Annotated in this window: 48 protein-coding genes; 26 read left to right on the forward strand and 22 right to left on the reverse strand. The window is 66.2% G+C overall.

What is annotated here, in order from left to right; genetic code table 11:
* The 3 genes from GSQ76_RS12025 to pdhA form a co-directional block, all read right to left on the reverse strand.
* Positions 1-562 (reverse strand): biotin/lipoyl-containing protein (locus tag GSQ76_RS12025; protein ID WP_158744155.1); only part of this gene is annotated, 562 nt, incomplete at its 3' end.
* Positions 562-1,905 carry a pyruvate dehydrogenase complex E1 component subunit beta gene (locus tag GSQ76_RS12030; protein ID WP_174247336.1) on the reverse strand — a complete coding sequence of 448 codons (1,344 nt, stop codon included), beginning with the start codon at positions 1,903-1,905 and terminating at the stop codon, positions 562-564. The genes GSQ76_RS12025 and GSQ76_RS12030, both read right to left, overlap by 1 nt.
* A 5-nt stretch (positions 1,906-1,910) precedes the next feature.
* On the reverse strand, positions 1,911-2,924 hold the full coding sequence (gene pdhA, locus GSQ76_RS12035) for a pyruvate dehydrogenase (acetyl-transferring) E1 component subunit alpha (RefSeq protein ID WP_158744156.1): 1,014 nt from the start codon (positions 2,922-2,924) through the stop codon (positions 1,911-1,913).
* Between the two features lie 186 nt (positions 2,925-3,110).
* On the opposite strand from pdhA, the gene GSQ76_RS12040 reads away from it, so the two are divergent.
* The 12 genes from GSQ76_RS12040 (at position 3,111) to GSQ76_RS12095 (ending at position 15,638) form a co-directional block, all read left to right on the forward strand.
* Positions 3,111-3,305, forward strand: coding sequence for a hypothetical protein (locus GSQ76_RS12040; RefSeq protein ID WP_216851019.1), 195 nt, complete (start codon positions 3,111-3,113; stop codon positions 3,303-3,305).
* A 76-nt stretch (positions 3,306-3,381) separates the two neighbouring features.
* A complete protein-coding gene (gene dctP, locus GSQ76_RS12045) occupies positions 3,382-4,401 on the forward strand; it encodes a TRAP transporter substrate-binding protein DctP (RefSeq protein ID WP_216851020.1) in 1,020 nt (339 codons plus the stop codon).
* Positions 4,398-4,949 carry a TRAP transporter small permease gene (locus GSQ76_RS12050; protein WP_158744159.1) on the forward strand — a complete coding sequence of 184 codons (552 nt, stop codon included), beginning with the start codon at positions 4,398-4,400 and terminating at the stop codon, positions 4,947-4,949. Before dctP ends, GSQ76_RS12050 begins: the two co-directional genes overlap by 4 nt.
* Before the next feature lie 6 nt (positions 4,950-4,955).
* Positions 4,956-6,302 carry a TRAP transporter large permease gene (locus tag GSQ76_RS12055; protein WP_158744160.1) on the forward strand — a complete coding sequence of 449 codons (1,347 nt, stop codon included), beginning with the start codon at positions 4,956-4,958 and terminating at the stop codon, positions 6,300-6,302.
* A gap of 196 nt (positions 6,303-6,498) precedes the next feature.
* Positions 6,499-7,329, forward strand: coding sequence for an ABC transporter permease subunit (locus GSQ76_RS12060; protein WP_216851024.1), 831 nt, complete (start codon positions 6,499-6,501; stop codon positions 7,327-7,329).
* A 5-nt stretch (positions 7,330-7,334) separates the two neighbouring features.
* Positions 7,335-8,069, forward strand: a complete 735-nt coding sequence (locus GSQ76_RS12065) for an ABC transporter ATP-binding protein (RefSeq protein WP_158744162.1) — start codon at positions 7,335-7,337, stop codon at positions 8,067-8,069.
* Positions 8,066-9,028 carry an ABC transporter substrate-binding protein gene (locus GSQ76_RS12070; protein WP_254070372.1) on the forward strand — a complete coding sequence of 321 codons (963 nt, stop codon included), beginning with the start codon at positions 8,066-8,068 and terminating at the stop codon, positions 9,026-9,028. The genes GSQ76_RS12065 and GSQ76_RS12070 overlap by 4 nt, the downstream gene beginning before the upstream one ends.
* Complete coding sequence (locus tag GSQ76_RS12075; RefSeq protein ID WP_158744163.1) at positions 9,028-10,164, forward strand: acyl-CoA dehydrogenase family protein; 1,137 nt, start codon at positions 9,028-9,030, stop codon at positions 10,162-10,164. The genes GSQ76_RS12070 and GSQ76_RS12075 overlap by 1 nt, the downstream gene beginning before the upstream one ends.
* Before the next feature lie 95 nt (positions 10,165-10,259).
* Positions 10,260-11,912, forward strand: coding sequence for an ABC transporter substrate-binding protein (locus tag GSQ76_RS12080; RefSeq protein WP_158744164.1), 1,653 nt, complete (start codon positions 10,260-10,262; stop codon positions 11,910-11,912).
* 2 nt (positions 11,913-11,914) lie between these two features.
* The gene (locus GSQ76_RS12085) at positions 11,915-12,868 is read left to right on the forward strand and encodes an ABC transporter permease (protein WP_158744165.1); all 954 of its coding nucleotides are present in this window, start codon (positions 11,915-11,917) and stop codon (positions 12,866-12,868) included.
* Positions 12,865-13,689: an ABC transporter permease gene (locus GSQ76_RS12090; RefSeq protein ID WP_158744166.1), complete on the forward strand. Its 825-nt coding sequence runs from the start codon at positions 12,865-12,867 to the stop codon at positions 13,687-13,689. The genes GSQ76_RS12085 and GSQ76_RS12090 overlap by 4 nt, the downstream gene beginning before the upstream one ends.
* Positions 13,686-15,638 carry an ABC transporter ATP-binding protein gene (locus GSQ76_RS12095; RefSeq protein WP_158744167.1) on the forward strand — a complete coding sequence of 651 codons (1,953 nt, stop codon included), beginning with the start codon at positions 13,686-13,688 and terminating at the stop codon, positions 15,636-15,638. The genes GSQ76_RS12090 and GSQ76_RS12095 overlap by 4 nt, the downstream gene beginning before the upstream one ends.
* Positions 15,639-15,687: 49 nt before the next feature.
* Here GSQ76_RS12095 and GSQ76_RS12100 read toward each other — a convergent pair whose 3' ends face one another.
* The 3 genes from GSQ76_RS12100 to GSQ76_RS12110 form a co-directional block, all read right to left on the reverse strand.
* Positions 15,688-16,917, reverse strand: coding sequence for an aminotransferase class III-fold pyridoxal phosphate-dependent enzyme (locus GSQ76_RS12100; RefSeq protein ID WP_158744168.1), 1,230 nt, complete (start codon positions 16,915-16,917; stop codon positions 15,688-15,690).
* A 69-nt stretch (positions 16,918-16,986) separates the two neighbouring features.
* Positions 16,987-17,958 carry a D-2-hydroxyacid dehydrogenase gene (locus GSQ76_RS12105; protein WP_158744169.1) on the reverse strand — a complete coding sequence of 324 codons (972 nt, stop codon included), beginning with the start codon at positions 17,956-17,958 and terminating at the stop codon, positions 16,987-16,989.
* 53 nt (positions 17,959-18,011) lie between these two features.
* Positions 18,012-19,304, reverse strand: coding sequence for an aspartate aminotransferase family protein (locus GSQ76_RS12110; RefSeq protein ID WP_216851021.1), 1,293 nt, complete (start codon positions 19,302-19,304; stop codon positions 18,012-18,014).
* A gap of 238 nt (positions 19,305-19,542) precedes the next feature.
* On the opposite strand from GSQ76_RS12110, the gene GSQ76_RS12115 reads away from it, so the two are divergent.
* On the forward strand, positions 19,543-20,034 hold the full coding sequence (locus GSQ76_RS12115; protein ID WP_158744170.1) for a hypothetical protein: 492 nt from the start codon (positions 19,543-19,545) through the stop codon (positions 20,032-20,034).
* On the opposite strand, the gene GSQ76_RS12120 is transcribed toward GSQ76_RS12115, so the two are convergent.
* Genes GSQ76_RS12120 through GSQ76_RS12130 form a run of 3 tightly spaced genes read right to left on the reverse strand, consistent with a single transcriptional unit; the run spans position 20,031 to position 24,226 of the window.
* Positions 20,031-22,622: an MMPL family transporter gene (locus tag GSQ76_RS12120; RefSeq protein WP_158744171.1), complete on the reverse strand. Its 2,592-nt coding sequence runs from the start codon at positions 22,620-22,622 to the stop codon at positions 20,031-20,033. The two genes, GSQ76_RS12115 and GSQ76_RS12120, sit on opposite strands and share 4 nt — an antisense overlap.
* A 6-nt stretch (positions 22,623-22,628) precedes the next feature.
* Positions 22,629-23,237 (reverse strand): CDP-alcohol phosphatidyltransferase family protein, encoded by a 609-nt coding sequence (locus GSQ76_RS12125; protein ID WP_158744172.1) that lies wholly within the window; start codon positions 23,235-23,237, stop codon positions 22,629-22,631.
* Positions 23,234-24,226, reverse strand: coding sequence for a flippase-like domain-containing protein (locus GSQ76_RS12130; protein ID WP_158744173.1), 993 nt, complete (start codon positions 24,224-24,226; stop codon positions 23,234-23,236). The genes GSQ76_RS12125 and GSQ76_RS12130 overlap by 4 nt, the downstream gene beginning before the upstream one ends.
* A gap of 62 nt (positions 24,227-24,288) precedes the next feature.
* Between GSQ76_RS12130 and GSQ76_RS12135 the strand changes: the two genes are divergently transcribed.
* Positions 24,289-25,413 carry a 2-aminoethylphosphonate--pyruvate transaminase gene (locus tag GSQ76_RS12135; RefSeq protein ID WP_158744174.1) on the forward strand — a complete coding sequence of 375 codons (1,125 nt, stop codon included), beginning with the start codon at positions 24,289-24,291 and terminating at the stop codon, positions 25,411-25,413.
* Here GSQ76_RS12135 and aepY read toward each other — a convergent pair.
* Together aepY and aepX are read right to left on the reverse strand one after the other, a co-directional pair.
* A complete protein-coding gene (gene aepY / locus GSQ76_RS12140) occupies positions 25,386-26,543 on the reverse strand; it encodes a phosphonopyruvate decarboxylase (protein WP_158744175.1) in 1,158 nt (385 codons plus the stop codon). The genes GSQ76_RS12135 and aepY overlap by 28 nt on opposite strands.
* The gene (aepX, locus tag GSQ76_RS12145) at positions 26,543-28,177 is read right to left on the reverse strand and encodes a phosphoenolpyruvate mutase (protein WP_254070373.1); all 1,635 of its coding nucleotides are present in this window, start codon (positions 28,175-28,177) and stop codon (positions 26,543-26,545) included. Before aepX ends, aepY begins: the two co-directional genes overlap by 1 nt.
* 102 nt (positions 28,178-28,279) lie before the next feature.
* Between aepX and GSQ76_RS12150 the strand changes: the two genes are divergently transcribed.
* Together GSQ76_RS12150 and GSQ76_RS12155 are read left to right on the forward strand one after the other, a co-directional pair.
* Positions 28,280-29,041, forward strand: coding sequence for an NTP transferase domain-containing protein (locus tag GSQ76_RS12150; RefSeq protein WP_158744176.1), 762 nt, complete (start codon positions 28,280-28,282; stop codon positions 29,039-29,041).
* Positions 29,038-29,817, forward strand: a complete 780-nt coding sequence (locus GSQ76_RS12155; protein ID WP_254070374.1) for a phytanoyl-CoA dioxygenase family protein — start codon at positions 29,038-29,040, stop codon at positions 29,815-29,817. The genes GSQ76_RS12150 and GSQ76_RS12155 overlap by 4 nt, the downstream gene beginning before the upstream one ends.
* Position 29,818: 1 nt before the next feature.
* Here the strand turns inward: GSQ76_RS12155 and GSQ76_RS12160 are convergent, their stop codons facing one another.
* From GSQ76_RS12160 to GSQ76_RS12170, 3 genes are all read right to left on the reverse strand, one after another.
* Positions 29,819-30,655, reverse strand: coding sequence for a VacJ family lipoprotein (locus tag GSQ76_RS12160; RefSeq protein WP_158744177.1), 837 nt, complete (start codon positions 30,653-30,655; stop codon positions 29,819-29,821).
* A 149-nt stretch (positions 30,656-30,804) separates the two neighbouring features.
* Entirely contained in the window at positions 30,805-31,488 is a 684-nt protein-coding gene (locus tag GSQ76_RS12165) for an HAD family hydrolase (RefSeq protein WP_158744178.1), read from the reverse strand.
* An 80-nt stretch (positions 31,489-31,568) separates the two neighbouring features.
* Positions 31,569-32,084, reverse strand: coding sequence for a DUF1993 family protein (locus GSQ76_RS12170; RefSeq protein WP_158744179.1), 516 nt, complete (start codon positions 32,082-32,084; stop codon positions 31,569-31,571).
* Between the two features lie 107 nt (positions 32,085-32,191).
* On the opposite strand from GSQ76_RS12170, the gene GSQ76_RS12175 reads away from it, so the two are divergent.
* From GSQ76_RS12175 to GSQ76_RS12185, 3 genes are read left to right on the forward strand one after another with little or no spacing between them, the layout of a single operon-like run.
* Positions 32,192-32,758: a TetR/AcrR family transcriptional regulator gene (locus tag GSQ76_RS12175; protein WP_158744180.1), complete on the forward strand. Its 567-nt coding sequence runs from the start codon at positions 32,192-32,194 to the stop codon at positions 32,756-32,758.
* A 39-nt stretch (positions 32,759-32,797) separates the two neighbouring features.
* Positions 32,798-34,030, forward strand: a complete 1,233-nt coding sequence (locus GSQ76_RS12180; protein WP_158744181.1) for an efflux RND transporter periplasmic adaptor subunit — start codon at positions 32,798-32,800, stop codon at positions 34,028-34,030.
* A gap of 42 nt (positions 34,031-34,072) precedes the next feature.
* Positions 34,073-37,249, forward strand: coding sequence for an efflux RND transporter permease subunit (locus tag GSQ76_RS12185; protein ID WP_158744182.1), 3,177 nt, complete (start codon positions 34,073-34,075; stop codon positions 37,247-37,249).
* A 20-nt stretch (positions 37,250-37,269) separates the two neighbouring features.
* Here GSQ76_RS12185 and GSQ76_RS12190 read toward each other — a convergent pair whose 3' ends face one another.
* A complete protein-coding gene (locus tag GSQ76_RS12190; RefSeq protein ID WP_158744183.1) occupies positions 37,270-38,610 on the reverse strand; it encodes an MFS transporter in 1,341 nt (446 codons plus the stop codon).
* 185 nt (positions 38,611-38,795) lie between these two features.
* Positions 38,796-40,265: a M81 family metallopeptidase gene (locus GSQ76_RS12195; protein ID WP_254070375.1), complete on the reverse strand. Its 1,470-nt coding sequence runs from the start codon at positions 40,263-40,265 to the stop codon at positions 38,796-38,798.
* An 89-nt stretch (positions 40,266-40,354) separates the two neighbouring features.
* On the opposite strand from GSQ76_RS12195, the gene ggt reads away from it, so the two are divergent.
* The 4 genes from ggt to GSQ76_RS12215 are packed head-to-tail and all read left to right on the forward strand — an operon-like array spanning position 40,355 to position 44,178.
* The gene (gene ggt, locus GSQ76_RS12200; RefSeq protein ID WP_158744184.1) at positions 40,355-41,965 is read left to right on the forward strand and encodes a gamma-glutamyltransferase; all 1,611 of its coding nucleotides are present in this window, start codon (positions 40,355-40,357) and stop codon (positions 41,963-41,965) included.
* Entirely contained in the window at positions 41,965-42,417 is a 453-nt protein-coding gene (locus tag GSQ76_RS12205; RefSeq protein ID WP_158744185.1) for a PaaI family thioesterase, read from the forward strand. Before ggt ends, GSQ76_RS12205 begins: the two co-directional genes overlap by 1 nt.
* Position 42,418: 1 nt before the next feature.
* On the forward strand, positions 42,419-43,441 hold the full coding sequence (locus tag GSQ76_RS12210; protein ID WP_158744186.1) for an aldo/keto reductase: 1,023 nt from the start codon (positions 42,419-42,421) through the stop codon (positions 43,439-43,441).
* 26 nt (positions 43,442-43,467) lie between these two features.
* Entirely contained in the window at positions 43,468-44,178 is a 711-nt protein-coding gene (locus tag GSQ76_RS12215) for a DUF1194 domain-containing protein (RefSeq protein WP_158744187.1), read from the forward strand.
* A gap of 10 nt (positions 44,179-44,188) precedes the next feature.
* On the opposite strand, the gene GSQ76_RS12220 is transcribed toward GSQ76_RS12215, so the two are convergent.
* The 3 genes from GSQ76_RS12220 to GSQ76_RS12230 form a co-directional block, all read right to left on the reverse strand.
* Positions 44,189-45,550: a hypothetical protein gene (locus GSQ76_RS12220; protein ID WP_158744188.1), complete on the reverse strand. Its 1,362-nt coding sequence runs from the start codon at positions 45,548-45,550 to the stop codon at positions 44,189-44,191.
* 182 nt (positions 45,551-45,732) lie between these two features.
* A complete protein-coding gene (locus GSQ76_RS12225; RefSeq protein ID WP_158744189.1) occupies positions 45,733-47,235 on the reverse strand; it encodes an ABC transporter substrate-binding protein in 1,503 nt (500 codons plus the stop codon).
* Positions 47,232-47,936 (reverse strand): DUF1028 domain-containing protein, encoded by a 705-nt coding sequence (locus GSQ76_RS12230; protein WP_158744190.1) that lies wholly within the window; start codon positions 47,934-47,936, stop codon positions 47,232-47,234. Before GSQ76_RS12230 ends, GSQ76_RS12225 begins: the two co-directional genes overlap by 4 nt.
* 124 nt (positions 47,937-48,060) lie before the next feature.
* Here GSQ76_RS12230 and GSQ76_RS12235 point away from each other — a divergent pair, with 124 nt between their 5' ends.
* Complete coding sequence (locus GSQ76_RS12235; RefSeq protein WP_158744191.1) at positions 48,061-49,392, forward strand: LLM class flavin-dependent oxidoreductase; 1,332 nt, start codon at positions 48,061-48,063, stop codon at positions 49,390-49,392.
* Positions 49,389-51,038 carry an FAD-dependent oxidoreductase gene (locus GSQ76_RS12240; protein ID WP_158744192.1) on the forward strand — a complete coding sequence of 550 codons (1,650 nt, stop codon included), beginning with the start codon at positions 49,389-49,391 and terminating at the stop codon, positions 51,036-51,038. Before GSQ76_RS12235 ends, GSQ76_RS12240 begins: the two co-directional genes overlap by 4 nt.
* Positions 51,039-51,087: 49 nt before the next feature.
* Here GSQ76_RS12240 and GSQ76_RS12245 read toward each other — a convergent pair whose 3' ends face one another.
* The 3 genes from GSQ76_RS12245 to GSQ76_RS12255 all read right to left on the reverse strand — a co-directional run bounded on the left by GSQ76_RS12245 (position 51,088) and on the right by GSQ76_RS12255 (position 54,851).
* Complete coding sequence (locus GSQ76_RS12245; RefSeq protein ID WP_158744193.1) at positions 51,088-51,744, reverse strand: hypothetical protein; 657 nt, start codon at positions 51,742-51,744, stop codon at positions 51,088-51,090.
* Between the two features lie 108 nt (positions 51,745-51,852).
* Positions 51,853-53,457 (reverse strand): ABC transporter substrate-binding protein, encoded by a 1,605-nt coding sequence (locus GSQ76_RS12250; RefSeq protein ID WP_158744194.1) that lies wholly within the window; start codon positions 53,455-53,457, stop codon positions 51,853-51,855.
* Positions 53,454-54,851, reverse strand: a complete 1,398-nt coding sequence (locus GSQ76_RS12255) for a dipeptidase (protein ID WP_216851022.1) — start codon at positions 54,849-54,851, stop codon at positions 53,454-53,456. The genes GSQ76_RS12250 and GSQ76_RS12255 overlap by 4 nt, the downstream gene beginning before the upstream one ends.
* A gap of 111 nt (positions 54,852-54,962) precedes the next feature.
* Here GSQ76_RS12255 and GSQ76_RS12260 point away from each other — a divergent pair, with 111 nt between their 5' ends.
* A complete protein-coding gene (locus GSQ76_RS12260; RefSeq protein WP_158744195.1) occupies positions 54,963-57,254 on the forward strand; it encodes a molybdopterin-dependent oxidoreductase in 2,292 nt (763 codons plus the stop codon).
* Positions 57,255-57,262: the final 8 nt, after the last annotated feature.

Consider the following 57,262-nt stretch of genomic DNA (forward strand, 5'->3'; position numbering starts at 1 on the left):
CTGCTGCTGCGGGGGCGGCGGCCGGCGTGGCCGCGGGCTTCGGCGCGCCGCCGCTGGCCTGTGCGGCCTCGATATCGGACTTGATGATGCGGCCGTTCGGGCCGCTGCCCTTGATACCATCCAACGCAATGCCGGCCTGCTGCGCCATGCGCCGGGCGAGGGGGGAGGCAAACACGCGCTCGCCCTTATCATGCCCGTTGGCGGAAGGCGCCGGGGCTGGGGAGGCGGCCGGCGGCTTCGGCGTGGTGGCGCTGGTTTCGGGCGCGGGCGCTGCCTTCGCGGCAGGGGCCGCCGGGGCATCGCCGGTGGGCACGGCTTCGCCGGCCTCGACCAGGATGGCGATCGGGGCGTTCACCTGCACGCCGGCGGTGCCGTCGGCGACGAGGATCTTGCCCAGCACGCCCTCATCCACCGCCTCGACCTCCATCGTGGCCTTGTCGGTCTCGATCTCGGCGATCACGTCGCCGGCGGTGACGGTGTCGCCTTCCTTCTTCAGCCAGCGGGCGAGCGTCCCCTCCGTCATGGTCGGGGACAGCGCGGGCATCAGGATGTTGGTGGCCATCAGACGATCTTCTTCACGGCATCAACCACCCATTGCGGCTGCGGCAGTGCCAGTTTCTCGAGGTTGGCGGCATACGGCAGCGGCACGTCCAGGCCGTTCACCCGCATCGGTGGTGCGTCCAGCCAGTCGAAGCAATGCTCGATCACCTGCATCGAAATCTCGGCGCCGATGCCGGCAAACGGCCAGCCTTCTTCCACGCTCACCACGCGATTGGTCTTCTTCACGCTCTCGATGATCGTCTCGGTGTCCAGCGGGCGCAGCGAGCGGAGGTTGATCACCTCGGCATCGATCCCCTGCTCGGCCAGCATCTCCGCCGCCTTTAGCGCCACGCCCACCATGATGGAGAAGGCGACGATGGTGACGTCCTTGCCGACCCGCTCGATCTTCGCCTTGCCGATCGGCAGGGTGAAATCCTCGTCGGTCGGGCACTCGAAGCTTTGCCCGTAGAGGATCTCATTCTCGAGGAAGATGATCGGGTTGGGGTCGCGGATGGCGGTGCGCAACAGCCCCTTGGCGTCGGCGGCGCTGTACGGCGCAACCACCTTCAGGCCGGGCACATGGGCGTACCAACTGGCATAGCACTGGCTGTGCTGCGCGGCGACGCGGCTGGCCGCGCCGTTCGGGCCGCGGAACACGATCGGGCAGCCCATCTGGCCGCCGGACATATACAGCGTCTTGGCGGCCGAGTTGATGATCTGATCGATCGCCTGCATGGCGAAGTTGAATGTCATGAACTCGACGATCGGGCGCAGGCCGCTCATCGCCGCACCGACGGCCATGCCGGTGAAGCCGTGCTCGGTAATCGGCGTGTCGATGACCCGGCGCGGACCGAACTCGTCCAGCAGACCCTGGCTGATCTTGTAGGCGCCCTGATACTGCGCGACTTCCTCGCCCATCAGGAACACGTCTTTGTCGCGGCGCATCTCCAACGCCATCGCGTCACGCAACGCCTCGCGCACCGTGATGCTGGCGGTCGGGCCCCAATCCTTCTCGGGCGCCGGCGCGGCAAGCGGCACGGCGGTGGCGGCAGCGGTTTCGGCCGGGCGCTTCGGCTCCAGCTTCTGTGGCGCCTCAGCGGTGGGTGGTGCGGCGCTTTCGACGGCACCCTCGCCCAGCACCGCGATCGGGGTGTTGACGGGGACGCCCTCGGTGCCTTCCTCGACCAGGATCTGGGACAGCGTGCCCTCGTCCACGGCTTCCACTTCCATGGTCGCCTTATCGGTCTCGATCTCGGCGATCACGTCGCCGGCGCGCACGTCCTCGCCGACCTTCTTCAGCCAGCGGGCGAGCTTACCCTCCGTCATGGTGGGGGACAGGGCGGGCATCAATACTTGGGTCGACACGAGCCTCAGCCCTCCACCAGGATATCGGTCCACAATTCGCGCGCATCCGGCTCGGGGCTGGTCTGGGCGAATTCGGCCGCGTCGTTGACCCGGGCTTTCACCTGGGTGTCGATGTCCTTCAGCGAGTCCTCGCCAATGCCCATCTCGGTCAGGATGTGCCGCGCCTGCTCGATGCAATCGCGTTCGCCGCGCATCTTCTGGATTTCTTCGCGGGTGCGATACTTGCCGGGGTCGGACATGGAGTGGCCGCGGTAGCGATAGGTCTTCATTTCCAGCAGATACGGGCCGTTGCCGGCGCGGCAATGCGCCACGGCGGCCTCGGCGGCCTGGCGTACGGCGGCGACGTCCATGCCGTCCACCTGCGCGCTGGCCATGCCCCACGGCGAGCCATTCTTAGACAGGTCGCGGGACGCGGTAGCGCGGTCCACGCTCGTGCCCATGCCGTATTTGTTGTTCTCGATGACGAAGATGCAGGGCAGCTTCAGCAGGGCGGCGAGGTTGAAGCTCTCGAACACCTGGCCCTGGTTGGCCGCACCATCACCGAAATACGTGACCGCAACGTGATCGTTGTTGCGGTACCAGTCGGCAAACGCCAGCCCGGCGCCGAGGCTGACCTGGGCGCCGACGATGCCGTGGCCGCCGTAGAACTGCTTCTCTTTGCTGAACATGTGCATCGAGCCGCCCTTCCCCTTGGAATAGCCGCCCGACCGACCCGTCAGTTCCGCCATGACGCCGCGCGGCTCCATCCCCGTGGCCAGCATGTGGCCATGGTCGCGGTAGGAGGTGATGACCTGGTCGCCCGGCTTCAGCGCGCCCTGGATGCCGACGACGACGGCCTCTTGCCCGATATACAGGTGACAGAACCCGCCGATGAGGCCCATGCCGTACAACTGGCCGGCCTTTTCCTCGAACCGGCGGATCAGCAGCATGTCGCCGTAGGCCTTAAGTAGATCGTCCTTGGACAATTCCGGACTGTTGACCAGCTTGCCGCCGCGTTTCGTCTTTTCGGCCTGCGCCATGTCCACCCCCGCTGAATTGACGCCATCCACGTAGCCCCGGCCGGTGCATCCGACAAGGGAGGGCCTACAACATCATTGTTGTGCAATGCAAAATCGCGATTAACCACCTGGTGGTTAATAGTGTTTGGAAGCAATCGTCGCGCTCAAGGATTGAACGCTGGGTCACGCTAGGGCTCCGAATTTTGTTTGCTGCCAGCCGAGAATTTGGCGTGCTACCGGGTGATCATGTCCGAACCTCCCGACCAATCGCGCCTGCTCCCGGTCCTGCTGCTGGCAGGGCTACTGGCGCTCGGCTTGCTCGCCTGGTGGCTGTTTCCGCTGTTCCAATCCTGGGTGGCGCATCAGGACTGTGTGGCCCTTGGTCGGACCAATTGCGGCTGAGCCCGCGGCTTGTTGCCCCTGCGTGGCTCAGATAGCCTGCGCACCAATAACATCACTACCAAAGGAAATGTCCGCCATGCCGATCACCCGCCGTGCCGCCCTCGGCCTGCTCGCCGCCCCAGCGTTGCTGCGCGTAACTGGAGCACGGGCCGCGGATGCGCGGGTGTTGAAGATCAGCCACCAATTCCCCGGCGGCACCATCGAACAGGGCGATTTCCGCGATCGCCTGGTCCGTCGCTTCGCCGCCGCCGTGCAGGAGAAGACCGGCGGCTCGCTGTCGTTCGAGATCTATCCCGGGTCCTCCCTGATGAAGACCGTGGCCCAATTCTCCGCGCTGCGGCGCGGCGCGTTGGACATGAGCCTGTATCCGCTCGCCTATGCCGGCGGTGAGATCCCGGAGGTCAATGTCGGGCTTATGCCGTGCCTGGTCACCAGCTACGCCCAGGGCCTGGCGTGGAAGACGGCGCCGATCGGGCAGGAACTGCAGTCGCTGCTGGACAAGCGCGGGGTCAAGATCCTCACCTGGATCTGGCAGGGCGGCGGCGTCGCCTCTCGCGCCACCGGCGTGGTGAAGCCCGCGGATACGAAGGGGCTGAAGATCCGCGGTGGCTCACGCGAGATGGACCTGATGCTGAAGGCGGCGGGCGGGATCATCAGCTCCGTCACGTCGGACGAGACGTATGCGGCGATGCAGACCGGGTCGCTGGATGCGGCGGTGACGTCGTCGACCAGCCTCATCAGCTTTCGCCTGCAGGAGATCGCCAAGAACGTCACCTCCGCCCGCGGCGGCTCGTTCTGGTTCATGTTCGAGCCGTTGCTGATGTCCAAGCAGGTGTTCGACAGCCTGACGCCTGATCAGCAGAAGGCGATCACCGACGTGGGCGCGGCGCAGGAGCAATTCGCACTGGATATGTCCAAGGCGGACGACCAGGCGCTGGCCGACATCTACGGCAAGGCCGGGGTGAAGGTGGCGGATATGACCGACGCCGACATCGGCCAGTGGAAGTCGATTGCGCAGGACTCCGCCTGGAAAGATTTCGCAGCGCGCAATGCCGCCTGCGCCAATCTGCTGAAGCTGGCCGAGGCGGTCGCTTGACCGCAGTCGCCACGACGACGGCGGACGTGCCGCGCGCCGGGCTGCTGGGCCTGGTGCAATCGCTGGTCACGGGATTGAACGGCGTGCTGGCGGTCCTGTCCGCGCTGGCCATCGCCACGGCCGGCGGCGTGCTGACCTGGGAAGTGATCGGCCGCTACTTCCTGAGCATCCCCAGCGACTGGCAGGACGAGCTATCGACCTTCCTGCTTATCGGCGCGACATTCGGCTCGGCGGCGTGGACGCAGGCGCGGCGGGGCCACGTGGGCATCGATGCGCTGGCCCACATCCTGCCGCCGCGCGTGGACCAGGTGCGGCGTCTGCTGGCGGATGCCTGCTCCCTGCTGTTCGTCGCGTATTTCACCTGGAAAAGCTGGCAGTTGCTGGGTGAGGCGTGGGAGGAGGGGCAGACCACGCCGTCCGCCTGGGGGCCGCCGCTATGGATCCCGTATGGCTGCATGACGGCTGGGATGGCGCTCCTGGCGTTGCAGTTGCTCCTGCAATTGCTGGGCAGCCGCCATGCCGATCCAAAACCCGCACATCTGGCGTAACCGAACATGGGTGTAGGGACGATCGGGCTGCTATATGGCGGCGCCACGCTGGTTGCGTTGTTTTCGGGTATCCCGATCGCCTTTGCGCTGGGCGGCGTGGCGACCGTGTTCATGATGATATTCATGCCGGCCGCCTCGCTGGATACCATCGCGCAGAATGTCTACGAGGAGCTTGCCTCCATCACCCTGCTGACGATTCCGCTGTTCATCCTGAAGGGTGCGGCGATCGGCAAGTCGCGGGCTGGCAAGGACCTCTACGACGCGCTGCATACCTGGCTGCACCGGGTGCCCGGCGGTCTGGGTGTGGCAGTGGTGCTGGCCTGCGGGCTGTTCGCGGCCATGGCTGGCTCCAGCCCGGCGACGTGTTCGGCGATCGGCTCGTCCGGCATTCCGGAGATGCGTCGTCGCGGCTACTCCCCTGGTTTCGCCGCCGGGCTGGTGGCGGCGGGCGGCACGCTGGGCATCCTGCTACCCCCGTCGATTGTGTTGATCCTATACGCCGTTGCGTCCGAGCAGTCGCTGGGCCGCCTGTTCCTCGCCGGGCTGGGGCCGGGCGTGCTGCTGGTGGTGCTGTTCGCCGGATGGGCGGTGGTGAATTGGCGGCGCGAGTTCGGCATGGCCCAGCGTGTGGCCGATGCCGGCGGCCCGCGCAGCGAGATCCTGCGCTCCGACACCTACACGATGCGGCAGCGGTTCGATGCCCTGCCCCGGGTGCTGCCGTTCCTGCTGCTGCTGACGGGCGTGATGGTGGCGCTGTATGGTGGCATCGCTACGCCGTCCGAAACCGCCGGCCTCGGCGCGGTGATGGCGCTGCTGCTGATCGCGGCAATCTACAGCGCCTGGCGCCTGCGCGACCTCAAGCCGATCTTCGAGGGCACGCTGGGCGAAAGTGGCATGCTGCTAATGATCATCGGCATGAGCCTGCTGTACAGCTACGTGATGAGCTACCTGCACATCAGCCAGGCTACGGCTGGCTGGATCGTCGGGCTGCAATTGTCGCGCTGGCTGCTGCTGACGGCGATTCTGGTGATGGTGGTGGTGCTCGGCTTCTTCCTGCCGCCAGTCTCAATCATCCTGATGACCGCGCCGATCATCCTGCCGCCGCTGCGCGCCGCCGGGTTCGACCTAGTCTGGTTCGGGATCGTCATGGCGGTGGTGATGGAGATGGGGCTGATCCACCCGCCGGTGGGGCTGAACATCTTCGTCATCAACCGCATCGCGCCCGATATCGGGCTAGGGCCGATCATCCGTGGGACCATCCCGTTCGTGATCCTGATGGCGGTCGGCGTCGTCATTCTGTCCATCGTGCCGGGAATCGCCATGTGGCTGCCGAACGCGGTGTATGGGCACTAATGGCGGAGAACCAATTTCTCCTTTCGCGCAGTGCGGCGATGGTTGCCGACTACCGCGGCAAGGCTTTTAAGAACACATAACTCTTTGACTTTACTCACTTTCGCCACGACTATCTATTGCATGTGCGAAGGCTGTTGCCCGTCTCGCGCAGGATAGTTTTCTACGTTCTGGCGAGAGAGAGACGTCAATGTCGGTTATGTCGGCTGCCCCAATTCGCTTAGCCTTACCGGCTGTCACGCAGGTTCGGGCGCCAGCCCGGCGTCGGTTCTCGCTCGCCGGGTATCGCCGGTTTCTTTCTCCGCTGGTGCTCGTGCTCCTATGGCAGGCAGCCTCCATGGCGGGGCTGGTCTCACCGCGCGTCCTGGCGGCACCCACGACGATCCTGGCCTCCGCCTGGGACCTGCTGATCTCTGGTGAGCTGCTGTACAACATGGCCGTCTCGCTCCAGCGCGTGGCAATCGGGTTAGCGATCGGGGTGAGCGCGGGCGCCGTCCTGGCTGTGGCGTCCGGCCTGACCCGCCTGGGGGAGGACGTGGTCGACGCGCCGATGCAGATGTTGCGGACCCTGCCGTTCCTGGCGCTGGTGCCGCTGTTCATCCTGTGGTTCGGCATCGGCGAGGTGCCGAAGATCGGCCTGGTCGCACTGGGCACCACCTTCCCGATCTACATCAACCTGTTCGCTGGCATTCGCGGGATCGAGCCGAAGCTGCTGGAGGCCGGGCGCGTGTTCGGGCTGAGCCGCTGGGGCCTCATCCGCCACGTCATTCTCCCGGGCGCGCTGCCGTCTGGCCTGGTCGGGCTGCGGTATGCGCTCGGCACGGCCTGGCTGTCCCTGGTAGTGGCGGAGCAGATCAACGCCACCGCCGGCATCGGCTACCTGATCAACGACGCCCGCGACTTCCTGCGCACCGACGTGATCGTGGTCGGCCTGATGGTCTACGCGATTCTGGGCCTGAGCGCGGATGCGCTGGTCCGCCTGGGTGAGCGTCGGCTGCTGGCGTGGCGCCCAACGCTGGTCGGGCGGTGAGCATTATGAGCAACAATGCAGGCGTAAGCGTTCGCAATCTGACGCGCCAGTTTGGCGAGAACCGCGTGCTGGACGCGCTGGATGTCGAGTTGGAGCCCGGCGCGTTCGTGGCCCTGCTAGGCCGCAGCGGATCCGGCAAGACGACGCTGCTGCGCACTCTGGCCGGCCTGGACGCCGCCCCGGCGGATGCGCAGATCGACGTGCCGACCCCGACCGCCGTCGTGTTCCAGGAGCCTCGGCTGCTGCCGTGGAAGCCGGTGTGGCAGAACGTCGCACTGGGCCTGGCCGACCCAAACCCACGCCGCCGGGCCGAAGCCGCGCTGGGCGAGGTGGGGTTGAGCCACCGGTTGGACGCCTGGCCTGGCACCCTGTCGGGCGGCGAGGCGCAGCGTGCTGCCCTGGCGCGCGCCCTGGTGCGCCAGCCCAAGCTGCTACTGCTGGACGAGCCGTTCGCGGCACTGGATGCGCTGACCCGGATGAAGATGCACGGCCTTGTGCTGGACCTATGGCGCACCCATGCCCCCACCACGCTGATCGTGACCCACGACGTGGACGAGGCGCTGCTGCTGGCCGATCGCGTGCTGGTGCTAGAGCATGGCCGCATCGCCACCGATCTGCGGGTTGGCATGGACCGGCCGCGCGACCCCACAAACCCGGGCTTCGGTCCATTGCGGGCGAAGCTGCTGCGCGCCTTGGGTGTGGAATTGCCGGCTGCCCGGGTGCTGGAACCCAGCGCGTGAGCCTATACCGCCGGGCGTTGCTGGGGGCGATGCTGGCCGCGCCCGCGATCGTGCGCGCCGCCTCGCCCGTCACGCTGCGGATGACGCAGTTCAAGGCCGGAGACGCCATGGTGCTGCGCCTGGCCGGGCAGGCGGACACGCCGTATCGCGTCGAGTGGTCGGAATTCGCGTCTGGCAACCAGATGCTGGAGGCGATCAACGCCGGTGCCATCGACCTCGCCTATAGCAGCGAAATCCCGCCGATCTTCGCCGCGTTGACCGATGCGCAGGTGAAGGTGATCGGCGTCATCCGTGGCGACGTGAACGAGCAGACGGTGCTGGTACCCGCCGGTTCCACCATCAAGGGTTTCGCCGACCTGAAGGGCAAGCGTGTCGGCTACGTGCGCGCGACCACCACGCATTACTATCTGCTGCGCATGCTCGCCTCGGTCGGGCTGAGCTGGAGCGACATAACGCCAGTGAACCTTTCGCCGTCGGACGGCGCGGCGGCATTCCGCTCCGGTGCGCTCGATGCCTGGGCGATCTACGGCTATTCCGTCCCGCTGGCGGTGCATGGCGGCGCGCGCGTGCTGGCGACGGCGAAGGGCTTCCTGTCCGGCAATTACCTCAACCTCGGTCGCCCTGGCGCATTGGCAGAACCGGATCGCCGGGCGGCGATGATCGACCTGCTGGGCCGCATCGCCCGCGCCTATGCCTGGATCGACGACCACCACGCCGAATACGCCAAGGCGCAGGCCACCGCGCTGAATGTGCCGGAGGATGCGATCCGCTCGCTGGTCGACAACGTCAGCCAGCCGCGCCGGCTGACGGCGCCACTGGATGCGGACGTCGCGTCCCAGCAACTCGTCGCCGACACGTTCAGCAAGGCTGGCGTGCTGCCGCGCCCGGTGGATGTGACGCCGCTGTGGGACCGGACATTCGGCGCCGAATTGGGCGCGCATTTGCAAAAGGCTGCGTGATGGACGGGATCGTTGGGCATCGGTGGCCGGATAGCGCGCTGGCTGCGGAGTTCGCGCTGGGCGCAGGCGCGCACGACCGGGACGCCAGCTTCCCGCACGAGAATTTTCGCCGCCTGGCGCAGGAGGGACTGCTGAACCTGACGGCGCCCGTCGAAGAAGGCGGCGGTGGCGCCGGGTTGGCGCGGGTGACGGCGTTGGTGGAGACGATCGGCCAGGGCTGCTCGGCAACCGGCCTGGTGCTGGCGATGCAGCTGATCCATCTACGCGCGTCCACGCATAATCCGCGCTGGCCGGCGCATCTGCGCAGCCTGGTGGCACGCAGCGCCGCGGATGGGGCGCTGATCAACGCGTTGCGCGTGGAACCAGCGCTCGGTTCGCCCTCGCGTGGCGGCTTGCCGGAGACGACGGCCCGCTGCACCGCGGATGGCTGGTCGATCAGCGGGCGCAAGATCTACTCCACCGGCTCACCCGGCCTGCGCTGGATGCTGGTATTCGCCCGCACCGACGAGGCATCGCCGCGAGTTGGGTTCTTCCTGGTGCCTGCCGAAACCGCGGGCATCGTGATCGAGGATACGTGGGACCAATTGGGCCTGCGGGCCTCCGGCAGCAACGACGTGGTGTTCACCGACGTGGCGATACCGGCAGACCACGCCGTCGACATTCGCCCGCCGGGTGAATGGCGGCCCGACCCAAGCCAGGCACCCTGGAGCAACCTGAGCATCTCCGCCCTGTACACCGGGGTGGCGATGGCCGCACGCGACTGGGTGATCGGCTTCTTGCGGGATCGTGTGCCCGCCAACCTCGGCGCGCCGCTGGCAACCCTGCCCCGGATGCAGGAGGCTGTGGGCGGGATCGAGGCGCTGCTGCTGACCAATCGCCGCCTGATCGCCGACGCCGCGGCCGAATATGACCGCACCGGCGGCCCCGGCAATACCGCCTGCAACCTAACCAAGACGGTCGCCGCCGAGAACGCGATTCGCGCTGTGGAGGAGGCGGTGAAGCTGACCGGCAATCACGGCCTGTCCCGCTCCAACCCACTCGAGCGGCATTTGCGCGACGTGCTGTGTGCCCGCATCCACACCCCGCAGGCCGACTCGGCCCTGATCGCGGCCGGCAAGGCGGCGCTCGGCCAGTAGCATCTGCGGCGTAGCGTCCGCGACAACCCTGGCGCCGCGGCGGCTTTCTTGCTCCACTCAAGATCGCCGCCGTTCTAGCCCGGGACATTTTGCCGATGCGCCGCACGCCCCGATTCCTCGACACGCTACGTCTCGAAGCGAGCGCGTTGGAGAACCACGTGGTCGACGAGTTTCTCGCCGGGCGGTTGGACCGGCGCGCCCTGCTGCGGGAGGGCAGCCGGCTCGGGCTGGCGCTGCCGTTGTTGGGCGGGTTGCTAGGGCTGCCCGGCAGCGCCGCCCGCGCGCAAACCGGCAAGCCGGGCGCCACCATCCGCATCGCCTCCCCCACACCCGCCGGCGCGATCGACCCGGTGTCGACCGCAGGGACGGGTGGGCTGATGATGTTGGGGCAGACAGGGGAGTACCTGGTGCTGGACCAGCCCGACCTGGTGTTGCGCCCGATGCTGGCGCTGTCGTGGAAGCCGAATGACGACGCGACGATCTGGAATTTCAGCCTGCGTCCGAACGTGAAATTCCATAACGGTCATGTGTTGAATGCGGACGACGTGGTCGCGACGATGAACCGGCTATGCGATCCGAAAATCGGTTCCAGCGCATTGTCCGCCTTTCGGGGCGTGCTGGCACCGGGCGGTGCGCGCAAGGTGGATGACCTGACCGTGGCGTTTCACCTGGAGGCGGCGAACGGCAATTTTCCGTATCTGGTGTCGTCGGATAATTATAACGCGATCATCCTGCCGGCCGATTACGGCGGCGATTTCGAGAAGAATTTCAACGGCACCGGGCCGTTCAAGCTGGACAAATACACCGCCAAACTCGGCGCCAGTTTTGTCCGCAATACCGATTACTGGGGGCCGAAGGCGCTGCCGGCGCGGACCGAGTTCACCTTCTTCGCCGACCAGCAGCCGCAATTGCTGGCTCTGCAGGGCGACCAGGTGGATGTGATCGCGCAACTGGCGGTGCAGGGCGCGCAAGGCCTGCTGAGCGATCCGGATGTGCGGATCATCAAGACGCGCTCCGCCCTGCATCGGCAGGTGCACATGCGCACCGATGTTCCCAAATTCGCGGATAAGCGAGTGCGCCAGGCGATCGCGATGACGCTGGATCGGCCCGCCATCATCACTGGCCTGTTCCGCGGCCTGGCGGAGCCGGGCAATGACTCGCCCTTCGCCCCGGTTTATCCCTCCACCGACCACGGCGTGCCGCAGCGCAAGAAGGACATTCCCGCGGCGCGCGCACTGATGGCGGCAGCGGGCGTGCCGAACGGGTTCCAGGCGACGCTGACGACGGAGCGAATGCAGGAAATCCCGGATTATGCAGTGCTGATCCAGAACGCCTGCGCCGAAATCGGCGTGAAGCTGACGCTGAAGGTCGAAGACGTCGGCAGCTATTACGGCAATGCGAAACCGGGCGAGTCGGATTGGCTCGACTCGGAAATGGGCATCACCGATTACGGCCATCGCGGCATTCCCAACGTGCTGCTGGGCGCGCCCTTGCTCGGCAACGGGGCGTGGAACGCGGCGCATTTCAAGAACCCGGCCTATGACGCACTGGTGGCGCAGTACGGCGCCGCGACCGATCTGGGCGTGCAACGCGGCCTGGCCGGTAAGATCCAGACGCTGCTGCTGGACGAAACGCCGGTGATCTTCGGCTATTTCTACAATGGCCTGGCCGCCACGTCCGCCGCCGTGTCCGGAGTGAAGATGACGGGCATTCCGCAAATCTTCCTCTCGGAAGCGACCATCACCTGACGATGCCGCATTTGGCACGGCAGATCGGGCAAAGGCTGGGCCTCAGCCTGCTAACGCTGCTTCTTCTGAGCATCGTGGTGTTCGCCGGCGCGCAAGTGCTGCCCGGCAATGTGGGCCGCGCGATTCTGGGCCCGTTGGCCGACCCGGCCGCTGTTGCCGCCATCAATCACGAATTGGGTGCGGACCAGCCGCTGGTGTTGCGCTATCTCGGCTGGATTGGGAAATTCCTGCTGGGGGACATGGGGCAATCCTACGTCTTCCGCTCGCCAGTGGCACCGTTCGTGGGCGCGGCGCTGCTGAACTCGCTGAAGCTGGCGGCGGTGGCGTTCGTCATCGTCGTCCCGCTATCGATCGGTGCCGGGGTGTATGCCGCGACGCGCGTCGGGCGCTGGCAGGACCGGACGATCAGCATCGCCGGGCTGTCGCTGACGGTGGTGCCGGAATTCGTGTCCGCCATCGCGTTGATCCTGCTGTTCGGCGTGTGGCTGCGCTGGCTGCCGATCTCCGCCGCCATACGGCCGGGCACGGATTGGCTGGAGCAATTGCGCCGCCTGATCATGCCCGCCCTACCGCTCGTCATCGTGCTGTTCGGCTACATCGCGCGTATGGCGCGGGCCGGCACGGTGGCGGCGCTGGAGGCGGATTACACCCGCACCGCCGTGCTGAAGGGCCTGCCGCAGCGCACCGTGATCTTCCGCCATGTTTTGCGCAACGCGCTGCTGCCGACGATCACGGTCGTCGCGTCGCAGATCGGCTACATGATCGGCGGCTTGGTGGTGGTGGAAACGCTGTTCCGCTACCAGGGCATCGGCAGCCTGATCCTGATGGCGGCGCGCGGTAAGGATCTGCCTATGCTGGAGGCCGGCATCCTGGTGGTCGGCGCCCTGTTCGTGTTGGCGACGCTGGCGGCCGACATGCTGCAGGCGGGGCTCGACCCACGGCAGCGCGCCCGGTGAGCGAACGCAGCGGCCTCGGCCGTGTCGTCCGCTCCAGCGTGTTCCTGGCCGGGCTGGTGATCGTGCTGTTCTGGGTGGGATGCGCGCTGTTCGGCCGATGGCTGGTGCCGATCGACCCCTATCGCGACGACCTGCTGAACACCCTGGCCGCGCCCTCCGCCGCACATTGGTTCGGCACCGACCAACTCGGCCGCGACGTCTTCGCGCGCGTAGTGGTGGGCGCCGGCCCCATCCTGTCCGTCGCCCCCGCGGCCACGCTGCTGGCGACGGTCGCGGGCACGGCATTGGGGCTGCTGACGGGCTATGTCGGCGGCTGGCTGGACACGGTGCTGGGCCGCCTGATCGAGGTGTTGCTGGCTCTGCCGCTGATCGTGGTGTCGCTGCTGGTGCTGGTGGCGCTGGGGCCGTCCACTATCACGGTCATCGCCGTCATCGCCATTATCTTCACCCCGCTCATCGCGCGCACCGTGCGGGCCGCCGTGTTGGCGGAGCGCGGCCTGGACTACGTCGCCGCGGCGGAGTTGCGGGGCGAAAGCGCGGCCAACATCATGTTCGTTGAAATATTGCCGAACGTGCTGCCGCCCATCCTGGTGGAGACGACGGTGCGGCTCGGCTATGCGATCTTCACCGTGGCCTCGCTGAGCTTCCTCGGCTTCGGCATTCAGCCGCCCTCGGCCGATTGGGGGCTCGCGATATCCGAGAATTACGGGATGATCGTGGGTGGCTATTGGTGGACCGTATCGTTCGCCGCGGCGGCCACGGCCTCCCTGGTGGTGGGCGTGAACTTGGTCGCCGACGGCATTCAGGCGGCGCTGGAATGACGGCGCCCGCCTTGGAACTCCGCGACCTCAGTGTTGGATACCGCGCCCGCGGTGCGGAGGCGCTTGTGCTGCACGGCCTGTCGCTCAGCATCGCGCCGGGCGAGGTGTACGGCCTGGTGGGGGAAAGCGGCTGCGGCAAATCCACCGCCGCCTTTGCCGCATTGCGGGCATTGCCACGTAACGGCTTCATCCGCGGCGGCCAGGTGCTGGTGGATGGGCAGGACATCACCGCGCTGGACCCGGCGGGACTGCGGCAGTTGCGGCAGACGAAGGTGTCGATGGTCTACCAGGACCCCGGCCGCGCGCTGAACCCGTCGCTGACGGTCGCCCGCCAGATCGGCGAGGTGTACGAGGTGGCGGGCGTAGGGCGGTCCGAAGCCTTCTCGCGCGCGCAGGCGATGCTGCTGAAGATGCGGATCGCTGGCCCAGCCCGCGTGATGCGCGCCTATCCGCACCAGCTATCGGGCGGGATGCAGCAGCGCGTGGTGATTGCCATGGCGCTGGCGAAGAACCCGGCGCTGCTGGTGCTGGATGAGCCAACCACCGGGCTGGACGCCACGGTGGAGGCGGAAGTGCTGGATCTGGTGCAGGTATTGCGGCATGAATTCGCCACCTCCATCCTGTTCATCAGCCATAATCTGGCGGTGATCGGCCGGATGTGCGACCGCGTTGGCGTGCTGTACGCCGGGCGGCTGGTGGAGGAGGGCGCGGCCGCGGATTTGCTGTCCCGCCCGCTGCATCCCTACACCGCGCGGTTGATCCAGTGTCTGCCCAGCGGCAAGCGCAAGGCGGATGGCCGGCTTGAGACCATTCCCGGTTTTCTACCCGCACCCGATGATATGACGCCGGGCTGCGTGTTCGCGCCGCGCTGCGAGTTTGCCGATGATCGGTGCCGTACCATCGTCCCGCCATTGGAGACGCAGCCCGGGCACCAGGTCGCGTGCCACCATGCCGATCGTGCCCAATGCACCATTGCGCCGGCCCCGCCCCGCCTTGTTTCCGCCCCGATCGCCGGTGCGCCCGTACTGCGCGCCGTAGGCCTGTCCAAAACCTACGGTGACGTGCGGGCGGTGCGCGACGTGTCGCTGGCGTTGCTGCCAGGTGAGACATTGGGGCTGGTCGGCGAATCCGGCAGCGGCAAAACCACGCTCGCCCGGATGCTGCTGGGGTTGGAGGCGCCGGATCCGGGCGGCGTGATCGAACTGGACGGCCGGTTCGTCGCCGGCCGGGCGAAATCGCGCACGCGGGCCGACCACAAGGCGTTGCAGATCGTGTTCCAGAACCCGGACTCCGCGCTCAACCGCTCGCACACCGTGCGCCGGCTGATCGGCCGGCCGCTGGCGCGCATGGCCGGTCTGCCCCGGCGGCAACGCGCAGCCCGGCTGTTGGAACTAGTCGGCGCCGTCCGCCTGGCGGAGCGGTATTTGCCCATGCGGCCACGCCAGCTCTCGGGCGGGCTGAAGCAACGCGTCGCCATCGCCCGTGCCTTCGCCGGCGATCCGAAGGTGGTGATCTGTGACGAGCCGACCTCCGCCCTCGACGTGTCGGTGCAGGCGGCGATCCTGAATTTGCTGACCGATCTGCAGGCGAGCGCCCGGGTCAGCTACGTGTTCATCAGCCACGATTTAGGCGTGGTGCGCTATCTTTCGGACCGGATTGCCGTGATCTATCTGGGCCGGATCATGGAAATCGGCCCGGTGCAGGCGGTGTTCGACGGCCCGCACCATCCGTATACCGAGGCGCTATTGTCCGCGATGCCCGGCGCCGGCGCGCGCATCCAACTGCATGGGGAGATGCCGAGCCCGGCGGCGCTCCCCTCCGGCTGCGTGTTCCAAACCCGCTGCCCCCGCAAGATCGGCGCCATCTGCGAAACCACGGAGCCGGAGTTGGCCGACGAGGCGCACGCCATACGCTGCCACTTGCCGCGCGCCGAGATGGGCCGCGCATGATCGCCGTCGCGACCGTGTGGCGGCCGGCTTTAGCCCCAGTCCAGCGCGGTCAGCGCGCGACGTGGCGGAAGCCTGCCTCCGCGGCGGTGAGCGCGGCGTCGATATCCGCCTCAGTATGCGCGCAGGACATGAACATGTTGTGCTTCGGGTGGAAATACGCGCCGTGGCGCAATGCCTCGGCACAGAACTCGAAGCCGCGCTTCCACTCGGGATCGTCCACGAACATCACGGTCGGCATCTGCACCGGGCCGCTCTGGTCGATGCGCAGGCCGTGATGGCTGGCACGCTCCTCCAGCCCCTGGCGCAGCCGCTCACCCATCGCCTTCATATGCGCCGGGCCATTGATGCGGCGTAGCTCCGTCAGCGTGGCGACGGCGGCCGCCATCGGCACTGCCCCACACCAGAACGACCCGGTGGTGAACACCTTGGTCGCCGCCTCGCGAAACCGGTCGCGACCGGTGACGGCTGCAAGCGCATGGCCGTTGGCGATGGCCTTGCTCCAGGCTGCCAGATCGGGCTGCACGCCCAGCGAATCCCACGAACCGGCGAGGCTCAGCCGGAACCCGGCGCGCACATCATCCAGCACTAGGGCAGCGCCGGTTTCGTCGCACAAGTCGCGCACCCGGCGGGCGAATGCCTGCGTCGGCATTTCCTGCGGCAGGCCCATGTCGTGCTTGAACGCGGACACCAGCACCGCGGCCAAATCGGTCCCGGCCTGCTCCACCGCGGCTTCCAGGCTGGGGATGTCGTTGAAGTCGAAATACACCAGATGCGCCCGGTCTTCCGCCGTGACGCCGGCGACGCTGGGGGAGCACCAGGGCACCGCCCCATGATACGCGCCGCGGGCCACCAGAACCTTGCGCCGGCCGGTCGCGGCGCGGGCGATGGTGACGCTGGTGGTGGTCGCGTCGCTGCCGTTCTTGCCGAATATGCACCAATCGGCATGCGGGATGATCTCGACCATCAACTCGGCCAGTTCGACCAACGCCGGCGCCGGGCCGTTCATGCAATCGCCCAAGCCGCGCTGCTGCGCCACGGCAGCGTCAACCACCGGATGCTGATGCCCCAGGATGATCGGTCCCCACGAACACATGAGGTCGACGAACCGCCGCCCGTCCACGTCCACCAGGTGGCACCCTTGGGCGCTGGTGAAATACTGCGGATAGCCGTCCGGCAGTTTGCTGACGTCCATATGGCCCCACAGCCCGCCGGGGATCACGCGTTGAGCCCGGGCGCGCAGGGCGGTGTCGACGGAGTTGGGGAGTTGGTTCGTTGCCATAGACCGGATATATCATATCGCTCAATGGCTGGGAACGACTGTCTGAGCCGTTCCCAGTCGTCCCCCCGGCTAGTAGCCGCGTTCGGGCAGGAAGTGGTTCGGCAGCGGCAATCCCGCCTCGAACGCCGCGACGTTTTCGAGGAAGATGTCGAAGCTGCGGGAATTGTAGGTGATCGGGTCGTCGCAGGACACGTGCGGCGTGATCACCAGGTTGGGCGTGGTCCATAGGCGGTGGCCATCCGGAATCGGCTCCGGCACGAAGACGTCCAACACCGCACCGCTCAACGTGCCTGCCTCCAGCATGTCGCACAGCGCATCCTGGTCCAGCAGCGGGCCGCGGCCGATATTGACCACGCCGGCATAATTCGGCAGCAGCGCCAGACGACGGCGGTCGATGATGTTCTGCGTGTTCTTGGTCAGCGGCAGGGTGATCACCAGGAATTCCGTCTCCGGCAGCACGCTGTCCAGGTCGGCGGTGGCAACCACTCGCTCGCAGAACGGATGCGGCTCCGCCTTGGTGCGGACGCCGATCACCCGCAGGCCGAATTGGCTTGCCCGTTCCGCCACGCCGCCGCCCAGGCTGCCCAGGCCCAGCACCGTTACGGTCCGGCCCGCCAGCACGCTGCCCGTCACGCGGCGCCATTTGCCCGCCTGCTGGGCGGTTGCCAGCTTGGGCATGCCGTTGGCGAGCATCAGGATCGCCATGATGCCATATTCGCCGGCCTTCGGGCCGTGCGTGCCGCTGTTGTTCATCACCTGCACGCCGGGCTGGATTTTGTCGAAGGGCACGATGTCCAGCCCGGCGGAGGTGCAGAACACCATCTTCAGCTTCGGCGCGTCGACCGGGAACAGCGCACGCGTGCCGCGCGTGCCGGTGACCAGCGCCTCGGCATGCTGCATCGCTGCGGTATAGTCCTCCATCGTGTGGCCGACCGTCACCTCATGCGGTCTGGCACCGGCGCGAGCCACCGCCTCCTCCCAATGGGTCATGGTGAGGGGTTCGCCGATATTGTCGGCATGGTTCTGGATATGGATGCGCATCGTCGTCTCCGCGTTTGGGCATGGGCCGGCCGCTTGGTAGCGGCCGGAGCGTATTACGGCAGGCTGGCTCGCAAGGCCTGTGCCGCGCCGGTGAACGCCTCGATCGCCTGGGCGATATCCACCTCGTCATGCGCGAGCGAGATGTAGATCTTCCCGGCGCTTTTGAAGACGCCGCGTTCGCGGACCAGCGCGTTGAACCGCTTGCTGAGCACGGCGTCCGCCGCCAGGGTGCTGCGATAATCCTGCACCGGGTTGGCGGTGAACAGCGCGTCGAACATCGGCGGCTCACCAGGCACCTGCACGGCGAAGCCCGCATCGCGCAGCGCCTTCTCCAGCCCGGTGCGAATGGCGTTGCCGTTGGCGAAGATGCGTTCGTAGGCGCCGGGCTGCCGCAGCACGGCCAACGTCGCCAGCCCGGCCGCTGCGGCCACCGGATTGCCGCTGAGTGTGCCGATCTGCGGGGTGAAGCCGGCCTCGCCCACGATGGCGCGGTCGAAATGCGCCATGATGTCCGCCCGGCCGGCCACGGCGGCCAGCGGGAAGCCGCCGCCGATGACCTTGCCCATGGTGCAGAGGTCGGGCGTCACGCCGTAATAGGTCTGCCCGCCGCCATAGGCGAGCCGGAACCCGGTGACGACCTCATCGAAGATCAGGGGGATGCCGTATTGGGCCGTAATCTCCCGCAAGCCCTGCAGGAACCCGGCGACGGGGGACACCAGGCGCTGCATCGGCTCCACGATGACGCCGGCGAGTTCGTCGTGGTTGGCGCGGATCAGGTCCTGCACCGCCTGTAGGTCGTTATAGGGTGCAACCAGCACGTTATCCCGGGTGTTGGCGGGAATGCCGGCCGAATCGATGCTGGCGAGCGGGAAATTGCCCGGCTTGGCCGGCCACAGGCTCATCATCGCGTAGTCGCTCATGCCGTGGTAACCGCCCTCGAACTTCAGGATCTTGTCCCGCCGGCGGAAGGCGCGGGCCAGGCGCATGGCGTAGGAATCGGCCTCGGTCCCGGAACTGGTGTATCGGACCTGTTCGGCGCATGGCACGGCGTCGACGATCGCCTCCGCCAGGCGGATGCTGTGTTCGTTATTGGCGAAAAAGGTCGTGCCGAGCGCGATCTGTTCGTGCGCGGCGGCCGTGACCTCTGGGTGGGCGTGGCCGACCAGCATTGGGCCGGAGCCGAGTAGCAAGTCGACATATTCGCGGCCTTCCATATCCCAGACTCGGCCTGCCTTGCCGCGCTGGATGATGGCATCGCCGTCCATATTGCCCAGCGAGCCGCCGGGCAGCACCTGCCGCGCCGTCTGCACCAAGGCCTGCCCTCGCCCATCGACCATGCCGTCCATCACCAACCCCCTCGAACACTCGGCGCGGAGCCTCCGTGAGAAAGCCGGGCGCGTCCAGTCTTGGTGTGAGCCCGTAACTGGGTTCACGTCCATTTATACAATTAACGAAGTTATCACGTGAGAAATGAGTTTAAAATAAGACATTAATAACAACTACAGGTTGCAATGTCTCTTTGATTTGGTATGTACACTGTCAGGCCAGGGCGTTCAGGTGTGGGCGTCTGCCGGGGGATCGGTGATGAAGTATGTCGCTCCGTTGGATATGCTGAAGGACCGTCTGGACATTTCGACCGTCGATGGGCAGGTGCGGGTGAGTCTATCCTACGATGGTTTCCTCAACCTGATCCAACTCATCATTTCCGACGATCGTTTGCCGGAAAGCCCCTATATACAACGTCCTACCAACGAGGTGGCGCCGGTAGCGGCGGGTCAGGGCACGGGGCGGGGCGGCTACTTCGCCGGCCGGTCATCGACCCAGAACGAAGACGAGAATTGGTACATTCAACGCGTCGCCGGCGGCGGCGAGGGCGGCATTCCAGGGGGACGCCGCGATGCTGGCATCCGAGAACGCGTGGCGAATATTCAGCAGGTCGCAGAAACGTGGCAACAACAACTATCGGTTGTAAAGACTTTGATGGAGGTGTTGCGGACCGCAACTCCACCCGAGGAACCAGCCGCTGCAAATGGTGAGCAGCCTTACGACCCGTATGAGGTCCAGTCGCTCAGTTAAGCTGGCCGACCCGCCGGGGTGGCGTGCGTCGCGACCGCGAGCAGGGCTGGCAGAAACACCATCGTCGTGATGACCGTTGACCCTAGGCTCAGCAGCAACAGCAATCCCATGCTGGCGGTGCCCGGGTGATACGAGAGCGCCAGTGAGCCGAAAGCTGTTGCGGTGGTGAGCGCGGAGAATATCACCGCCCGCGCCGTTGCGGAGCCGAGCGGGTTGGTCTGGCCCGCGCGCCAGTTCATCACGAAGTAGATGTTGAACGACACGCCGACGCCCAGCAGCAGCGGCAGCGCGATGATGTTGGCGAAGTTCAGCGCCAGCGGAACGGCGACGGATGCCACCACCGTTAGCAACGATGACAGCAGCAACGGTGTGAGTACTAGCAGTACATCCTTCACTCGACGCAGCACGATCGTCAGCAGCACGGTGATGGCAACGACCGCGCTGATCGCGGCGATGCGAAAGGCAGACACCACTGTGTCGGCACTGCTGATGATCGTTACCGCCGACCCGGCGCTGTTCGGTGCCACCGTTTGCACCTCTGCCACGAAGCGATGCAGCGCGGCGTTCCCCCGGATCCTGGCCTTCGGCGTAACCTGCAGCCGCGGCCGCCCATCCGGGGCGATCCAATCGGCCCGGATGGACGCCGGTACGTCTGCCTCCGTCACCGGTTTGGCCGCCAGCGCATTGCGCAACCGGTCGAGCTGCAGCGGCAGGAAGCGGGTGATGGCGGTGTTGGCAGCCAACAGCGCCGGGTCGGGCACGGCGGCGAGCTTCACCAGGTCGGCGGTGATGGCGATCAGCGGATCGCCCGGGGACAGGCGCGGCAGCACGGATGTCAGCCGGTTAGCAGTGTTGCGGATCGCGTCGCGAATGGCGCTGGCCGTAACTGGCTGCGTTGGCGCGGACGGCGCCAGGGTGATGGCGAGCACGCTCGCCGCATCCTCGATCAGCGGGAGTTTCTCGGCCTGATCCTCCGGCACGAAACTGCGCAACCAGGTGACGCTGTCCACCGTGTCCAGGGCGTTCAGCCGCTTGGCGAGCGCGGCGGCGGCGTCCATGCTCGGGGCCAGCATTTCCATCGTGTAGGGGCTGGTTACCGGGTCGTCCATCAGGTCGCCCAGCGTCCGCATCGCCTCGGTATTCGGGTTCTTGGTGTGCAACGGATCGCTGTCGAAGGCCAAATGGGGCAGCAGGGCCAGGCCCAGCACACCCAGCGCGGCGAACATCGCCACGATCGGCCAGCGCAGCCGCCGGGCTACCGAATCCAAAGGGCGCAGCACGCGCAGCCCTGTTTCCGCGGCGCCGCTGGCCGGGCGGAATATCGAAAGCAGGGCGGGCAGCGCGGTCATGGTGCAGGCGAACGCGATCAGCATTCCGCCACCCGCGATCAGCCCCAACTGCGCGACGCCGGTGAAGGAGGTGGGGGTGAAAGCCAGGAACCCGGCAGCCGTCGCCAGCGACGCCACCAGGATCTGCCCGCCTGCACGGCGCCCAGTCGCGCCCAGCGCTCCAACCAGGGAACCGGCATGCAACTGCGCCTCCCGCAAGCGGACGCTGAATTGGATGGCGAAATCGACGGCGATGCCGATGAACAGGATGGCAAAGGCGACCGACACCAGGTTCAGCGTGCCGACGGCCAGCGCCGCGAACGCGCCCGTCAGCAACAGCCCCAGGAACAGCGTCAAGAGGATCGGCACCACCACGCGCCAGGTGCGGACGGCCGCGAACAGCCACACCGCGACCAGCACGGCGCTGCCGATCAGGCCGGACACAGCGCCCTGGGCGACGGTCGAAAACTCTTCGTCATCCAGCGCGACGGAGCCGGTTAGCCGCACCCGGGCGGTGCCGTCGCGGACGAATTCCAGCTTCGCCGCGGCCTCGCGCAGCGCTTGGCTGGCGGACTCCCCCGGTTCCAGCGCGCCGAAATCCAGCAATGGCTTGGCCAGCACGAAATGGAAGCGCCCGGCCAGGTCCGCCACCGGGCCTGCCAGCAGCCGCTCCCACGAAACGGGGGTCGGCTTGCCGCTGGCGGCGGCATCCAGCGCGGTGTGGAACCCGCGCAGCGCCGGCTGGAACGGCGTCAGGTTCGCCTGCCCGACCTCCACCCCTTGCGCGATCAGCGACAATGCGCTGGCCAGGCCGCGCAGGCTGGGGTCGGCGGCGAGTTGGCCGAGGAAGGGTTGTGCGTCGATCGTCTGGTCCAGCACCGCGCCAAGCTGCTTGGTGTCCAGGAACAGGAACGCGTTGCGCTCCAGATACGGGGACGCATCCGGCTGCGACACGGCCGAGAAATGGGTTTTATCGGCGGCCAGGGCGGCGGCCAGGTCGCGCGCCGTTGCCTCCGCTTCCTCCGGGATCGCGCTGTCGACGACGGCGACCAGCAGGTCCTCGTTCTGCGGAAAGGCGTGCTGCAATTCGGCGCCGCGCTGCTTCCACGGCAGGTTGGCGTCGAACAGCAGGCCGGTATCGGTGGTGACGCCCAGCCGCGATTGGATCGCCCAGGCGCCGCCCAACGCAACCAGGATCGCCAACCCCACGACCAGCAGCGCACGCCGCGCGCACGCGGCGACCAGCGCCGACAGGAACACGCGGGGTTAGACCTGTGCCGGGGTGCGGATCAGCCGCATCAGGCGCAGCCCGGTCAGCAGCATGATGGCGGTAGCGCCCGCGGCCGCCCCAATCACAATCGGCCCCAGCCAGCCCAGCCACGCCAGCGGTCCCATCAGATACAATGCGTCGTCCGGGTCGAAGCCCCACTTGCCGCTGTAGGCGCGTGTATCCGGTGGGCTGCGCAATTCCAGCCATTCCGAGAACAGGCCGCACAGGAACAGCGACGCCCCCGCCAGCAGCCCCAACGGCATGGCCCAATGGCCCAACCAGCCACCGCGCAGGCCGATTCCGGCGGCGATGAAGAACAGAGCGTTGATGATGTTATCGACCCAATAATCGAAGATGTGCCCAGCCTTGCTTCCCAGATTGCCCATCCGCGCCAACTCGCCATCCGCACGGTCCAGAAAGGCGGAGACCAGCCACATCCCGCCGCCCCACCAATCTGCCTGGCGGCTGCCGATGGCGAAGCACGCGCAGGCCGCCAGGCCGGACAGCAGGCGCAGCGCCGTCAGATGGTTCGGCCGGATCCAGGTGCCGATCATCGGCCGCACCAGCGGGCGGGCGGCCAGATGGGTCCACGAACCGCCGCTCATGGCAAGGCGCCCTCCATCGTGGGTTCGGTGGGCCGGCGGGACTCCATCCACTGCCAGGCGACCAGCCCCGGCACGCCCAGCACGACTTCCCGCAGCCGCTTCATCAGCGAGAGGGCGATCGCTACCTCGGGTGACAGGCCGAATAGCTGACAGACCACGATATACCCACCTTCCTGAACCCCGAGCGCGCCGGGCACGGCGAAACCGACCGCCTTCAATGCCTGGCCAAGGCTTTCGATCACCAGTCCAGGGCCGATGCCCACATCGTGCCCCAGGAAGTGCAGCGCAAGGCATACTTCCACCCCGCCCAGCAGCCACGAGATGCTGTGCCACAAACAGGCCAGTGCGACGCGGGTCGGCGCGCGGTAACAGGCGATCAGCGCCGCGTGCAGCCCCTTCACGTTCGTGGTGCCGGACCAGCCGATCTTTTCGCCCAGCCACATCAGCCCCTTCTCGAACGCCATGGCCAACCCCAGCCATTGCGCGCCCAGGAACCCGGCCGCCACCAGCACCGCTACGATGATGCCGCCGGTAACATACGTGGCGATGCCGCTATCGCCGACCGTGTGCAGCAACAGGTAGAGGCCCAACAGGGTGAAGACGATCTGCGTCACCATCTCCATCGTCAGATCCGCGATGGAGCCGGCGATGGCGTTGGCCAGCGGCAGCCCACGCCGGCCCAACAGGCGGGAAGCGACAAACTCGCCACCGATCTGCGCCACGGGCAGCAGATTATTCACGCCCTCCCGAATCCAGCGCAGCATCAGATAGGTGCGCAGGCGGGGGCGCGGTGCGGCCGGCCCGGCGATCACGAACCAGGCGCCGGCGGAAAACAGCATCTGGATCAGGTGGAACGCAATGACCGCGGAAATGCCGAACCAGCCGGCGTTGCGCAGCAGGTCCAGGATGCGGCCGACGCCGTAGCTTTCCAGCAGCCAGGCGGCGAGGGCCAGGCCGGCCAGCCCGCCGATGATCGCACCGAGTTTCATCCGCAATCCCCAATCAAGCCGCCTGAATAGCGTCCGCGTTTGCACTGCGCTAGGACAATGCCATGCAACCGATCCTGCCGACGCCCCTGCTGCTTCTTACGCCGGGTCCCCTGACCACCTCCGATGCCACCCGTGCCGCGCTGGCGCGGGATTGGGGCTCGCGCGAGACCGACTTCATCGCGATGAGCGAGGGCGTGCGCGCTCGGCTGGTCGCCCTGGCCGGTGTGGCCGACACGCATGTCGCGGTGCCATTGCCCGGCAGCGGCACCCATGCGGTGGAAGCGGTGGTGCAAACCCTGGTGCCGCGCGACGGCAAGCTGCTGGTGCTGGTGAACGGCGCCTACGGGCATCGTATGGTCGCCATGGCCCGCCGCCTCGGCCGGCAAGTCGCGCTGCTGGAGGCGCCGGAGGACCAGCCGATCGCCCCCGCCGCCGTCGCCGCCGCCCTGTCCGCCGACCCGGCAGTCACCGACGTCGCCCTGGTGCACTGCGAGACCACCAGCGGCCTGCTGAACCCGCTGGAGGCAGTTGCCGCCGTGGTGCAAGCCGCCAACCGCCGCTTCATAATCGATGCCATGAGTTCGTTCGGCGCGATCCCGATCGACGGCGCCGCGCTGCAATTCAGCGCGTTGGTCGGGTCCGCCAATAAGGGATTGGAGGGCGTGCCCGGCCTGTCCTACGCCATCGCGGAGAAGACGCATTTGGCGGCATCCGCCGGCAATGCCAGCAGCGTCAGCCTGGATCTGCACGACCAATGGCGCGGCTTCGAGTCGAACCGCCAATGGCGCTTCACCCCGCCGGTTCAGGTGGTGGCCGCATTGGCCGCGGCATTGGACCAGTTGGCGGCCGAGGGCGGGATCGCCGCCCGCCACGCACGCTACAGCCGCAATTGCGACGTGTTGCTGGACGGGATGCAAGCGCTCGGCTTCGTCTTGTTCCTGCCGCGTGCACTGCAAGCGCCCGTGATCACCACCTGGCACATCCCGCCGGGTGGCTGGTTCCAGTTCGACCAATTCTACGAATTCCTGCATCAGCGCGGCGTCATCATCTACCCTGGCAAGCTGACGGCGCAGCCCAGCTTCCGCATCGGCTGCATCGGCGCGATCGGGCCGGATGATCTGGCACGCGCGATGGCCGAGATCGGCGCCTTTGTGCGCGCCTACGACCCGGCGCGCTCCGCCGCCTGACGCAGGAAGCTGCGGAAGCGTTGCGCTACCTCGTGCGGGGCGATGGTGGGGCGGCCAAGCTTCTCCAGCGAGCCTGGGCGGATGCGGACATGCACCAGGCACGGCCCTGTTGTGGACAGCGCGTGGCTGAACGCGGCGGCAAAACCCTCGACGCTGTCGCAGACGAAGGCATGGGCGTAGCCGCACGCCAGCGCCACCCCGGCGAAATCCACGACTGGTGACACGGTGGCCTGGCCGCCCGTGGAATCGTGCACGCCGTTATCCAGGATCACATGCAGCAGCCCAGCCGGCTGGTAGGCGCCGATCGTGGCCAGGCTGCCCAGCTTCATCAGCGCCGCGCCGTCTCCGTCCAGCACGATGGTGCGTCGCCCGGTGGTGAGTGCGACACCCAGCCCCATCGGGCTTGCGCATCCCATGGAGCCCACCTGGTACAGATGCTGCTCTCGGTCGGCGAGGGTGAACAACTCTCGTCCGGCCTTCCCCGTGGTGACGATGATCGGCGCATCGCCGGGCACATTGGCTAGCACGCGCTCCAGGATCGCCAGCCGGGTGGGGCGGTCGCCATGGGATTGCACGTCGGTGCGTTGTCCCGGTGCAGGTGGCGGGCGAACGGCCTGGTCGAGGCTCTCCTCCGCCAGGCTGTCCTTCTCCATTACCAATGCATAGGGCAGGCCGGTTGCGTTCATGCTGGCGCGCGCCTGCTCCAGCGCGGGCGCCAGCGCATCCGCTGTTGTCGGGAACGGAGCGTTCGGCACCTCGATCACGTCCAACAGGCGTTGCGTGATCTGCCCCATCAGCACGTGCTGCGGCTCGTCCTTCAGCCCGGGCTGGCCTCGCCACGTGACGATCAGCAGCGTCGGGATGCGGAATGGATAGTTCAGCGATGTCAGTGGGTTGACCGCATTCCCCAGGCCCGAGTTCTGGCACATCATGGCCGTCCCTCGGCCGGCAAGCCAGGCCCCGGCGGCGATCGCCACCGCCTCCCCCTCGCTGGCCGCGCCGACATAGTTCAGCGAACGGTCGCTGAGCGTGCGGTTGATCAACGGGGTGAGAAAGCTGCAGGGCACGCCGGTAAAGAAGCCGATACCAGCCTGACCGGCCGCCGCGATGAACGATGCCGCCGGGATCATCAGGAGAAGTTCCGCGCCTCGGCCAGGTCGGCGTGGGTGTCCACGTCCAGCCAATGGCCCTTGATGTAATGCACCGCCACGGTGGTGTGCTTCATCAGCCGCTCCAGCAGAGAGGGAAGATCGGCGGTGGCGAGCGTCTTATCCGCCTCCATCGCCGCCAACTCGTCCCGCACCAAGTCGGCGCCACGCTCGCTGAGGTGCATCAGGCCGATCCACTCGCCACTTGCCTGCTCCGGCGCGGCACCCACGGCGGTCAGCTTCGCCGGGGCGTCATCATAATACCCGGCGGTGTCGGCGCGATCGGCGGCCATCAGATCGCGACCGTTGGCGGCGTTGCGCCGGGTCGAATCGACGGCCACGGTGATGTCGGCCTTGGAGTCCAGCAGCCCGTCCAGGATGTAGCGGCGGAACAGCACGTCGCCATACACGACGACCGTCTCGCCCTTCAGCCGTGGCAGGGCGCAGGCCAGCGAGGCAGCCTCGCCCGTGGTATCGAACGCCTTGTTGTCCAGCACCTTGATGCCGTCGGCAGGGATGGCGTCGGCGCGGTAGCCGCGAACCACGGCCACGTCATTCACGCCGCTCTCACCCATTGTGGCCAGCAGTCGGTGCAGCAGCGGCTTGCCCCGCACGTCCAGCATCGCCTTCGGCAGATCGGCCGTTACCGAGGCGAGCCCGGCGCCACGGCTCGCCGCCAGCACGACGCCGCGCACGTTGCGCGTGGTGGGCAAGTAGCGCTGCCCAGCCTCCTCCAACTCGTCATTGCCAGTCAGCTTGAAGATTTCGCGCACGGAGGTAACGCGGTCCTCCACCTCCATCAGCGACTCCGTGGTGGCGATCTTGCGCGCCGTCTCCCGCATGGCGGAGATGGAGGAGCGGACGAGGTGATTGGCCCAAATCACCATCGAAATGCCGGCCTCGCGGAAGGCCTCGGTCGGGGTGGCGTAGTACATGGTGGGCACGATCACGATGGGGCAGCGATTGTCCCACAGCTTCATGAAGCCGGTGATCTCGTTGGCGTCGGCCTTCTTCGAATGCACCAGGATCGCGTCGGCCCCGGCGGCATGGTACGCCTCCGCCCGGCGCAGCGCTTCGTCCATCGGATAGCCGGAGATCAGCGCCTCGGTTCGGGCGACGATGCAGAAATCCGGGTCGGTCTGCGCGTCCTTGCCGGCGCGGATGCGGCCACAAAACTCGGCGACATCGGCCAGCGGCTGGCGCTCGCCGAGGAAAGAGTTCGTCTTCGGGAACAGCTTGTCTTCCAGACAAACGCCGGCGATCCCCCGCTCGCAAAGTTTGCGCACCAGGCGACGGACGTTGTTGAAGTTGCCGTAGCCGGTATCGCCGTCCACCAGGATCGGCAGGCTCGACGCGTCGGCCATGTATTCCAGCACGTCCAGCACCTGGGTCCACGACGCCTCGTTATTGTCGCGCACACCAAGCATGGCGGAGATCGACAGGCCGGACGCCCAGATGCCCTGGAAGCCCGCTTCCTCGACGATCTTCGCTGACAGGCCGCTATGCGCCTCCATGATGAATGCCAGTTCGGGCGAGAGCAGCATCGAACGCAGACGCGCCGGGCGGGACGCGGTCGGCAGGTCGCGTCCGGTCCAAGGCTGAATGTCGTTGGGCAATGTCAGTAATCCTTAAGCGGCACCGCTGATTGACCGGATGTCCGGAATCGTGCCTGTAAGCGATCTGTCATAATCTACTCCTGCTTCAGGAGGAGGCAAGTTTTGCTCAACGCAGTTCCGACCAAGGCCTTGATCCTCGCTGCCGGCGTGGGCCGCAGATTGAGCGAATCCGAGGAACATCGCGGCAAGCCAAAAGCGTTGTTGCATTTTCAAGGCGCCAGCCTCATGGCCCGGCACATCGCAGCGTTGCGGCACGCAGGCATCACCGACATCACCGTCATTGCCGGATTCGCGGCCGGGATGATGCAGCCGGCCCTGGCCGAATTGGGTGGTGACCCGGCCGTCGCGGTACTGGTCAACCCAGATTTCCGCGAGGGCAGCGTCGTCTCGCTATGGACCGGGCGCGACGTGCTGCGCAGTGGTGCGCCGGTCATCCTGATGGACGCGGACGTGCTGTACGACGATCGGCTGATGGCGCGGCTTGTCACGACCGAGAAGCCCGACTGCCTATTGCTGGATCGCGAGATCGAACCAGGGGACGAGCCGGTGAAGTTATGCATCGCCAACGGACGGATTGTGGATTTCCACAAGCGGCCAACCATATCGCATGAATGGCACGGCGAGTCGGTCGGGTTTTTCCGCTTCACCGCGCAAACCGCGTCCGAATTGGCGGACCGGGCGGATGCGTATGTAACAACCGGGCGCCGCCACATGGAATATGAGGAGCCTATTCGCGACATGATCCTGGAAAGCGCACCTGGCCGTTTCGGCTTCGAGGACATCACGGGCCTGCCCTGGACCGAGATCGATTTCCCCGAGGACGTCGTCAAAGCAAACAATCTGCTGCCGGAGTTGGCGAATTGAGCACCACTCTGGAGCGCCCAGCCAGCACCCGCCTGCCCGCCGCGGACGAGGCGGCAGCGATGGAGCGCGATGGCTTCCTGGTCGTGCCGAACTTCTTCGACGCCGCCACCACCGCAAACCTGCTGCGCTGGACCGAGGAATTGCAGACCGCGCCCGAACAGCCCGGCCAGCATTGGGTGTACCACGAGGACAGCCTGACCGTACCGGGCCAGAAAGTGATCCAGCGGATCGAGAATTTCTGCCCCGTGCATCCGGGCTTCGACGGCGTTATCCGCAACAGCCCGCTATCCGATTGGACCGCGGCGCTGATGGGCGGCCCGGTGGTGCTGTTCAAGGAAAAGATTAACTTCAAGATGCCCGGCGCCCCCGGCTTCAAGGCGCATCAGGATCAGCAGGCCGGTTGGACCCGCTACGCCCCGATCTTCGTCACCGCGCTGGTCACGATCGACGCTTCCACGCTGGAAAATGGCTGCCTGGAAATGGTGCCGGGTCGCCATCGTGAGGGGATGATCGGGGAGGAATGGAACCCGCTGGACGAGACCGGACTGGCGCTGAAGGCCGTGCCGACCAACCCCGGCGATGTCATCTTCTTCGACAGCTTCGCCCCGCACGCGTCGAAGCCGAATTTCACCGACAAGCCGCGCCGGATTCTATACCTGACGTACAACCTGGCCGCCGAAGGCGACCACCGCGCGCAATACTACGCCGAGAAGCACGCCAGCTATCCGCCGGATATCGAGCGGGAAGCCGGGTCGAAATACGTCTTCCGGGTCTAGGCTACCGCGTGATGTGAGGGATGGGCGTCGTCTTCTGCTGTGCCGCCGCGGGGGCATTGCCATTGGACGCGTCCGCCGGGCTCGCATACCAGGCCGGCACCGTCGCCGGCAGGTCGCCGCGGGCGGCTTCGACCTCACCCTCCCGATGCTGTTGGTACAGCGTGCGGTAGGTCGCATACGGGTCCAGCGCCGTCTTCTCGATCGAATCGGTTTCCGTCAGCACCCGGGCGCGGGAATCGACTGCGCCGATGCCAAACCGGGTCCAACCGAACGTCGCGCTGCCGCCGAAGCTGACCCAGGTGAACGGGTCGAGCGCGGAGTTGGCGCCGTAGCCGACCCCGTCGCGCGGATTGCTGGGGCCCAGCACGGGCAGGAATAGGAACGGGCCTCCGGGAATGCCCCAGACCGCCATCGTTAGCCCGAAATCGTTGTCGTGGTCCGGGAAGCCCCAGCCGGAGGCGACATCGAACACGCCGCCAACGCCGACCGTGGTGTTGATCAGCAGGCGCATGAACGTGTTGCCCGCCTTGCGCGGGTGGCCTTGCAGCACGTCGTTGGTGAACTGCGCCGGGTTGCCCAGGTTGGACAGGGTGTTGTGGACGTGGTTTCGCACCGATTCCGGCACCGCGCTGCGATAGCCGCTGGCCACAGGGCGCAGCGCGTTGGCGTCGATCGCGTGGTTGACGGCGTAGAAGGTGCGGTTGGTCGGCTCCAACGGGTCGTTACGCTCGTTGTAATCGGCCAGTTCATCCGGCTCGCTGACGGGTGGCTTGGGCGCACAGGCGCCGAGCAGCAGAACGAGCGTGGCGAGCGCGGGCGGCAGAATGCGGAGGCGCATGGGATCCTTCGTGCGGTATGCCGGGGTCGGCGGGGCCTTGATCGGCGCTCGCCGCGGGCTGCGCGTCCGGTCAACCTTGCATACATAGCGGTCGCACCCGGCGCTATAAAGCCCAGAGCTGCCTGGGCGAGTGCCGGGTTAGGTTTCTGTTACGCGCTGTTGCCGTCGCGCAACCGGTTGAGGATAGATCCGTCCAAAAGCTGCGCAATCCGGTCCACGTCAATGTCGGCGGGCGGGTTGGCGGCGATGACCTTCGTGTCCAAACCAAATTGGCCCTGGCGCGGGAACACCGTCATCACTTTGTTGCCCCAGACCTTCTTGAACGCAGTCAGCAGGCGGATCTTGTCGTCGATGACCACGTAGCGCTCGGCCGGGTAGCGGCGCTCGATCTCGGCCACTTCGGCCTCTTTATGCACGCAGATCATGATGTGGCGGTCCAGCGGTTCGATCAGCCCGGCGCCCTGTAACTTGCGCGGCTGGAACACGGCATCGCCATCCGTCAACGCCACTACGCGGCCTAGTTTGCGCAGGGCGGCGATCAGCTCCAACGCGCCCGGATACAGCAGCGTGGCATAGGGGAAATCGACCACGAACAGCGACAACCAGATCGCGTCCACATCCTCCGGCCGCTCCAGCCGGTAGGTCTGGAAAGCGCCCAGATAGTCGCGATAGCCGAGCGAGTGGAACAGATGCTCCTGGATCTCCCAGTAACGGTCACGCGCCGCCGGGCCCGACACCTTGGCGATATGCGCCTTCAGCGCATCCTGGAATTGGTCGTTGTCCAGTAGGGTGTTGTCGACATCGACCAGGAACACCAGGGGGGCAGTTTCCACGAGCGCGGCTCCACGACAGGGGTACTGCAACTAGCGCCAGGGACGGGGCGGCCGTCAACTTCGACCGCCCCTGGGTTGGCCTATGCCTTGGGCGGGCGGCCCAGGAAGTCCATCTTGCCAACCTCGACGCCCTGGTGGCGCAGCAGCGCATAGGCGGCGGTTACGTGGAAGAAGAAGTTCGGCAGCGCGAACTGCGTCAGGTAGTTGGGGCCGGTGAACTCGATCGGGCCACTGCGCAGGGGCAGGGTGATGGTGCGGCCCTCGGCGCTGTTGATCTGCTCCGGCGTAAACCCCTGAATGAAGCTGATGGTGGTGGCGATGCGGGCCTTCAGCTCGTCGAATGTCGTCTCGGTGTCCGGAATGCTGGGCGGGGTTTGCCCGGCCATGCGGGCAACCGGCGTCTTGGCGGCGTCGGCGGCGCTTTGCACCTGGCGGGCCAGGTTGAACATGTCCGGGGCCAGCTTCGCCTCGATCATGGTGGCCGGCGCGATGCCGTTCGCGGCGGCATGGGCTGCACCCTTGTCCAGGATTTCGGACAGGTTGTGCAGCATGCGCACCATCATCGGGACGGACGCGTCGTAAAGCGTGAAGGCCATGGCGGATGCTCCGTGGGAGGTGGCGGTCTGTAGGCCGAAATTTCTCTCTTGAAAAGCTAAGATGACCGGTCATATCACCCAGCGTGACCAGAACCCCAACCCGAGACGTGCGTGCCAAACTGGTAGAAGCCGGCGTGCTGACGTTCAGCAAGGCGGGCTTCAACGGCTGCAGCGTGCAGGATATCACCGAAGCGGCCGGGGTGCCGAAAGGGTCGTTCTACAACCATTTTGAGAGTAAAGAGGCGCTCGGCGCTGCCGCGCTAGAACATTACTGGGCCGATGGCAGCTGCGAGACGCTGAAGATTCTCGACGAGAGGGCCGGGTCGCCAAAGGGTCGTCTGAAGCAGTATTTTGAAGACTCTCTCGTTGCGATGTCGGAGAAAGACTTTACTTGTGGATGTCTTATCGGTAATATGGCTGCCGAGCAGTCAGACCATAGTCCGGTGATTGCAGCGCAGTTGTCGGCGATCTTCGCGAATTGGAGCCGTCGGATCGGCGCTTGCATCCGCCAAGCCCAAGAGGCGGGTGAAATCCAATCCACCACCGATGCTGAGATGCTAGCGACCTTTGTTCTGAATGCGTGGGAGGGTGCGTTGCAACGTGCCCGTATCGAGAAGGGCGAACGCCCTCTCCGTCAGTTTATCGACGTGCTGTTTACCCAACTTCTCCACTAGCCTGCGAAATTCTCAGGCTTTTTCTCGACTGGAATCAAGATGACTGGTCATCTCGACACAATCGCCGTTGCCCGCGCCAAGCCCCGCAACGCCGCCGGGCGCAGTGCGCTGCTGGGGACGGCAGCGGTGCTGCTGTTGCTAGCCGCCGGGGCCGCCTATCGCGGATCGGGCTGGTTCGCCGCCAACTCCGCCCCCACCCAGCAGGCCGCGCCGCCACCGCCGAAGGTGACCGTTAGCGCGCCGCTGCAGAAGGACATGGCAGGCTGGACCACCTTCACCGGGCAATTCTCCGCGGTGGATTCGGTCGAGATCCGGGCCCAAGTCAGCGGCTATTTGACCGAGATCCATTTCGTCGACGGGCAGATGGTCCACAAGGGCGATCTGCTGTTCGTCGTCGATCCGCGGCCCTACGACATCGCCCTGCAGCAGGCACAGGCACAGTTATTGACGGCGATGGCCGGGCTGGACCTTGCCAACAAGCAGATCGTGCGCACGACCGAACTGCACCGCAGCGACTTCGCGTCCGGCGAATTGCTGGACCAGCGGGTGCAGCAGCAGCGCGGCGCCGTGGCCTCGGTCGAGCAGGCGAAAGCCGCGGTGCGTGCGGCCCAGTTGAATGTGGAATTCACCCGCATCACCGCCCCGCTCACCGGGCGGATCAGTTCGCATCGCGCCTCGATCGGTAACCTGATCAGCGGCGGCCCGGGCGCGGTCAGCAGCACGTTGCTGACTACGGTGGTCTCGCTTGATCCCATCCACCTCGATTTCGAGATGAGCGAGGGTGACTTCCTGACCTACCAGCGTTTCCAGGCGGAGCACGGCAACAACCCGATCGACCGTACGGTGGAGGCGAGCCTTAGCGACGAGCAGGGTTGGACCCGGCGTGGCGTGCTCGATTTCATGGACAACCAGATGGACCGTAGCAGCGGCACCATCCATGCCCGCGCGACCGTCCCGAACCCGGATTTGTTCATCGCCGCCGGGCAGTTCGCACGGCTGCGGCTGCCGACGTCGACCATGAAGCCGACGCTGATGGTGCCGGATTCGGCGGTGGCGACCGACCAGTCGCGCAAGCTGGTGATGACGGTGGCCGCCGATGGCACGGTGGTGCCGAAGCTGGTCCAGATTGGGTCGCTGCAGGGCAATCTGCGGGTGATCACCAGCGGGCTGTCCACATCCGACCAGGTGATCGTCAACGGCCTCATGCGCTCGCGTCCGGGCAGCAAGGTCACGCCGGAACCAGGCAAGATCACGCTCGCATCCGAGCGCTGAACATCTGAGCCCGGGGCAACCGGGCATCAAGCAGGGGCTATCATGCGCCTATCGCACTTCTTCATCGACCGTCCGATCTTCGCGACGGTGCTGGCGACGTTCATCACCATCGTGGGTGCCGTGGCGTATTTCACGCTGCCCGTCGCGCAGTACCCGGAGATCGCACCGCCGACCATCCAGATCAACGCCACCTATCCCGGCGCGTCCGCCGAGGTGATCAGCCAGACGGTGGCGACACCGCTGGAACAGCAGATCAACGGTGTCGAGAACATGCTTTACTTCAGTAGCCAATCGACCGGTGACGGTAAGCTGGCGCTGACGGTGACGTTCAAGCTGGGCACCAACCTCGACACCGCCCAGGTGCTGACGCAGAACCGCGTGTCCCAGGCATTGCCGCGCCTGCCGGATGCGGTGCAACGACTGGGCGTGACAGTGCAGAAAAACTCCCCGGACATGCTGATGGTGATCCATCTGCTGTCGCCGGATAGCTCACGCGACCAGCTCTACATGTCCAACTACGCCACGTTGCACGTGAAGGACCAATTGTCCCGCGTCGAAGGCGTCGGCAACGTGCAGATCTTCGGCGGACGCGACTACGCCATGCGGATCTGGTTGGATCCGGAGAAGGTCGCGTCGCACGATCTTACGGCGGGTGAAGTCGTCTCCGCCCTGCAGGCGCAGAACGTGCAGGTCTCCGCCGGCGTATTAGGGCAGCCACCGGTGGCGACACCGGGCGCATTTCAGTTGAACGTCGAAACGCTGGGCCGCCTAAATGACCCGGCGCAGTTCGCCGACGTCATCGTCAAATCCGACGATGCCGGCCGGGTGACGCGCGTGCGCGACATCGGGCGCGTGGAACTGGGTGCGCAGGATTACGGCGCCAATGGATATCTAGACGTGTCCAATGCGGTGCCGATGCTGGTGTACCAGCAGCCCGGCTCCAACGCGTTGGAGACCGCGCAGAAGATCCGCGCCACGATGACGGAATTGGCAGCGGCATTTCCGCAGGGTCTAAAATACGACATCGTCTACGACACGACGCTGTTCATCTCCCAATCCGTCCACGAGGTGGTAATGACCATCCTGGAGGCGGTGGGACTGGTCGTCGTCGTGGTGATCGTGTTCCTGCAAACCTGGCGCGCCTCGATCGTGCCGATCGCGGCAATCCCGATCTCGCTGATCGGCACCTTCGCGATCTTGTCCGCCCTTGGATTCTCGCTGAACAACTTGTCCTTGTTCGGGCTGGTGCTGGCCGTCGGCATCGTGGTGGACGACGCGATCGTGGTAGTGGAAAACGTGGAGCGAAACCTCCACGCCGGACTCTCGCCACGGGAGGCAGCGCACCGCACGATGGACGAGGTGGGTGGCGCATTGATCGCAATTGCGCTGACACTCTGCGCCGTGTTCATCCCAACCGCATTCATCAGCGGCATTTCCGGCCAGTTCTTCCGCCAGTTCGCGGTCACGATCGCGGCTTCGACAGTGATCTCGTGCTTCATATCCCTTACGCTGAGCCCGGCTTTGTGCGCGTTGCTGTTCAAGCCGCACGAGATTGCGCACGCAAGCAAGCGCCAGCCGTTGCTGATGCGGCCGATTACCTGGTTCTTCAACGGCTTCAACCGGCTGTTCGAAATCTTGTCCAACACGTACGGGCGGATGACGGCACGGCTGATCCGGATGAGCGTGGTGGTGCTGGTGGTGTATGCCGGGTTGATCGGGCTGACGGGCTATCAGTTCAGCCGCGCGCCGACCGGGTTCATTCCGGACCAGGATCTGGGCTACTTCATCACGGTCATTCAACTGCCGCCCGGCTCCTCGTTGGAGCGGACGGATGCGGTGGTGAAGCAGGCGACCGACATCATTCTGGCCACACCCGGCGTGGCCCATGCCGTGGCCTTTTCGGGCTTCGACGGTGCGACCTTCACCAACGCATCCAATGACGGCGCCATCTTCACCCCGCTCGATCCATTCGAGGAGCGGGTGGCGAAGGGGCAGAATGCCGCAGTGATTCTGAACGCGTTGCGCCAGCGTCTGTCGGTGATCCAGGATGCGTTCGTCATCACCATCCCGCCACCCCCTGTCGCCGGTATCGGCACCGCGGGCGGGTTCAAGATGATGCTGCAGGACCGCGACGGCCTCGGCCCGACCGCGCTGGAAGCGGCGGCGCAGGGAATGGCGGCGGCGGCCAACCAGATACCGGGCCTGGCCGGGGTGTTCACCCCCTTCAGCACCCGCACGCCCAGCGTCTACGCCGATATCGACCGCGAGCGCGCCGAAAAGCTGGGCGTAACGCCGGCCAAGGTGTTCGAGGCGATGCAGGTCTATTTAGGCTCCGCCTACATCAACGACTTCAACTATCTGGGCCGCACCTACCAGGTGACAGCGCAGGCCGATGCGAAGTATCGCGAAACCAACGAGGATATTGCCCGGCTGAAGACGCGTAACGCGTCCGGTGCGATGGTGCCGATCGGATCCGTTGCGCAACTGCACGACACCACCGGCCCGTACCGGGTGCCGCGTTACGACCTGTTCCCGGCGGCAGAGGTGCAGGGCGGCACGTTGCCCGGCGTGTCCTCCGGCTACGCGCTGGCGGCGATGGAGAAACTAGCGGCGGACCAACTGCCGCCCGGCATCGGCTTCGAATGGACCGACCTGGCGTTCCAGCAACGCCAGGCGGGGACGACCGCGATCCTGATCTTCGGCGCCTCCGTTCTGTTCGTCTTCCTGGTGCTGGCCGCGCAGTACGAGAGTTGGACGCTGCCGCTCTCGGTGGTGCTGATCGTGCCGATGTGTCTGCTGGCCGCGGTGACGGGGCTCATGATGCGCGGGATGAACGTGGACATCCTGGCGCAGATCGGCTTCGTCGTGTTGGTTGGCCTGGCCGCGAAGAACGCGATCCTGATCGTGGAATTCGCCAAGCAGGGCGAGGATGAAGGCCTGACTGCGCGCGAGGCCGCCGTCCAAGCCGCCCGCACCCGGTTGCGCCCGATCCTGATGACGTCGTTCGCGTTCATCCTGGGCGTGATCCCGCTGGTGCTGGCCACAGGCGCCGGGTCGGAGATGCGGCAGTCGCTGGGCACGGCGGTGTTCAGTGGGATGCTGGGGGTGACGTTGTTCGGCTTGGTGTTCACGCCAGTGTTCTACGCCGTGATCCGCTGGCTGTTCGCTGGCGGCCGCAAGGCCGCAGCGGCAGGCGCGCACCCGGTGCCGGCGGAGTAATCCTCCGCCGGCACCGGGCCTTACAGAAGCACCTTCTCCTTTTCCGGAATCCCGCCCTCCGCGGCGAGCGTTTCCAGCTGCCGGTCGTGCGTGAGTGACAGCCCTACCAGCATGGCGAAACCAAGGATCGTCGCAATGGCGAGCAGACCAATCGCGTAGCTGCCCGTCGCATCCTTGATCCGGCCCATGACATAGGGCCCGAAAAAGCCGGATAGGTTGCCGAGCGAGTTCACGGCGGCAATGCCAGCCGCCGCCGCCGAGCCGGACAAGAACGTCGTCGGCAGGGCCCAGAAGCAGGGTTGGGCCCCGTAGATGCCGAAGCCCGCCAAGGTGAACAGGATCATTTTGCCAACGGGATTGTCCACCACCGTAGACCCGGCGATGCAGAGCGCGGCGATGAGGATGGCAAGCCCCACATGCTCCCGCCGTTCGCCCGTCTTGTCGGAATGGCGACCCCAGTAAATCATGCCGACCACGCCCAAAATGTAGGGAAAGGTCGTGACGATACCGGTCCAGCCGTAACTCAGGCCAAAGCCGCTCACGATCTGCGGCAGGAAGAAGCCGATGCCGTATGTGGCCGCGTTGATCCCGAAATAGATGAAGGCCAGCAGGATCACCCTCGTGTTCCCCAAGGCCTGCAGAATGGTGAAGCGCTGTGCGCGTTCTCGAATCCGGTTCTCGACCACGTGACGCTCGACAAGCCATGTCCGCTCGTCCTCAGCCAACCAGGTCGCCTGGTCCGGTCGGTCCGTGAGGTAAGAAAGCACCACGAACGAGAGGATCAATGCCGGGATTGCCTCGATCAGATACATCCACTGCCAACCCGACAGGCCGAACCCGTGCAGATACAGCAGCCCGCCGGATAGCGGGCCGCCGATCACCGTAGAGAGCGGGATGGCCGCCATGAACATCCCGATCATCCGGGCACGATACAGGGCGGGGAACCAGATCGTCAGGAAGAAGATCATGCCGGGGAAGAACCCTGCCTCGGCCACGCCCAGCAGCACGCGTAATGTGATGAAGGTGGTGGTCGTGTCGATGCCTAGCCCGTGGGAGATCTGCGGGATGAACGCCATTGCCCCGGCGATGATGCCCCAGCTGAACATGATCCGCGCGATCCATCGCCGCGCACCAAACCGCTCCAGCAGGATGTTCGATGGTACCTCGAAGAAGAAATAGGCGATGAAGAAGATGCCGGCGCCCAAGCCGTACACGGTCTGCGACAGTCCAAGCTCCTGGTTCATGCTCAGCGCAGCGAAGCCGACATTCACCCGGTCGAGATAGGCCACGAAGTAGCAAAGCATCAGGAACGGCATCAGCCGCCACATGACCTTCTGGATTGTGCGTGCCTCTACATCCATGCGTTCTCTCCCGTCGTTTTTTCTTCGGCGCTGGGAGTAGGCTATGGGAGACGGCATTACGTCAATCTTGCTGTTGTAACCCGTCGTCGTTCCGGGATCCGAAGCAGCCGGCAGAAAAGCGAACCCCATGCTGCATTGCAACAAAACGCTATCGGACAGCCGGAAGATCCCTCAGCCCTCGGCCGCTAGAATGAGACGTCGCCGTATGGATAGTATGCCGCGAGGTCGACATGCTCGTAGGTCAAACCTTCCAGCCGGGTGGTGCCGAGGAATGGCTCGTCCGGCTGGACCAATAGGATGGTTTTGGCGAACCCGGTGTCGTCGAAGCCGCGGCGGAAATGCACGCGGGACTTGATGGCAATGATGTCGAACGCCGCCGGGTCGATGCCGTTCTCCACCAGCGAGGACAGTTCCATCACCTGGGTTAGGTACGGACTCACCACCAGCACATTGCCATTTCCGAACCCCACATGCAGCCATCTGTCATCGCGCCGCTGCCCAGCCGTCACCGCCAGCACCACGCCCTGGATGTGTACCGGCTGCCCAGCGGACGGGTCTGCCAGGCCACCAACATGCCTATCGAACCTATCGCCAACCTTCACGTCGCCGAGCGCCTCGACCGTCGGGCGGTCGGTGACGCTGACGATCAGGGTCCTGGACAGGCCTTGGGCAATAATCTCCTGCAGCAGCCACGTGGCATAGCCGGAGCGATCGCTGTGGTCCGCCAGCACGACGGGCCTGGCGGCGGTTTTGGCAGCGGTAACGGCGTCGGCGATGCGGTGGATCTTCGTGGTGTGCAGCAAAGCCTCCCGCAGGCGCCATGCGGTCTGCGCCATATCGTCGGCCACGCGCCGTGCCAGGTCTGGCTTGCCGTTGGTCAGCACCTGGAACGTCATCCCCACATCCGGCACGTCGGCCCAGGGGAAGCCGAAGAAGACGTTCACATACGTATCCGGGGATCGCGCCTCCCACACCAGCGCCCGTTGCACTAGGTCCATCCAGGGCGACGCGCCGGTCCATTGCAGCACGGTGGGGGAGATGATCGGCACCTTCACCGTCACATGCGCCGGCGCATAGTCGCCGCGGATGGCGCGTATTAGCATGCGGGCCGCGCGCTCCCCCTGCAGATGGGCATCGTAATGCGGGAAATATTTGACGGTGAAGGCCATGTCGGCATGGCGCAGGAACGCCTCATCCTCGTTGCCATGCGGGTCGAAGGTGGCGGCGATGAAGGCCTTGGGGCCGACGAATTCGCGTACGCGCCGTGCCAGTTCCGCCTCCGGCCGGGGCACCCCGCGGGCGGCCATGGCGCCGTGGAGCGATAGGTAGACGCCGTCGAACGGGCCCTCCGCTTGCAACCCGGCGATCATGGTGCCGACGAAGCCCTCGTAACACTCCTCCGTCAGCCAGCCGGAGCCAGATCCGGCCTTCGAATCCAGCGGTGATTCGATGCCGACGAGTGCGACCCCCGCATACTCCCGCGCCACCTTCACGAAGCCGCCGATATAGGACGTCGGCTCCGACTGCAGCAGCGCCTCGCCCTTTGCTGGGGAGCCAGGAAAGGTGAAATCCGCCGTGGTCGTGTCGTAGGGCAGGAAGGTCACGGTTTCGTGAGAGAATTTCAGGACTGCGATGCGGATCGGTGTCGGGGTCATTCGGGCGGTTCCTCCGGCTGGCGGGTTGCTGCGCCGCGGTATTGGCGTAGCGTATCGGACGTCGCTAGTTGCCGTAACGGAGCCGCCGGATGTATCCAACCCCCCGCAGTCACCGCCCGCTGATCATGGGCCGCAACGGCGCGGTGGGCGCCAACCACCCGCTGGCCACCCAGGCAGGGCTGGACACGCTGCGCGCCGGCGGCAATGCGGTGGATGCGGCGGTTGCGATCTCGCTGACCCTGGGCGTGGTGGAACCGATGATGTCCGGCCTGGGCGGGGACGGGTTCTATCAGGTGCATATCGCCGGGCAGCCGAAGGGGCTGGTGTATAACGGCACCGGCCCGGCGCCGATCGCGGCCACGCCCGAGGCATTTCCCCAGGGCATGTCTGTCCACGGCCCGCGCAGCGTGTCGGTGCCGGGCTCGCTGGCTGGGATCGCGGCGATGCATGCGGCACACGGCCGGCTGCCATGGGCCAAGCTGGCCGAACCCGCGATCGAGCACGCGCGGTATGGCTTCGCCGCGACCCATGCCTATCGCATGTTTTCCACCGACAACCGTCCCCAACTGGCCGCCGACCCGCGCAGCCGGATGGTGTTCCTGGCCGAGGCAGAAACACGACCGCTCGCCGGGCTAGTGGTCCAGCCCGATCTCGCAAACACGCTGGAAGCAATCGCCGCCGATGGCGCGGAAACGTTCTATCGCGGCCGCCTGGCCCAGCGCCTGGCCGCCGGGCTGGCCGAAGCCGGCAGCCTGGTAGCGGAGGCGGATCTGGCCGCGTGCGAGGCGGAGGTGCAGGCCCCGATCGCCATCCAATACCGCGGCTACGAGGTGCGGCAGACACCGCCCAACTCCACGGGCTTCGTGATGCTGGAAATGCTGCGCATCGTGGAGCAGTTCGACCTGGCCGGCATGGACCCGGCGCAGCGCGTGCACGTGCTGGTGGAGGCGAAGAAGCGTGCCTTCCTGGACCGCGAACGCTACGGTGCCGACCCCCGCTTCGAAACCGTCCCGATCGAGCATTTGCTGTCCGATGCCGTGGCCCACGCCCACGCCGCCGCCATTTCCATGGACCACGCCGCCGACCTGCCGCTGAAAATACCGGAGAAGGCGGAGGGCGATACCACCTATTTCTGCGTCATCGATGCGGAGGGCAATGCGGTGTCTGGCATCCAAAGCATCAACTCGTCCTTCGGGTCCGGCGTCACGGCCGGGGATACCGGCGTGCTGATGAACAACCGCATGGCCTATTGGCACCTCGACCCCGCCCACCCCAATCGCCTCCAGCCCGGCAAGCGCGTGCGCCACACCATGAACGCCCCGATGGTGTTCCAGGACGGTAAGTTGTGGGGTGTGCTGGGCACGCCGGGCGCGGATAATCAGGTGCAGGTGAACCTGCAGGTGCTGACAGCCATGCTGGACCTCGGCGCCGACCCGCAGACCGCGATCGAGCGGCCGCGCTGGACCAGCAGCCAGCCCGGCCAGGGCGCCAACTGGCCCCATGCCGGCGATGGCGTGCTCACGATCGAGAATGATATCGGCGACGAGGTTCTGGCCGGGCTGGAGGCGCGCGGCCACGTGCTGAACCGGGTTGCCCATATGGGCGGTCCCTGCTCGATGCAGGCGATCCGCCTCATGCCGAACGGCGTTCGCATGGCCGCGTCCGACACGCGACGCGACGGCTGGGCGGGCGCATATTGATGGCGCTGCCAGCGGGGATCCCGGAGGGGTGGGAGCGGCTGCCTACCCAAGCCTTTGGCAACCATGTCGGCCCGTTTTTCCGCCCGGTGGATTGGGACGGCCTACTATGCGGCTTCGTGACGGACGAACGCCACGGCAACAAGCGCGGCGTCACCCATGGCGGGATGCTGGCCACCGCCTTCGACGTCGCCCTCGGCAATGCGAGTTGGCGGGCCGCCAACCAGCAGCCCAGCGCCACCGTGAACTTGGCGGTGCAATATGTCGGCGCCTTAAAACTGGGCGAGTTCGCCACCATACGATCGGAGGTGATCAAGGCCACGCGCAGCCTGGTCTTCGTCCGCGGCGTGATGCGTGTCGATGACAGGGTCGTGGCCACCGGGGAGGGCGTCTGGAAGATTCTGAAATGGCGGGGCGAACCCTTCGTCCCGCTGGAGCAACGAGCAGGAGACTAGCTTGGAATTTAATCGCCTCGGCCATTCGGGCCTGCGGGTTCCCGCCCTTGCCTTCGGCACCGCGACCTTCGGCGGCGGGAATGATTTCTTCAAGGCATGGGGTTCCACCGATGCAGGCGCCGCCACGCGCCTGATCGACGTGTGCCTGGACCACGGCGTGAGCCTGTTCGATACGGCGGACGTGTATTCCGCCGGGCTGGCCGAAACCATTCTGGGCGAGGCGATCAAGGGCAAGCGCAATCGCCTGCTGATCTCGACCAAGGCGACGTTCCCGATGGGGGACGGGCCGAACGATTTCGGATCGTCCCGCCAGCATCTGACGGATGCGGTGGATGCCTCGCTGCGGCGGCTGGGCGTGGACCACATCGACCTGCTGCAACTGCACGGCCAGGACTACAACACGCCGGTGGAAGAAACCCTGTCCACGCTGGACCAGTTCGTGCGCACGGGGAAGGTGCGATACATAGGCTGCTCCAACTTCAACGGCTGGCACCTGATGAAGTCGCTGGCTGTGTCGGACCGCTATGGCTACGCGAAATACGTGGCGCACCAGGCCTATTACTCCCTGCTGAACCGCGATTACGAGTGGGATCTGCTGCCATTGGGCCGCGACCAGGGCGTGGGCGCAGTGGTATGGAGCCCTCTGGGTTGGGGCAAGCTGACGGGCAAGATCCGCCGCGGACAGGCGGCCCAGCCCGGCACCCGCGCACACGACATCGCCGGCACCGGCCCGCAATACGAGGAGGAGCGATTGTTCCGCATCGTCGATGCGCTGGATGTTGTGGCCAAGGAAGTCGGCAAGACCATTCCACAGGTTGCGCTGAACTGGCTGCTGCGCCGGCCAACCGTGTCCAGCGTGATCATCGGCGCCCGGAACGAAGAACAACTGATCCAGAACATCGGCGCCGTTGGTTGGGCGTTGACGCCGGGCCAGGTGGCGACGCTGGATGAGGCCAGTGATGTCAGCCCTGCCTACCCGGTGTGGCACCAGCGTAATTTCCCGCAGTTGAACGAGAAGGCCTAACCGACCAGCCAACCCCCGGAGGTGACATGCGTCGTCGAAGCCTGCTTGCCGCTAGCGTCGCACTCGCCTCCGGGGTCGCCCGGGCCCAATCTGCGTCCTCCGTCGACGTGTTGCTGGTGTTGGCGGTCGACGTCTCCCGCTCGGTGACGGATGAGGAGGCTGTGTTGCAGCGGGACGGCTATCGCGGCGCCATCACCGACCCAACGGTGCTGGCCGCGATTGCCGGTGGACCGCTGGCGGCCATTGCCATCGCCTATGTCGAATGGGCGAGTTACAATTTCCAGGATCTGGTGATCCCCTGGACCCGCATTGCCAACGCGTCGGATGCGAAGGCCTGGGCCGATCGCTTGGCCGAATCCCCGCGCCAAAGTGTCACCTGGACCAGCATTTCCGGCGCGCTGCAATTCGCCGGCAAGCTGCTGGCATCCGCCCCGTTCGAGGGCAGCCGCCACGTGATCGACGTCTCCGGCGACGGCGCCAACAACAACGGCCCGCCGGCAGAGGATGAGCGGGACAAGCTGGTGGCCGCGGGGGTGACGATCAACGGGTTGCCCATCATCAACCGGCATCCCCGGTTTTCCCGGCTGGAACTCGACGTCGACAAGTATTACCAGGCATCGGTCATCGGCGGCCCGGGCGCGTTCCTCATCGTGGCGGACGATTTCTCGGCGTTCGAAACTGCGATCAAGCGCAAGCTCATCCAGGAGATCGCCGGGACCGTGCCGCCGGCGGGGTAACGACCCCAATTCACCCCCGACGATCCTCCCTCACGTGTATGACGATGCCACCCTCATCGACCAGACGCTTCCATCCGGGCATGTCGTCCATGATGGCAACGACAGGATGACCCGACGGGAAGATGGTCCACGTGATACCGAACTCGGCAATGGTCTGCTTCAGCAACGGAACGTCCAGAGAAACGAGCCGGCGGTAGCGCCCGAGAAACGCATCTCCGTAAAGATCTGCACGGCTGTCGATAAACGGCCGCACGCCATTGAAGATCAACTGTCCACCCAGCCCATAATCATTCAAGACCGGCTGCGCGCTCAACGATGGTGGGACAGCGCCAATCGATGCGGCAAAGCTCGCGCCAGTGACCGCCGGGCTGAGCGGGGTAGCGAAGCGCAACATCATCGCCGCAATGCCGGCCATCGCCGCACCACCCAACGGCCATCGCCAAGCCGTGCCCAGCCGCCCCGCACATCCTCGTGCCAGACTCGCCCCCACGGGTTCGGCCAGGATCAGCGCCCCGACGATGCCGAGCAATTGCCCGTTTCGGGCATGTGTCAGCGCGCCATACGTCAAGCCCAGGAACATTAATGACCGGATCGGCGGCAGGGTCAGCTTGCCCGTAAAGCCGAGCGCCAGCGCCCCCAGAATGACAATTTCCAGCGGCTGGAAATGCGAGAAATCCACCGGCTGCCACTCCCCGATCCACGCCAGGCTGCTCATCCCGACCAGATGGATCGGGAACAGCACGCCCGCCAGAAACTCGGGGTTGAGCAGCGCCGCCACCCAGGCGGTAAGTGTGAAACCCGCCCAGCCGATCAACACCCGGACACGCCGGGCGCCGGGGTCCAGCAAGGCCTCGACCATGAAGAAACCCGGCAATACAAGGCCCAGCATGAAGCTGCCATGCAGGTTGACCCACAGCACCATCACCGGCAGCAACAGCAAAGACGGCGCAGTCCGGCGGGCCCGTGCGCCGACCAGTCCGCTGCACCAGATGGCGAGGCACGGCCACGCCAGCAAATGCGGCCGTGCCAGCATGGAAGGCGCGGCCAGGGCCAGTGCAACCACCATGAACGTCACGGCATACAGATCCGGCAGAAACTGACGCAGCCGCCGCAACAGGATCGCTGCCGTCAGGCCCGCCGAGCCCGCCGCCAGAACCATGACCGCCTGCATCCCACCGATGCGAAACGCGCCCGCCAGAACGGTTTCTGCCAGCCATTCATGCGGAAACCAGTGACGATCACCCGCCGTGAACGAGAACGGGTCCGTCGTCGGGATCGCATGATGATCCAGTATCCACGCACCCGTGCTGATCTGCCACAGCGTGTCGCCATCATTCAGGATCTGCGGCAGCCACATCACCAGGATAAACACGACGAATCCGGCTATGACAGAGGCAGCGTCGACCGCCTCGCCACGCGAACGAGAAGTCTGCACCGACCTAGAAAGAAAAGCAGTCGATGCAAACATGACGTTGAGGACATCCGCAGCGGGCCATCGCTGGGCGAGCTTTGCCACAGAGGTGCTTAAGAATGCCTAATGCGGCTCACCAACCCTCAGCCCGGCGCCAGCGTGACATTCTGCAGCCGGATCAACCCATCCGGCACCTGCACGAAGCCCGTCACCGCCTTGCGCATCCCCACCACGTTCTTCGGCGTCCACAAATAGATCAGCGGCAAATCCTTCCGCTCCAACTCGACCACCTTTCGGTAGATCGCCTTGCGCGCCGCCTGGTCGGGCGTCAGCCGGGCTTGGTCCAACAAATCATCCATCGCCTTGCTGTCGTAATGGCCGTAATTGAACGTGCCCGTGGTGTGCAGGAACGGCCACAGATTGCCATCCGGGTCGATCCGGCCGGACCATGCGATGTTGTAGGCATTGAAGTCGCCGCGATACCCGGCCTGCAACGACGACGCGAACTCCAGCGATTGCAGCTTTACGTCGAACCCGGCCTCCTGCGCCATCGACTGAATCACCTCGTCGATCTGCTGCAGGTCGGGATTGTTCGGCGCCATCAGCGTGACCGGGACGGGCAGGGGCACCCCGGCCTGCTTCAGCAACGCCTTCGCCTTCTCCACATCGCGCGCCGGGGGCTGCATATCGGCGAAATAATACGGCGAGGATGGCGGGTTGGCCTGCACCGTCGGGGTGAACAACCCATCGTACACCACGTCGATCATCGCCTTGCGATCGATCGCCAGTTCGAACGCCTGCCGCACCAGCGCATTCTGCCCGATCGTCGTGTTGGACGCCGGGCTGTTGCCGGTGTTGATGGTGATGCCCTGGTAGGTGAGCGCATCGCCGATCGAAACCTTCAGCTTCGGGTCCTTGCGCACCGCCGCCACATCGGTTGGCGAGATATACTCCACCAGATCCAGTGCCCCGGCCTGCAGATTGGCCAGCCGCACCGCGCCGTTCGGCTGCGGCATGTAGATCACCTGGTCGAAGTGGATCGCGTCCTTGTTCCAGTAATCCGGAAACCGCTTCAGCACGATGCGGTCCTGCGCGATCCGGCTGTCGAACATGAATGGCCCGGCGCAAACCGGATGCAGGCCGAATTTGTCGCCCGCTTCCTCCGCCGCTTTCGGGGCGATCATGATCCCGGCCCGGTCGGTCAACTGCGCCAGCAGCGCTGCGGAGGGCGCCTTCAGCACCAACTCCACCGTCAGTGGGTCCCGCACATTGATGGCCTGGATCGCATTGATCTCACCGGCGCGCATGCTGCCCTTGATGGTCAGGTCGCGGGTGAGTTTGTATTTCACCGCATCCGCATCGAATTTCTCGCCGTCATGGAAAGTGACGCCGCTGCGCAGATGCAGGATCAGATGCGTCGGGTCGGCCCATTCGTAGCCGGTGGCGAGCTGCGGGACGATGTTCAAATTGGCATCGATGTCGAACAACTTGTCGCACATCGCGGCATATACGATGCGACCCACGTAGGAGGAGCCGAGCGTCGGGTCCAGAATGTCCGGATCCTCCCGCAGACCGATCCGCAGGGTTTGGGCGCTGGCGGCGTGCGCTGCCGTCAGGGCCAGCAGCAAGGCAAAAAGGCGGATCATCGGGAGAGTCCTTCGGCGTCGCAGGCGGCGTTGATGATGGCGCGATCGTAAGTGCCATAACGGCTGTCCCGCCCGGCCAGGAACCGGCGGAACACGGCGAAGCGTTCCAGGCTGGCACGATGCAGCCGGCGCAGTTCGGCCAACGGGTCGGGGTGGTCGTCGGCTCGAATGTCCAGATCGGGGTAGGGATCATTGGTGCAGATCTTCAGCCCAGCGGATTGCTTGCCGCGCTTGTCGCCACCGGCTGCTTCCCCCGCCTCCATTGCCGTCATCAGCCGTTCCGCCATCGATCCGCTGGCCGCCAAATAGGCGTCCATCGTCGCCTCCACCACCTGTGGCCCCGCCAGCATGTTGCCGGCGACCGAGACATCCTGCCCACACACATGCCCCGCCCAGGTGACGCAATCCGGTCCGCTGTGCTGGGCGATGCGGCCCTTGGCGTCCAGGATGTGGAACTGGCGCTGCGGCCCCCCGGGGTCGGGCACCACCAGGTCGCCCAGGATCACCGCCGGGTCGCCGCCGGCGCGCAAACGCGGCATGGCGTCCACCGCGTACATCGGGTTCACCATCGCCTGCGTCGCCAGCGCGCCGACTTGGCCCTCCACGTGGATGCACATCGCCCCCACGGCAAAGAATTTGGACGCGACGGCAGCGCCCAGGGCGCCCGTGTCGGCGTCCCGTACCAAAATCGACCAGGTCATTTGGGTCGTCCCCCCAGCAGCATTTGTTCGAACCAGTCCCGCCGCTCGTGCAATCGCAATGCCAGTCTTGTCGCAACGGGCCGGGCGGCCCACGGTGCGATCTTTGGGCGGGAGGTGCAACAGCATGGCGACGACACGGCAGATGAAGTTGACGGCATTCTGCCACCCGCCGGGCCACTGGCGCATGCCCGGCGCCCGCCCAACCGACATGGGGTTCGAAGACAACGTCCACCTGGCGCAGACCGCCGAGCGCGGCAAGTTCGACATGCTGTTCTACCAGGACAGCGCCGCCGTCGCCCCCGTATTCTACCTGTCCGGCGGCAACGCCGAAACGCTCGCCGAATCCGCCCGCTGCGTGCGTCTGGAACCGCTGACCATGCTGGCGGCATTGGCAACCGTCACCAAGCACATCGGCCTGGTCGCCACCGCCACCACCACCTACAACGATCCGTTCAGCATCGCGCGAAAATTCGCCACGATCGACCACATCAGCAAGGGCCGCGCCGGGTGGAACCTGGTGACCTCGCAGAACGTGGACGAGGCACAGAACTTCAGCCGCGACAGCCATCTGGACCACGCCCTGCGCTACCAGCGCGCCCAGGAATTCTACGATGTCGTCACCGGCCTCTGGGATAGCTGGGACGACGACGCCGTCATCCGCGACCGCGAGACCGGCCGCTACATCGACCCGGCGGGCCTGCACGTGCTCAACCACAAGGGCGACCATTTCTCCGTCCGCGGCCCGCTGAACGTCGCCCGCCCCCCGCAGGGCTACCCGATCATCGCCCAGGCCGGCTCCTCCGACCCAGGGCGCGAACTGGCCGCCCGCACGGCGGACGTCGTGTTCACCGCCCAGGTCGACATCGGCGAGGCACGTTCGTTCTACGCCGACGTAAAGGGCCGCATGGCGAAATACGGCCGCGCGCCGGACGATCTGAAGATCATGCCCGGCATCCGCTTCGTGCTGGGGCAAACGGAATCCGAGGCGAAGGAGCGCTACGAGATGATGGTCTCCTCCGCCTCCGACGATGGCGCGCTCGCCAGCATCCAACGCCTGGCCGGCGATCTGGACCTCAAGCAATTCCCGCTGGACGGCCCGCTGCCCGACCTGCCCCCCAGCAACGCCGCCAAGGCGCGCCAGGTGATGATGATCGAGCTGGCCCGGCGCGAAAACCTCAGCATCCGCAAACTCGCCCGCCGCTTTGCCTTCAGCCTCGGCCACATGGTCTATGTCGGCACCGCCAAGGGCCTGGCGGACCAGATGGAGGAATGGTTCACCGCCGGCGTCTGCGACGGCTTCACCATGCTCTCCCCCTACTTCCCCATCCCGCTGGAACTGTTCGTCGACACCGTCGTGCCGGAACTGCAGCGCCGCGGCCTGTTCCGCACCGAATACGAAGGCACGACCTTGCGCGAGAACCTCGGCGTGCCGTTCCGGTCGAGCCGTTACACATGAGCATCGCCGACACCCGTCGCGCACAGATTTTCCCGGTGCTGACGGCGTCACAGCGCCAGGCGGCCTTGCGCTTCGCCAGCGGCCCGGTGGCGCAATGCCAGCCGGGCCAGGTGCTGTACGGCTACGGCGCCAAATCCGCCCCGGCATTCCTGGTGCTAGCGGGCGCAGTGGACATTCTCACGCGGGACGGTATGGGCCGCGAAACCCATATCGTTTCGCTCGAAACCGGCCAATTCTCCGGCGAGGTCGCCCAACTCGCCGGCCGCCCGACCCTGGTCGAAGGCCGCGCCGGGCCGGAAGGCTGCGAAGTCGCGCCCTTCGATGCCGTGCATCTGCGCGCCCTGGTAATCGGCTCGGCCGAGATTGGCGAGACGGTGATGCGCGCCTTCATCCTGCGCCGCGCCGCGTACATCCTCGAGGGCGTCGCCGGCTCGCTGCTGGTCGGCACCGCGGCAGACCCGTGGCTGGTGCGCCTGCAGGGCTTCCTCCGCCGCAACGGCTATCCCCACACCGTGCTCGACCCGGCAATCGACCCAGATGCCGCCTCCATCGTGGACCGGTTCGCGCTGCATGCGCCGGATCTGCCGATCGCCCTGTGCCCCGACGGCACCCTGCTGAAGCGCCCGACCGACGGCCAAATCGCCCTGGCGCTGGGCATCACCCCGGCATTGCGGCCCGAGCAAGTGTACGACGTGGCCGTGGTGGGCGCCGGGCCAGCCGGGTTGGCAACGGCGGTCTACGCAGCGTCGGAAGGCCTGTCGACCATCGTGCTCGACTCGCACGCATTCGGCGGCCAGGCCGGCGCGTCCTCGCGGATCGAGAATTACTTCGGCTTCCCCACCGGCATCTCCGGCGTGGCGCTCACGGCGCGCGCCTTCACCCAGGCGCAGAAATTCGGCGCCGAGATCGCCATCCCACTGGAGGTCGCGCGGCTGGATTGCGGCAATGGCGGCCTGCGCGTCGTCTTGACGGACGAGCGAACCGTGCAGGCCCGCACCATGGTCATCGCGTCCGGCGTGCGCTACCGCCGGCCGAACATTCCGAAGCTGGCCGAATTCGAAGGCGCCGGAATCGCCTATTGGGCGTCCCCGGTGGAGGCCAAATTGTGCGAGGGCGAGGAAGTGGCGCTTGTCGGCGGCGGCAACTCCGCCGGCCGGGCCGTGGTGTTCCTCGCGTCCAAGGTGAAGCAATTGCACCTGGTCGTGCGCGGCACCGGACTGGAGGCGTCGATGTCGCAATACCTGATCGAGCGTATCGCCGCGCTGCCGAATGTTGAAGTGCATACCCGAACCGAAGTCGTGGCGCTGGACGGCGAGCCGGACGTGTCACTATCCAGCGTGACCTTCCGCAACCGCGACACCGGCAAGACCAAGCTCGTGGCATTGCGCCATCTGTTCCTGTTCATCGGCGCAGACCCAAACACCGAATGGTTGGAAAGCTGCCCCATCAACGTCGACGAAAAGGGTTTCGTCATCACCGGCGACCAATCGGCCGGTACGTGCCTGCCACTGGAAACCAGCGTGCCCGGCGTATTCGCGATCGGCGACGTACGCTGCGGCTCGACCAAGCGGGTGGCGGCCGCGGTGGGTGAGGGGGCGGCCGTCGTGGCGCAGTTGCACGCGACCTTGGCGAAGGCAAAACCTTAGCAGGGCGCTGCCCTGCACCCGGAAGGGGACAGTCGTCCCCTTCACCCCTTTATCCTGAGGGATCCAGGGGGGTGCGGGGCGAGTGGAAGGCCATCGGAGGAACAGCCCTGCTCGATGGCGTCGACGCCAGCACGGGTGCCGGATCCAACCCAAGATCCCGGCAAATCTCCCGAATGATCTCCTCTGCCGGCCGCCGCCCGATATCCTCGATCGTGTCCAGCGCATCCAACCGTTCGCGCAACGCCCCGGTCAGCCGTTCGGCGTCCCCGGCATCCGCGCTGCGCCCGATCGCGTGGCTCACCGCGCGCACGATCTGCCGCCGCGCCATGGCCTGCTGGTCGTCCATGCGCACCGGCCGCGCCCAGCCCCGATCCAGCCGCTCGGCCAACAGCACCGTCCGGCGGATCGCACGCGAAACCTGGTTGAACGCGGCGGCCACGATCTCGATCCGCGGTGCGACGGTGCGCCGGGCTTCCGCGGCGGCGCTCGCCGCCTGATCCGCCGCAATCGCCTCTGCCAGCGACGTCGCGATGGGCAACTCGCCCGCCACGACGATCGCTGCATCAGCCAGCGCTGTCTCCGCCTCAGCCGCCCGCCCGACCATCCGGGCAACGCTCATCCCAATCTGCACGAGTTCCGCCAAAGCCTCCCGAAAGAGCGCGGGTGCCTGGGCGATGTCATCGTGCTGAATGGGGCGCGTCTGCATGGTCCTTCGCAACAACCACACACGCACCCGCAGTTTCAAGCAAAAGGAGTGCAGAGGACGACTGTCCTCTGCCGGGGTCCGGGGCAGCGCCCCGCCTTAGGTCCTCCCTTACGGCGCCACACTAATCCCCCCATAAGGCGTCCCCCCCAGCACATGCACCTTATACCCGCTGACGTTCTTGCGGATCGCCGTGTACGCCTGCGTATCCGCAAACAGGATCCCCGGCACATCCTTGGCGAACACGTCCTGCGCCTGCACATACAGCTTCGCCCGTTCCGCCTGGTCGCTAATCACGTTGGCCTTCGATACCAGGTCGCTGAACTCGGCATTGCACCAATGGCCGAAATCTCCGGGGCGCGGCTTGCCGTCCGGGCAGGCCCAGTAGTTGAACACCAATTGGCTCGGGTCCGGGTAATCCCAGGTGCCCCCCAGCATCCCCACCGGCGCCTCGCCCGCGCGCACCCGGCGCAGATACTCGCCCCATTCGTAGCTGACGATTTCCGCCTGCACGCCGATCTTGGCCCAATCCGCCTGGATCATCTCCGCCGCCCGGCGCCCATTGGGCATGTAGGCCCGCGCCACGGGGATTGCCCAGATCGTGGTCTTGAACCCATCCGGATACCCGGCCTTGGCCAGCATCGCCTTCGCCGCCGCCGGGTCGTACGGCCGCGGCTTCACCTGGTCGTTATGCCCCCACAGGCTCGGTGAAATCAGCGCCGCCGTCGGCTCCCCCGTGCCCTGGAACACCGCAGACACCAGCGACTTCAGGTCGATTGCAGTGGCCAACGCCTCCCGCACTTCCAGCTTGTCGAAGGGCGGCTTGTCGGAGCGAAACGACACATACCCCATGGACGCCAGCGGCCCCGCCGCCAGCACCAACTGGGCATCCGCCTTGATCCCGTTGAAATCGGTCGGGTTCGGATATCGCGCGATCTGGCACTCCCCCGCCCGCAACTTCGCCAGCCGGATCGCCGGGTCGGGCGTGATCGAGAACACGAGTTGGTCGACCTTCGCCACCCGATCCTCCAACCCGGCGTCTTTCACCCAACTCTGCGCAAACGCCCGAAACCGGATTGTCGAATCCCGCGCATATTGCACGAACGAGAACGCGCCGGTCCCGATCGGCTGCGTGTCCAACTGCTCCGGCGTTTTCGCCGCCAGCATCGCCTGCGCGTATTCGGCGGACTGGATCGCGAAGGACTGCATGGACAGAATGCCCAGCAACGGCGCCACCGGCACGGCAAGGTCAAAGCGCACGGTGTAGGCGTCGACCTTCTCGATTCCCTTCACCCGGTCCCGCAGCAGCGCATCGTACTCATCATACGTGCCACCGCTGATCGCATTGAACGGGTCGGATTTGTCCATCATGCGGTGGAAGCTGAAGATCACGTCATCCGCGTTCAGCTCCCGCGTCGGCGTAAACTTCGCATTGGACTGAAATTTCACCCCGTGCCGGATCTTGAACGTCGCCGACATCGCATCTGGCGCGATGGTCCAGGATTCAGCCAGCGCCGGGATGATCTTGGAGCCGCCACGTTCTGTCTCCACCAACTCGTCATACACCTGGGCCGCAACGTCGAACACGGTGTTGGCGGTGGACAATTGCGCGTTCAGCACTGCCGGGCTCGCCTCCGTGCAAACCACCAGCGTGGCCGCATGGGCGGACGACAGCGCCGCGAACCCGGTGGCGGCGAGCAGAATGAGGCGTTTCATACGGCGTGTCCTTTATGGGATGCAGCGAGTTCGGGCAGGAATAGCAGCCAGGCTTGCAACCCCTCGTCGAACGAGCTGAGGCGGATGAATTCGTCCGGCGCATGCACGTTGGAGTCGGACACGGCGAACGACATCATCACCGTCTCCATCCCCAGATGCTGCTTGATCATCGAAGAGATCGGCAGCGTACCGCCGACGCCGACATGCAGCGGCTTCTTGCCGTGCAGCGTCTCCAACACCCGCTCCACCGCCAGCAACGCCGGGTTATCCTCCGGCAGCGCGTAGGCCCGCGCCCCGTCATTGCCCCGCTGCACGCGCAGTGTCGCGTATTCCGGGCAATGCGCCTGCAAATGCCGCTCCACTGCATCCGCCACCGCCACCGGGTCCTGCCCAATCCCCAGCCGGCACGTGATCTTGGCCGTCGCCGCATGCGGCAGCACCGTCTTCGTGCCGACCCCCTCATACCCGCCGCTAATCCCGTTGATCTCCAGCGTCGGACGCAGCCACATCGCCTCCAGCATCGGCACCCCGCGCTCCACCGCACCCGGCCGCGCACCGATCTCTGCCAGGAACCCGGCCTCATCGAACCCGATCGCATGGATCGACGCCCGATCCAGATTGCTCGGCGGCCGCAACCCCTCGAAAAACCCCTCCACCGCCACCCGGCGATCCGCGTCATGCAGGGTGGCAACAATCTGGCACAGCGTCGTCACCGCATTCGCCACGCCCCCGCCATACCGCCCCGAGTGCAAATCGGCATCGGCGGTGGTGACGCTGAACTCCAGCGCGCACAGCCCGCGGCTGTTCATGTTCACGCTCACCAGATCCGGCCGCCACATGCTGCCATCGGCGGAGATCAGCACCTCCGCCCGCAACATCTCACCATGGCGCTGCAAAATGGCGGGCAGCGTGCGGCTGCCGACTTCCTCCTCCCCCTCCAACAGCAGCTTCACGTTCACCGGCAACCCGCCCTGCGTAGCGAAAAACGCCTCCAGCGCGCACAGCATGGTCCAGAACGGGCCTTTATCGTCCGACGCGCCGCGGCAATAGATGCGTCCGTCGCGGATCGTCGGCTCGAACGGCGGGCTATGCCAAAGGTCCAGCGGGTCGGGCGGCTGCACGTCGTAGTGGCCATATAGCAGCACGGTCGGCGCGGCCCTGGCGCCAAGCCAATCGGCGTAGACGGCAGGGTGCCCGCCGGCGTCCAGCAATTGCACGTTCTGCAGGCCGATCCCGGCCACGTGCGCCATCAGGAACGCGGCCGTCCGGCGCATGTCGCCCGCATGCGCCGGGTCGGTGCTGACGCTGGGCGCGCGCAGCAAGGTAAACAGCCCCTCCAACAGGCGGTCCCGGTGATCGGCCAGCCAGCTTGCCGGGTCAGGATTCGTCGTCACAGATGCATCCAATTGTTGTTCATCCCGCTGCCCGTGCTTAAACGAAATTGCGACGGTCGCATGACACCACCACGCGGCCCGGCTGAAATCCAGAGCCTGATAGGATGCCCGATGAACGACCTCGGTTTCCGGCCACATAGTTCGCACTGGGGCGTGTTCTCCGCGCGCTACCAGAACGACGTGCTGGAGGTGCTGCCCCACCCCGGCGATCCAGACCCGAATGGCGTCATCGACAACTTCCCCGCCGCCCTGCGCCACCGCGCCCGCATCGCCCAGCCGATGGTCCGCCGCGGCTGGCTGGAAAACGGCCCGGGCCCGGACGACCGGCGCGGCCGCGACGAATACGTCCCCATGGCGTGGGACGCCGTGCTCGACCGCCTGGCCGAGGAACTGGGCCGCGTGCGGGACGATTTCGGCCCCGGCGCCGTGTTCGGCGGCTCCTACGGCTGGTCCAGCGCCGGCCGCTTCCACCATGCGCAGAGCCAGGTGCACCGCTTCCTCAACACCACGCTGGGCGGCTACGTAAAGTCGGTGAACAGCTATAGCTCCGGCGCCTCCTCCGTGCTGCTGCCCCATATCCTCGGCGGCTACGAGCAGGTCACCAAGCGCAACGTCACCTGGGACCAGATGGCCAAGCACACCGACCTGGTGCTGGCCTTCGGCGGCATGGCGCTGAAGAACAGCATGGTCGCCGGCGGCGGCATCAGCCAGCATGTGGAGCGTGGCTCGATGGACCGCGCCCGCCAACGCGGCTGCGCCTTCATCCTGGTCGGCCCCCTGCGCGCCGACCTGCCGACCGAGGCCGGCGCCGAATGGCTCAGCACCATCCCTGGCACCGACACCGCCCTGATGCTCGCCCTCATCCACACCCTGGTGGCCGAAAACCTGCACGACCAGGCCTTCCTGGCGCGCTACACCGAAGGCTGGCCGGTCTTCGAGCAATATGTGATGGGCGAGACGGACGGCCAGCCAAAGACCGCTGCCTGGGCCGCACCCATCGTGGGCGTTCCCGCCGCCGACATCGTGGCCCTAGCCCGCCGCCTGCACGGCAAGCGGGTGCTGGTCACCGTCGCCCACTCCCTGCAACGGGCCGAACATGGGGAGCAGCCGGTCTGGGCTGCGGCAGCGTTGACGGCGGCGCTCGGCCAATACGGCCTGCCCGGCGGCGGCTACGGCTACGCCCTCGGCGCCATCGGCTATTACGGCCGCCGCAACATCGCCGTGCCATCGCCCACCCTGCCGCAGGGCCGCAACGGCGTGACGGAGTTCATTCCCGTCGCCCGCATCGCCGACATGCTGCTGAACCCCGGCACCACCTATCGCTACAACGGCCAAACCAAGACTTACCCGCAGATCAAGCTGGTCTATTGGGCCGGCGGCAACCCATTCCACCATCACCAGGACCTGAACCGGCTGCGCCAGGCATTCCGCCGCGTGGACACGCTCGTGGTACACGAACTCGCCTGGACCGCCACCGCCCGCCATGCCGACATCGTGCTGCCCGCCACCATGACGCTGGAGCGTTCCGATATCGGCGCCAACGGCAACGACAGTTTGATGGTCGCCATGCACCCGATCGCCCCGCCCTTCGGCGAGGCCCGCGACGACTACGACATCTTCGCCGGCCTGGCCCATCGCCTCGGCGCCGGGGAGCCCTTCACCGAGGGCCGCACCACCCAGCAATGGCTGGAACACCTCTACGAGCGTACCCGCCGCGGCCTGGAGTCGTTGGGCCGCCCCGCGCCCAGCTTCCAGGAATTCTGGGACGCCGGCAGCCTGGAACTGCCGATGCAGGACGATGACGGCGGCCACATCCGCGCTTTCCGCCAGGATCCGGACGGCTCCGCCCTGCCGACACCCAGCGGCAAGATCGAAATCTACTCCGCCAAGATCGCCGGGTTCGGCGAGCCGGACTGTCCCGGCCACCCCACCTGGCTCCCCCCCGTGGAAATCCCCCGCGCTGCCGCGCCCTTGCACCTGATCGCGAACCAGCCCGCGACCAGGCTGCACAGCCAGCTCGATTTCGGCGGCCACAGCCTCGCCTCCAAGCACCGGGGCCGCGAAGTCGCCTGCATGCACCCGGCCGACGCCGCCGCCCGCGGGATCGCTGATGGCGACATCGTCCGCCTGTTCAACCAGCGCGGCGCCTGCCTGGCCGCCGTGCGCATCACCGACGGCATCCGCGCCGGTGTCATCCAACTCCCAACCGGCGCCTGGTACGACCCGGCGGACCCGGCGGAAGACAACTCTCTCTGCGTCCACGGCAATCCGAACGTGCTGACGCGGGATATCGGCACGTCGGCCCTGGCGCAGGGCTGCACCGGACAGATCACCACCGTGGAGGTGGAGCGCTTCACCGGTAACCTGCCGCCCATCCAAGCCTACGACCCGCCGGGCGCCTAACCCGCCCA

It is taken from the genome of Acidisphaera sp. L21 (assembly GCF_009765685.1).
Classification (GTDB): domain Bacteria; phylum Pseudomonadota; class Alphaproteobacteria; order Acetobacterales; family Acetobacteraceae; genus LMUY01.

Bases quoted from the DNA above. Each gene is read 5' to 3' on its own strand.
- pdhA (WP_158744156.1), bottom strand. From the start codon at position 2,924: ATGGCGCAGGCCGAAAAGACGAAACGCGGCGGCAAGCTGGTCAACAGT.
- dctP (WP_216851020.1), top strand. From the start codon at position 3,382: ATGCCGATCACCCGCCGTGCCGCCCTCGGCCTGCTCGCCGCCCCAGCG.
- GSQ76_RS12055 (WP_158744160.1), top strand. From the start codon at position 4,956: ATGGGTGTAGGGACGATCGGGCTGCTATATGGCGGCGCCACGCTGGTT.
- GSQ76_RS12060 (WP_216851024.1), top strand. From the start codon at position 6,499: ATGTCGGCTGCCCCAATTCGCTTAGCCTTACCGGCTGTCACGCAGGTT.
- GSQ76_RS12065 (WP_158744162.1), top strand. From the start codon at position 7,335: ATGAGCAACAATGCAGGCGTAAGCGTTCGCAATCTGACGCGCCAGTTT.
- GSQ76_RS12075 (WP_158744163.1), top strand. From the start codon at position 9,028: ATGGACGGGATCGTTGGGCATCGGTGGCCGGATAGCGCGCTGGCTGCG.
- GSQ76_RS12080 (WP_158744164.1), top strand. From the start codon at position 10,260: ATGCGCCGCACGCCCCGATTCCTCGACACGCTACGTCTCGAAGCGAGC.
- GSQ76_RS12085 (WP_158744165.1), top strand. From the start codon at position 11,915: ATGCCGCATTTGGCACGGCAGATCGGGCAAAGGCTGGGCCTCAGCCTG.
- GSQ76_RS12095 (WP_158744167.1), top strand. From the start codon at position 13,686: ATGACGGCGCCCGCCTTGGAACTCCGCGACCTCAGTGTTGGATACCGC.
- GSQ76_RS12100 (WP_158744168.1), bottom strand. From the start codon at position 16,917: ATGGCAACGAACCAACTCCCCAACTCCGTCGACACCGCCCTGCGCGCC.
- GSQ76_RS12105 (WP_158744169.1), bottom strand. From the start codon at position 17,958: ATGCGCATCCATATCCAGAACCATGCCGACAATATCGGCGAACCCCTC.
- GSQ76_RS12110 (WP_216851021.1), bottom strand. From the start codon at position 19,304: ATGGACGGCATGGTCGATGGGCGAGGGCAGGCCTTGGTGCAGACGGCG.
- GSQ76_RS12115 (WP_158744170.1), top strand. From the start codon at position 19,543: ATGAAGTATGTCGCTCCGTTGGATATGCTGAAGGACCGTCTGGACATT.
- GSQ76_RS12125 (WP_158744172.1), bottom strand. From the start codon at position 23,237: ATGAGCGGCGGTTCGTGGACCCATCTGGCCGCCCGCCCGCTGGTGCGG.
- GSQ76_RS12130 (WP_158744173.1), bottom strand. From the start codon at position 24,226: ATGAAACTCGGTGCGATCATCGGCGGGCTGGCCGGCCTGGCCCTCGCC.
- GSQ76_RS12135 (WP_158744174.1), top strand. From the start codon at position 24,289: ATGCAACCGATCCTGCCGACGCCCCTGCTGCTTCTTACGCCGGGTCCC.
- aepY (WP_158744175.1), bottom strand. From the start codon at position 26,543: ATGATCCCGGCGGCATCGTTCATCGCGGCGGCCGGTCAGGCTGGTATC.
- GSQ76_RS12160 (WP_158744177.1), bottom strand. From the start codon at position 30,655: ATGCGCCTCCGCATTCTGCCGCCCGCGCTCGCCACGCTCGTTCTGCTG.
- GSQ76_RS12170 (WP_158744179.1), bottom strand. From the start codon at position 32,084: ATGGCCTTCACGCTTTACGACGCGTCCGTCCCGATGATGGTGCGCATG.
- GSQ76_RS12180 (WP_158744181.1), top strand. From the start codon at position 32,798: ATGACTGGTCATCTCGACACAATCGCCGTTGCCCGCGCCAAGCCCCGC.
- GSQ76_RS12185 (WP_158744182.1), top strand. From the start codon at position 34,073: ATGCGCCTATCGCACTTCTTCATCGACCGTCCGATCTTCGCGACGGTG.
- GSQ76_RS12190 (WP_158744183.1), bottom strand. From the start codon at position 38,610: ATGGATGTAGAGGCACGCACAATCCAGAAGGTCATGTGGCGGCTGATG.
- GSQ76_RS12195 (WP_254070375.1), bottom strand. From the start codon at position 40,265: ATGACCCCGACACCGATCCGCATCGCAGTCCTGAAATTCTCTCACGAA.
- ggt (WP_158744184.1), top strand. From the start codon at position 40,355: ATGTATCCAACCCCCCGCAGTCACCGCCCGCTGATCATGGGCCGCAAC.
- GSQ76_RS12205 (WP_158744185.1), top strand. From the start codon at position 41,965: ATGGCGCTGCCAGCGGGGATCCCGGAGGGGTGGGAGCGGCTGCCTACC.
- GSQ76_RS12215 (WP_158744187.1), top strand. From the start codon at position 43,468: ATGCGTCGTCGAAGCCTGCTTGCCGCTAGCGTCGCACTCGCCTCCGGG.
- GSQ76_RS12225 (WP_158744189.1), bottom strand. From the start codon at position 47,235: ATGATCCGCCTTTTTGCCTTGCTGCTGGCCCTGACGGCAGCGCACGCC.
- GSQ76_RS12230 (WP_158744190.1), bottom strand. From the start codon at position 47,936: ATGACCTGGTCGATTTTGGTACGGGACGCCGACACGGGCGCCCTGGGC.
- GSQ76_RS12235 (WP_158744191.1), top strand. From the start codon at position 48,061: ATGGCGACGACACGGCAGATGAAGTTGACGGCATTCTGCCACCCGCCG.
- GSQ76_RS12240 (WP_158744192.1), top strand. From the start codon at position 49,389: ATGAGCATCGCCGACACCCGTCGCGCACAGATTTTCCCGGTGCTGACG.
- GSQ76_RS12245 (WP_158744193.1), bottom strand. From the start codon at position 51,744: ATGCAGACGCGCCCCATTCAGCACGATGACATCGCCCAGGCACCCGCG.
- GSQ76_RS12250 (WP_158744194.1), bottom strand. From the start codon at position 53,457: ATGAAACGCCTCATTCTGCTCGCCGCCACCGGGTTCGCGGCGCTGTCG.
- GSQ76_RS12260 (WP_158744195.1), top strand. From the start codon at position 54,963: ATGAACGACCTCGGTTTCCGGCCACATAGTTCGCACTGGGGCGTGTTC.